Raw genomic sequence first — 57,671 nt, forward strand, 5'->3', positions numbered from 1 at the left:
GGCAGGAACATCATTTTCGATGAGAAGCTTTTCCCAGTCTGGCCAACCTTGAATTCGAGCCAGATAACTTTTAAAGACATCACCTTGTTCGAAGGAGAGCTGAACCGCACTTCGATAGTCCCTCCCCTTCACACAAACCAGGGCGCCACTGGTTTCCGCATCCAGGCGATGGGCATACCGCACATCGAGTTCGGGCCAAGCTTGGTTCATCAGCCACATCAGGGTGTTCTTGCAAAAGCGTCCCCCTTCATGCATCGGGATCGGAGCCGGCTTGTCGATGATGAGAAGAACCTCATCCTCGTGAATCACTTTCAAATCCGTCCCCACCTCCGGCTCGACCCAGTCGGGTAAAAGCCTCTCATACTGATGTCCGGTAGTAACCAGGAGATGGGGATCCGTGACCGGCTCCCCGGTCGCTTTCCGCACGATCAACTCGTCGCGGAACACCTGCAGCCACTCTTCTTCGCTGAGCTTACCCGGAAAGCGCTCGGCGAGAATCTCGATAAAACGTCGCCCTCCTTCCTTGGCCTTGATCCGGCAGGGGCGGCGATTGACATAAGGGATTCCCCCCGGAAGCGGGTCACAACAGGCTTTCCAGCGGGCCTCCAGTTCTTCCTTTCGCGCTCTCTCCACACCCGTCTTTGGAACAGATCGACAAGTTTTGCAGCACAAATCCGGCTCAAATAGTTAGTCACCTTTGACTACCAATCGCGGCCAATAGACCACCCATCCGAACCTTAAAAACCTTGCTCCCACCACCTCTAACTTTCAAAAACTGAGGGGTGTGGAGAGTTGTTCCCTCTCATGAACATACCCCTAAGATCCAACCCAAATTATGAAATCAACCCTCACCCTCCTGAGCCTGAGCCTCTCGCTTTCGAACTTTGCCGGGGCCCAGCTTTCCATTGAGCCCTCTTGGGGTTCGGAGTCCTTTGCCAGCGTGGCCGACCGCCGCTTCACCTCTACCTCAACCAATTTCAACTTTGCTCCCAGCGATGGCGGAGCAGGTTCACTCTCCAGCGCCACCTCCTTGACCGAGTCCCGCGGGTCCAGCTCCGGCTTCAGCGTCTTGGACGCCAGCAACGGCTTGTCTGTTCCTCTCATCCGGACCTACGCGAGCACAAACAGCGGCAACTGGGCGGCCTTCGGTTCCTCGGTCGCCATTGAGGGCTACACCTTCAATGGTTCAGCGCCCAAGACCTTCACTCTTGATGCTTCCCTCACCGGACTAGTCTCGAACATCGACAACGACTTCGCAGGGAACTTTGCCACCCTCAGCATCTGGTCCCCTTCCGGCGAATTCTTCCCTCCCATCGCGACAAGAACCGCCGGCCCGGATGACGGCTTCTTTTTCTCTTCTTCCGAAAGTTCCTATCTTGAATTCGGTTTCAACCAACTCGACACCTTGCGCTTGGAACAGAACGGACTGAACGACGACGACGTTCTCTCTGGTTCCTTGAGCTGGACCATGGAGCCCGGCGAGACCGTCTACCTCTGGGCCAGCGGACGCTCAGCAGTCTACGGACCTGACTCCATCGCTGATGCCCGCAATACCCTCACCGCATCTTTTCAAGATTCCACCGGACTGAGCTCACTCTCCGGCGGCGTCGTCCCTGAGCCCTCCACCAGCCTCTTGGGTCTGCTCTCACTCGCAGTGCTTTTTCGACGGAAACGCTAAAGACAGCTTCGCTCTCGTTTTGACCAAAGGCTGAATCGTTCTGATTCAGCCTTTTTTGCATGTCGCTACCAAACGTGCTTCAGCCTCGTCCCCTCCCCGGCCTACTTTTTCGCCACCCAACTTGCAAAATTGAGACACTGCAAAAGCTGTGTCACTTGGGTAAAGTTAACTTGTTCGAGTCTGGACTGATGATCGGCTGGAGTCTCAGGGATCAGGACTTTCTCCAAAGAGTCCCGCTTGCGGGCAATCTCAAGTTCGGAATAACCCTGCTGGCGTTTGAACTGCCAATGGATCTCGCGCAACCAGTCCTCGTCAGCTGGGTCAGGGCTGATGAATTTCTCAGAAAGAAAGAGCACCCCACCGGGAACGAGGGCGCGGTGGCAGCGCTCTAACAAAGCAAAGCGTTCCGCGAGAGGCACGAATTGAAGCGTGAAGTTGAGAATGATCAGCCCCGCATTCTCCATCGGCCAAGTCACCGCGTCACCTTCATGAAAAGACACTCCCGGGAGGTCGAGAAGCTCGCTCGCCCGCGCGACCATGGGCGCTGAATTGTCGATACCATGGATCTCCACATTCTTGTCCCTGGCCCCCTGCCAAGCAGCTTCCACCCCAGCCCCAAGAGACGAACCCAAATCGTAGATCCGTGTTCCCGCCGGAACATCGCGTCCCGCAACAGCCTCAATCGCGGTGAGCGTCAGACCGTATCCGGGCACTGAGCGGCGAATCATGTCCTCGAACACGCCCACCACTTTCTGGGAAAACTCAAAGGGCTTTCGCACGCCGTCTTCCACAAATATCTCGTCTCTACTCACGTCACCGAGAGTAGGAGAGGAGGCGTCCCCTGTCCCTCCAAAAGAAAAGCATATCTGCTCGAACTTCCCCTTCGCTTCATTCCCTTGGATGGCGAACCCGGATTTCTTCGCTTGGAAACGTTCCTCTCGGAGAAGTGATGAAGTCGCCAAGGATGCCCCTATGCGAGAATCTCCTTCACCACCCGTGCTGGATTAACCCCTGTGAGTTTCTGGTCGAGTCCAAGGAAGGGGAAGGTCAGCTTGTTGTGGTCGAGCCCCAGTTGATTGAGAATGGTGGCATTGAAGTCGCGCACGTGAACCCCATCCTTCACGACGTTGTAGCAATAGTCATCGGTCTCGCCATGGGTGATTCCGCCCTTCACCCCCGCGCCGGCCATCCAAGTGGAGAAACAACGGGGATGATGATCGCGCCCGTAGTCATCGTGGGTCAGGGTCCCTTGACAGTAGGTCGTGCGCCCGAATTCCCCTCCGAAAACAACGAGAGTATCTTCCAAAAGACCCCGCTGCTTCAAGTCCTTGAGAAGACCGGCACAGGCTTGGTCGACATCGTAGCACTGCCCCTCCAGCTGCTGCGGCAGCTTCACGTGATGATCCCATCCCCGGTGAAAGAGCTGGATGCAACGCACATCTCGCTCCGCCATTCGTCGCGCAAGGAGACAGTTGCGGGCGAAGGATCCGCTCTTGTGGACCTCAGGGCCATAGAGGTCGAGGACGCTTTGGGGTTCGTCTGATAGGTCAGTCAACTCCGGCACGGACATTTGCATGCGAAAGGCCATCTCCTGCTGAGCGATGGTCGTCTGGATCTCCGGATCCCCGATGGCGCCGAGGTGCTCTTGGTTCATCTCAGTAACGAAATCGAGCATCTGATGCCGGACCTTGCGGGTCACGCCATCCGGATTGGAAAGAAAGAGAACCGGGTCGCCCGCAGGTTGGAAGGCGACGCCCTGATGCTTGGAAGGCAAAAAGCCAGAGCCCCACAAACGACTGTAGAGAGCCTGCACGTTGGAGGTTCCTCCCGTCCAGAACGCCGAGTTCAACACGACAAAATCCGGGAGATTCTCATTCAAGCGCCCCAAGCCATAACTCAGCCAGGCCCCCATACTGGCTTTCCCAGGAATCTCGGTTCCAGTGCAAAACAGAGTCTTGCCCGGGTCGTGGTTGATAGCATCGGTATTGGTGGATTTGATCAAACAGATGTCGTCGATCACCGAGCCCGTATGCGGAAGAAGTTCACTGAGCCAGATGCCATTTTCGCCATGGCGACTGAACTTGTATTTGGAAGGAGCAACCAACTGCTCTTTGCCCTTGGTCATTGCCGTCACCCTCTGGCCCTGAGTCACGCTGGGAGGCAAAGGCTCCTTGAACCGCGCCGCGAGGTCAGGCTTGTAATCGAAGAGATCCAGCTGACTGGGAGCTCCCGCCATGAACAGGAAAATGACCCGCTTGGCCTTGGGCTCATTGTGCGGGCCAGCGATATGCTTCCCACCCGCAGCCTCCACTTGAGACAGCAAAGACCCGAGCGCAGCAGCTCCCAAACCCATCCCAGTAGTATTGAGAAATTGGCGGCGATTGAGATGGTCGTTGTGTTCTTGATAAGGATTCATGGCAGGTCTTATTCGCGGTTTTTGAAAGTATCGAGATTCATCAGGGAGTGAACCAACATCGTCCAGGCTGCGGACTCCCCCGCCGCAGGCGTATTGGGAAACATCGCTGCCGCAGAGCCCGGATCGTCTTGATAGAGTGCCCTGAATTTTGCCAAGGCAGACAGCAACCGCTCCTTCTCGGTATCACTCGGTGGACGGGAGGTCATGGTTTCGTAGAGCAAAGACACCTTTAAGTCCTCCGCCATGTTCTCTTTCTCCATCACTCCGCGAGCCAGATGCTTGGCTGCCGCAAAGTACTCGGTCTCATTCATCATCACGAGAGCCTGCAAGGGTGTATTGGTTCGCTCGCGTCGGGCAATGCAGGCATCCCGATTGGGAGCATCGAAAATCGTCATCTGCGGTGGTGGCAGTCCCCGCTTCCAGAAGGAGTAGACACTGCGACGGTAGACCTCATCTTCTTTGGCTGGCTCAAAATTGCGCGGAAAGGAGGAAGGCATCGTGACGATTTTCCAGAGTCCCTCGGGCTGGGGAAACTTGACACTGTGCCCATACATCGCGGGATTCAAGAGCCCGCTCACTGCGAGAACCTGGTCGCGAATCACCTCGGAATCGAGCCGGAAACGAGAACCCCTCGCCAGCATGCGGTTCTCCGGATCACTGACAAAAGCTTCTCGCGGAGCCTCGGACCTTTGCTGATAGGTCTCGCTCAAGACGATGCTTCGCACCAGAGATTTGATATCCCAGCCTGACTCGACAAACTCAAGAGCGAGGTGGTCCAGGAGTTCGGGATGACTCGGCCATTCCCCTTGCGCACCAAAGTCCTCGGAAGTCTTCACGATTCCAACGCCAAAGAACTGCTGCCAAAAGCGATTCACTGCCACCCGTGCAGAGAGAGGATTGACGGGATCGACCAACCACTCGGCGAGGTCCATGCGATCAACGTGGTCATCTTTTTTCAAAGGAGGAAGAAAGGACGGGGTATCGCGAGGTACGATTTCTCCAGGATTATCATAAGCTCCCCGAATCAGGACATGTGATGGCCGGGGGTCTTCCCGTTCTTTCATCACCATCGCCCCCCGCATGGAATTCTGCAGCGCCTGACGTTCGGCCTCCAACGAAGAACGAACTTCGCCACTGCTCGCGGAGATGCTCAATTCCAACTCCGCCAAACGCGCTTTCTGCTCGGGAGTGCCGACCAAGATATAGGGAGGTTGCAAACCTTTCTTAAAGTCCGGCGTGCCTCTTCTTCCTGTTTCGGGCTCACCGTCAAAGTTATTGAAGAAGGCATACATCGAGAAGAAATCCTTCTGCGAAATCGGATCATATTTGTGGTCGTGGCATACCGCGCACTGCAGCGTCAATCCCATGAAGGCGGTTCCCACCGCCGACACACGGTCGATGACGTTTTTAGTGAAGCTCTCCTCCGGAAGAGCGGTTCCGACATCGATGATGATGTGCAAGCGATTGAATCCCGAGGCGATCAGCTGATCGGTTGTCGGGTTCTCATACAGGTCACCGGCCACCTGATACTTCACAAACTCATCATAGCTCAGGTTCTCATTGAACGAACGTATGACCCAATCACGATAAGGAGTGAGATCGCGAAAGTGGTCGTGATGGGCTCCGTTGGTGTCGGCAAATCGAACCAAGTCCAACCAATACTTCGCCATGTGCTCTCCGTAGCTCGCTTGCCCCAACAATCGATCCACGAGCTTTTCGTAAGCATCCGCAGACTCATCGTGGAGGAAAGCGTCGACCTCATCCAGCGTGGGAGGAAGTCCGGTCAAATCCAAGCTTACCCGACGAATCAGGGAGCGGCGGTCGGCCCTTTCGCTGGGACTCAAGCCCTTTTCCTCCATTTTGGCCAAGGCGAAGCGGTCAATCGGATCCCCACTCCAATCCGAGAGGGAAACCTCGGGCAGCTCATGCTGGCGGGGTGGCACGAAAGCCCAAAAGTCCTCATACTCCGCCCCCTGCTCAATCCATCTTTTGAGAACATCCTTTTCCTCTGAAGTCAGAGGCTTGATGTGGGACTTCTTTTCCGGCGGCGGCATGATGTCGTCGGGGTCGTCGGCAATGATTCGCTGCCAAACCTCACTATTTGCCAAATCCCCCGGCTTAATTGCCTGCACCCCATCCAGCACACGGTAGGCCCCCTGATCTCCATCCGGAATATCGAGACGCAGGTCCCCTTTGCGTCCCTTGTCCGCGTCAGGCCCGTGACAGGCAATGCACTTTTTGGACAAAAGCGGGCGGACGTCCTCATTGAAACGGAGTTGGCCATCCGCAGCAACCGCCCTGCCTAAAGAAAGGCTGAGCAGTAGGATCAAGGGCAGGGAAAATGAATTCATCAGTCTGATGTCTCTTTACGGCCAAAATTGCCGAAATTTGCCAAATATCTGCTTATCGAAATGCAATTGACACTAGAGACAACATCCAGAGGGCTGAATGACTCGCGAACTCCTCATCTAGCACGCGAACGAACCGACTCGCGCGCCCTGCTCTTGCAATTCCGACTGCAACTCTCAAATTAGCGCAATGAAGACGGTTATCCTCCTTTCCGGTGGCATGGACTCCACAGTCGCCCTCTGGCATACCCTCGCGGAAGGCCATGAGGTGGTGGCCTGTTTGGGCGTTGATTATGCCTCCAAGCACAATGCCAAAGAATTGCCCATGGCTCGCTGGCAAGCAGAGAAAGCCGGAGTCCCCTTTCAAACCGCGAACCTCACATTCATGAACCAGCTGTTCCAAAGCGACCTCCTCCAATCTGGCGGCGAGATCCCAGAGGGCCATTACGAGGAAGAGAACATGAAAAGCACTGTGGTCCCCTTTCGCAACGGGATACTTCTCGCTGTCGCGGCCGGCTTTGCCGAAAGCGTGGAGGCAGAAGGCCTGGTCATTGCGGCCCACTCCGGCGACCACGCCATCTATCCCGATTGCCGGGAAGACTTTCTCGCGCCCATGGCTCAAGCCATCGCGGCAGGGACTTACGCCGACGTCTCGGTGCTGCGCCCTTTCGTTGCCTTGCGCAAGGAAGACATCGCCAGCCGCGGTGCGGAACTCGAGGTCGACTTCACCCACACCTGGTCCTGCTACAAGGGCGGAGATATCCATTGCGGCAAGTGCGGAACCTGCGTGGAGCGAAAAGAAGCGTTTGCCATCGCTCAATTGGAAGATCCGACCGTATATCTAGCGTAACACCCCCGCGATGCGTTTCCTCTTTCTCACCCTGCTCTCCCTCGTTGGCCTACAAGCCGAGCGCCCCAACATCGTTATCATGCTCAGCGACGATCTGGGCTACGGCGAGCACCAGCATCTCAACCCCGACCGTGGCAAGATCCCGACCCCACATCTGGATACCATCGCGGCCAGCGGAATGACCTTTACCGATGCCCACAGCGGCTCTTCGGTCTGCACGCCGACTCGCTACGGACTCCTCACAGGTCGCTACTCTTGGCGAACGACTCTGCAGAGAGGGGTCCTCACCGGCGGCAAGTCTCTCATCGCAGAGGATAGAGTGACCATCGGCCATTACCTCAAGAAGCAAGGCTACGACACGGCCATCATCGGCAAGTGGCACTTGGGAACCCTCTATGATGGCAAGCACAAGGACAAGCAAGTGCCAGTAGGCTCCAAGGTGAGCCAAGGCCCCATCGAGCGTGGTGGCTTCGACCTCTTTCGCGGCTTCCACCACGCGCGACAGATGGACATTTGGATCGAAGACCAGACCGTCACCGAACACCTCCCGCCCGTTGAAATGCTCCCTCGCCTCACCCAAGAAGCAGTCCACTATATTTCTAGTAGAAAGAAAGAGGATGCCCCTTTCTTTCTCTACCTGCCTTGGAATTCCCCTCACAGCCCCGTGGTACCCAGCCCCGAATGGCAGGGCAAAAGCGGCCTCAATCCCCATGCCGACTTCGTGATGCAGACCGACGACAGCCATGGCCAGGTGATGGAAGCCTTGCGCACAACAGGACTACTGGAGAATACACTCGTGATTGTCACCTCCGACAACGGCACTTCCGCGCCCACCTCCAAGCTACCTCAATTGCTGGAGAAGGGTCACCACCCCAGCGGTCCTTTCCGCGGTTCCAAGGCCGACATTTGGGACGGCGGCCATCGTGTGCCCTTCTTGGTCTCGTGGCCGGGCAGAGTTCCACAGAAGAGCCAGTGCCCGGACCTCATTTGCCTCACCGATTGCTTTGCGACCGTGGCCGATCTTTTGGAAAAACCCGTCGCGGAAAATGTCGCGGAAGACAGCTTCAGCTTCCTCCCCCAACTCATGGGCAAAGCGAGTGAAAATTCCCGCGAGGAGGTCGTTCATCATTCCGTGGAAGGGCATTTTTCGATTCGCGATGAACGCTGGAAGCTCATTCTCTGCCCGGGTTCGGGCGGCTGGAGCACCCCCAAGGTCAGGTCCGCGCTCAAGCAAGGTCTCCCCACCGAGCAACTTTACGACATGGCAAAGGACAAAGAGGAAACCACCAACCTCGCCAGCGAAAATCCCGAAATCGTGGCAGCCCTTCGCAAGGAGCTGGAGCGCCTGATCGCCCGGGGACGTTCCACCACCGGCCCCAAGCTCACCAACGATGCACCAATTGTCTTGGAAAAGTGGCGCAAGTAGGAGGGAAAAGTAATTCCCTGGCACCACTTCAGACGTTAGAACCAGCGCCATCAACGCGCGCGACCCCAAAGCTCTCCTCGCCTACCTCCGGGACTGCCTCGCGGAGGAACGATCCCGTTCGGGAATCCCTTCCATCTTCGCGAGCAAGATTCGCAAACGCGTGATCATCAAGGGCGAGGAAAAAGCGCTCTACAGCGAGTTTGGCTCCATTGACTTGCCTCCCACCGAACTGGAAGTGCTCGCCACCACGGCCAGCCTTTTGCAGCGCGACACCGACCTCTTCTACGTTTCCATGGTCGTCGCCTCGCGTGATTCCAACGGGAAGGCGCTGCATACCCCGGTTCTCCTCTATCCCGTGGAGGTGCGGGCCGAAGGCAAAGCTCCCGAGTTGAAGATCGACCATAGCCGGGTGGCACTCAACCCCGCCCTTCACCACCTGTTCGACCTCCCCGCAACCTTTGAGAATGAGCTTCTCGACTTGATTCCGACCGGCGAGCTCAACCTCGCCACCCCGGGGCTGATTGCCAAAGACCTTTCGACCCATCTGGAAGCACTCGACGTCTCTCTTTTCGAGCAATATCCAAACCTCCTCAAGTCCTCGGAGATTCAAAAACAGACCGGAAAGAAAAATCCTGTTTTGCTCCCAGCCTCCGCTCTCCTTCTCACCGAGAAGTCCAAAAATGTGGCTGGTCTTTTACATGAGCTGGACGAACTCCTTTCGTGCTCAGCCGACTCCTATCCCCCGGCCTTGGGCGCGCTATTGGGACGCTCTATTCCCGAAAAGATTGAGGCAAAGACTAGACCGGCCCACGACTTCGCCCCCGCCTTGCTGAGCCCAGCGCAAAGCCGACTTTTAAAATCAGCAGACACTCAACCTCTCACCGTCTGCCATGGTCCACCCGGGACTGGAAAATCATTCACGATTGCAGCCACCGCCATAGACCAAATCGCACGAGGCAATTCAGTCCTCATCGCCTGCCGTTCCGACGAAGCGGCAGCGGTCGTGGAGGAAAAAATCGCGGAGATGGTCACCGAAAGCCAACTGGTCATTCGCGCCGGTCGCAAAGGTCACCTCAAGAATCTCAAAAGCCTTCTGAAACAACTTCTGGGGACCAATCCAGTCAACGAAGCACCCTCCGGCCTGCCCCGAGTCAACCTCTCCAACACTGATCGCAGCCTTTCACTCCTCCGAAAAAACCTCGCCCGGAAGTTAAGCGCCGATCTGCGGACCTCTTCTCTATTCGCATCGGAGCCTCGTGGGCTATGGCGGAAACTGAATCACTGGAAGCACAGTCTTCGGGTAAAGAGAGCTCCCCTGCTCGCGGATCTCGTGGCTGAGATCACCAAGACCCATGCCGATCGACTGAGACTACTGGAGGCCTACAACGAGCAAACCCACCAGGAGCACCTGCACAAGCACCTGAAGAATCTGCACTCGCGAGACACCCTCAAACGCTACCGCGAAGCCCTGGGCAGACGGATTCCCGCCTCACAAGAGAAGGAACTCCTCGCCTTGGACCTCAAGGCCCTGGTTCGCTACCTCCCAATCTGGATCACAACCACGGACGACATCCATCGCGTCCTCCCGCTCAAGCCCGCAGTCTTTGACACCGTCATCATCGATGAAGCCACGCAATGCGACCTCGCCTCGACCCTTCCCATTCTCTACCGAGGAAGCCGCGCCTTCATTACCGGCGATCCCCAACAACTCCGCCATCTTTCTTTTCTTTCCAAAGACCGACTCGACAGTCTGGCGGCAAAACACCAGCTCTCTCCCGAGGAACGCGAACACTACGACTTCCGCAAGGTTTCTTTCCTCGATCGAGCGCTTGCCATCACCGCCGGCACCACGTCCCGCACTTTCTTGGATGAGCATTTTCGCTCTTTACCTCCATTGATTGCCTTTTCCAACGAACACTTCTATCACGGCAATCTCCATTGCATGAGAGAGGTTGAGACCTTGGGACAAGATGCTCCCCAGCCGGCCATCGTGACCCACCAGGTCTCGGGAAAGAGAGAGAAAGACGGAATCAACGAGCAGGAAATCTCGGCAGTCTTCCTGGAGTTGCGGAAGGTTCTGACAATGCCTGCCAGCACTCCATCTCTCGGATTCCTTTCCCCCTTCCGCGCTCAGGTCGACTCCTTCCAAGAGCGTTTGCAAAAGGAATTCACGCCCAGCGAGCAACAACGCCTCTTGCGCGATCACCAGCTGATTGCCGGAACCGCACACTCTTTCCAAGGAGCAGAAAGAGACACCATGCTCCTCTCAATGGCGATTGACCCGAGCAGTCCCGCAGCAGCCCGACGGTTTTTGGAACGTCCGGATGTCTTCAACGTCTCCATCACGCGGGCACGCCATGAGATTCAATTATTCACCTCGATCTCCCCCGGCGAACTTCCCCAGGACTCCCTCCTCGCAGCCTATCTTCTCCACGCTTCCGAGCCCAAGCGAACAATGCAGAGCATTCAAAGCGAGAAAATCGCTTTACCTGACGACCTCCTGCCGCAGCTCGCACAATTGGGATGGACGTTGATTGCGAGTGCAACCAAAGTCGCCGGCATGCCCACGGATCTGATCTTCAAACGAAAGGACGACCTCATCGCCATCGACCTGATCGGGACCGCAGGTAGCCGCGGGCAGGCAGTCTCAGTCGAAAAGACCCTGATGCTCAAGCGCGCGGGCCTGACCTTGATTCCTCTCTCCCTCGCGGAATGGGAAGTGCGCAAGGAGGACTTTTTGGCGATAACGGCCCAATGAGCCGACCTCACCTCGAAGTCTCCTAAGAGCAGAGAAACCTTCTCCTACCAGAGGGAAAAATACCGGGTTCACTGCCCACCCAGCAACTAGCTCTGCCAAACGAGGCGAACGCAGTCCAAACGGAGTCGCGAGTGCTGCAAGGCTTGCAGCACTTCGGACTTCACCTCCTGAAGCGCGGCAATCTCCTCGGGGGTAACCTGCGAATTCCGGGTTGCAAGGTCTTCGAGACGGGCCAGAGCATCATCAAATGACTGGTTCGCCCTTTCCAAGGCCTCCTCCTGTGGCTTCTTGCTTTTCGCTTCGGCGAGTTGATTCGCCTTCTTTAACAAGGCAGGAAAAATGTTTTTCCGAAAGCTCTCCTGACTAACAATGCGGTGCGGATCAGCCGGACGAAGAGGAATCTCTCGAAAGAGGTCTTCGCCACTTCGGTCCGCTTCCCGATGGTCAACGGTGATGGGGATGACGGTGGGCGCGAGGAATCGGTCGATGTGCAAGCGCTCCGGTGCCAGGCTTTCCAGGATGTATCCACATTGCAGGTAGATACCTTTTCCCTTTCCTGTCTTCCAATGCGCGAAGCTGGAGTTGCCGGTATCGTCAGCCAGAAACTGATCCAATGCGGTCCGGAAGGTCGGATGATCGGCCGTGAGGAAGGTCAGGTCTTCACGAAAGAGAGCTTCCGAACGCTCAAAAGTTACGGCCAAACCGTCTTCAGGCAAATCGGCAAAGGTTTCACTGAGGCGCTGACCGCGCTTGAGGTGATAGTTGCGCTCGGCGAGATCGTCGACATCGAGGCCCAATTGGTCAAAGAGTCTGAGCGAGAAACTCTCGAACTGCCGGTCCCCGTCGGCATCATCCACCGCCTCGAGCAAAGCTTCGGCCCTCTCGGTCGGAGGCGCGCCCAGAGCGAGCAAACGGTCGTGACCACTTGCGAGTTCGTCCGCGACCTCATCGCGACGGGCTTGGGTCTTTTTGAGAAATGCCTCGAACTCTTTCGGCCGGGGATCCTGCACGAATTCCATCAACTCGGGCAGAAGCTCGGCAGTCAACGTGGCCGAGCCTTTCAAAGGTTTTTCAAATGCAGCCAAACCCTCCGCCAACCAACGGGTCAACAGCTCATAGCTGGTGTCCTGGACATACGGCACATGAATCAAAATATCCTCGGTCTGGCCAATGCGGTCGAGTCGTCCAATCCGCTGCTCCAGCACTTCGGGATTCTGCGGGAGGTCAAAGAGAACCAGATGGTGCGCAAATTGGAAGTTGCGTCCCTCGCTCCCGATCTCGGAACAAATCAAAATGCGGGCCCCATCCGGATCGGCGAACCAAGCCGCGTTGCGATCGCGCTCCATGATGCTGAGCTCCTCGTGAAAGAGAGCGGTCTCGACATTGACGAGCTCCAACAGGTTTTCCTGAATCCGAATCGCGGCATCGGTGGTATGGGTGATGAGAAGAACCTTATCTTCCCCCAATTCCTTCAAAAGATTGGCCAGCCAGGCCGAAGCCTTCTCCCCTTCCCCCAAGGGATAGAGCTGCAACCGGCGGACCGGAAAACCAGTGAGGCGGTCCCTCGTGTTGCGGAACAGCACGCGGCCGGTGCCAAAGGAATCAACGAGCTCCGAGATCAGCGCCGCACGCGCATCTTCATCCCCTGCGGAAAGAGCGGCCAAGTGCTCGCTTGCGCGGGGCGAATCCTTCACGAAGGGAGCGAGCGCCTTCTTCGTCGGCATCTCTCCTTCATTCAAGGTCTCGACCACTTCGGCCAAGGGCTCATAGGACTTCGCCTCTTCGGCAAAGTCTTTCAGATTGGTATAGCGATCGGGATCGAGGAGACGAAGGCGAGCGAAGTGACCTTCCGGCCCCAACTGCTGGGGAGTCGCAGTGAGCAGGAGCAGGCTGGGCACCACCCCGGCAAGGGCTTCCACCATTTCGTAGGATGGGCTCGAGACCTCGGGACTCCATTCCAAGTGGTGGGCCTCGTCCACAATCAAGAGGTCGAAGCCGGCCTGACGCGCCTGCTCGGAACGCTTGTTAGATTCTGCTAGAAAATCCGTGGAGGCGAGAATGAGCTGACTATCAAGAAAAGGATTGGCCTCCGGATCACTGGCCTCGATGGACGCTGCCCGCCCTTCGTCGAAGAGAGCAAAGAGCAAATTGAAGCGCTTATACAACTCCACAAACCACTGGTGAACGAGCGCCTCGGGCACGAGAATCAGAATGCGATTGGCGCGACCTGTTAGATGCAGATGATGAAGAATCAAACAGGCTTCAATTGTCTTTCCCAAACCAACTTCATCAGCAAGCAGAAGGCGCGGATAGAGGCGCGAGGCCGCCTCCGCGACGATGGCGAACTGATGAGGAATGAGATCAATGCGAGCACCAGAAAATCCACGCGCAGGCGATTGACGCACCTTCGTGTTCCAGCGCAGAGCTCTTTGCCTGAAGTCAAAGATGCGGAAGTCGTCACAAATTCCCGCCAGAAGTCTGTCGTCGGGAGAAGAAAAGCTGAGGGTATCAAGGAGGTCCACTTCCTCGAGAATGGTCTCGTCAGTGCAGTGATACTTCACGATACCCGACTCCCCATGTTCGACTTTTGCCACGGTGAACTCACCCGCGAATTGGTCCTCCACGATATCTCCCTCCTTGAACAACACCCGCACCAAGGGAGCGGTCTGCAGCGCGTAGCGGCGGGTTTCTTCAGCAGCAGGAAAAAGGACGACCACTTGGGCCCCCTCTACTTCCACAATCACGCCCAGACCCAACTTGGGTTCCGAGCGACTCATCCAACGTTGTCCAGGTGCGGGGCGGGTCATCAGGCTTTCGGCTGAAGGGCATGAACCACTTGTGAAGAGATTGCAACCCTCGGACTGGAAACTTTGTGAATGGAGTTATCTCTGGCTGCTAGCAAGGTATCTCCCGATCCCGAAAGGCGCTCTTCCCCACGACTCAAACCAAGGGCCGAAGTCCCTTGGTAACGGAATGCGCGCGCAAGATAAACCACTAGAAAGAGAAGAACTCTCCAGCTCATTGCCTACAAAACTCTCCCCAAAAAACGCTCGACAGAAACCATTGATGTTTCACATTTCCCGCGCATGGCCAAACCTAAGCTCTTTTCACCCGGACCGATTGACGTTGCCCCTGAAACCTATGCTGCCATGTGCGGACCTACCATTGGTCATCGTGGCGCGGACTTTGAGGAGCTCTATGCCTCGGTCCAACCCGGTTTACAGGAAATCGCAGGAACTTCCCGCGGCGTCTTTCTCAACACTTCCTCAGCCTGGGGAATCATGGAAGGCTCCCTCCGCAACCTCACCCAGAAGAAGGTGCTGAACCTCTGTGGCGGAGCCTTCTCCGACAAGTGGTATGGAGTGGCCAAAAGCTGCGGCAAAGAGGCTGAAAAAATTCAGGTCGAGTGGGGTCAGCCCATCGACCCCGCGGACGTCCGCGCCAAGCTTTCCGAAGGAGGATTCGACACCGTGACCCTGGTGCACAACGAGACCTCCACCGGCTGCATGAACAATCTGGCGGAGATCGCCGCCGTGGTGCGCGAGTTCGATGACGTCTTGCTCATCACCGACACGGTCTCGTCCTTTTCGGCCGTGCCGACCCCGTTTGATGAATTGGGAATCGATGTCCTTCTCTGCGGAGTTCAAAAGGCACTCGCCCTCCCTCCCGGCCTCTCTCTTTTCGTAGCCAGCGAGCGCGCGCAAGCCCGGGCAGCCACCACTCCTGATCGCGGTTATTATTTCGACTTCGTGGAGTTCCAAACCAATCACGAAAAGAACAACACCCCATCGACCCCGGCCATTCCACACATCTATGGCTTGAAAGAGCGAGTCGATGTGATGCTGGCGGAAGGATTGGAAAACCGTTACGCGCGCCACGCCGCAACCAACCAGGCGCTTCTGGATTGGGCCGCTGGACATGGTTTCGAGAGTCTGGCGCCCGAGGGCTTCCGCTCGAAGAGTCTAGGCTGCTTCGTCACGCCAGACGACCTCGACCTCTCCGGTTGGATCAAGGCCGTGCGCAATAACCACGGATTCCTGATCAACGGAGGATACGGCAAGATCAAAGGCAAGACCTTCCGAATCTCCAACATGGGCAACGAGACCCTCGAGACCATGCAGGAACTCTTTGTCGCCCTGGATGAAGAGCTTCCGAAGTTCCGCAAATAAGGATGCGTCGAGAGGAGATCACCGCCCTGTTTGACCAACAAGCGCAGTCCTACGACCAACAGTGGGACCGCTTGTCGGCGCTCAACGGAGCCCTGCACCTCCTCACCAGCACCCTGCTCGCCCATCTTCCCGTGCAAGCCCGTATCCTCTGTGTGGGCGCGGGAACTGGCGCGGAGATTCTCCATCTGGCGAACACTTTTCCGGAGTGGGAATTCTGTGCGGTAGAGCCCTCGGGCGCCATGCTGAAGTCGTTCCGCGAGAAAGCCGCCGAGCATAATATCCTTTCACGCTGCCACCTCCACGAAGGCTACCTCGACACCCTCCCGCCCCGGGAAAAATTCGACGCCGCCACTTCCTTCCTCGTTTCCCAATTCATTCCGAATCGAGAGGAGCGAATTGCATTCTTCCACGCGATTGCAGAACACCTTCTCCCCGATGGGATTCTGGTCACTTCCGACTTGGCCGGGGATTTAGCCAGCCCCGAAGGGCAGAATCTAACAGAGCTTTGGTTCAAACTGATGAGCCAAGCCGAATTCTCCCAAGAAGGTCTCGATAGAATGCGTCAGACCTATCAGCGCGATGTCGCGGTTCTCCCGTCGGGCGAAGTTGAGCTCCTTTTAACCGAAGCAGGATTCCCGAAACCTGTGCGTTTTTTCCAGACCGGACTGATTCATGCCTGGTATTCCAGACGGCTTCTTCCTTGACGGACTAGCCTTCCTTCGGCGCGAAAGGGATGCTTGGTCTTTCGCAAGATTTGCGGAAGATCCGGCGTAATTTCCAACGTAATCTTTCAAGATGACTTCACGACTCGCCATCCTCTTCCTCACTCTCGCCATGCCCTTGCACGGGCAGGACTTCTACGAGGAATCGCCGGTGAAGTATTCCAAGACCGAGGCGGATACCGCCCTAACCCGAATCCAGAAGCGAATCGAATCCGGCGAGTCCCTTCTGAGGGGGGAAAGCGACCGCGAAATCCTGCAAGAAGTCCTCGATATTCTGGAGGTTCCCGTCGAGTCCCAGGTTCTCGTCTACTCCAAGACAAGCGCGCAGAACTCGCACATCTCCCCCTGGACCCCCCGAGCCATTTACTTCTCCGACAACGCTTATATTGGTTGGGTTCAGAATGGAAATATCGAGACGATCACCTTTGATAAAAAGCTGGGAGCCGTCTTCCACCTCATCGATCTCAATCGGCGCGAAAAAGGGAAGGCCCCCGAGTTCCGCCGCGAACGCGGTTGCCTGAGCTGCCACGCCAGCTCTGCCACCGACGGCGCGCCCGGCATCCTGGTGCGCTCGGTTTACCCTGATTCCGGCGGCCGGCCCTTATTCGACTGGGGGTCTTTCGACACCTCCCACCACAGCCCCGTCACCGAGCGGTGGGGCGGTTGGTATGTGACGGGTAAGGCTGGTCCTGCGGGGCATCTGGGCAACCAGACCTACACCCACGATGATGGGCGAAAGTCTCTTACTGGGGACGGACCGGTAGTCGACCTGTCGGAACACCTTAATACCAAACCCTATCTCGGGGGCGGCAGCAGCGATGTGGTGGCGCTCATGATTTTGGAACATCAGGTCACAGTCCACAACGCCATCCTGAGTGGCCATCTCGCGACCCAGCGATTCCTTTTCCAAAACGAAGCGATCCGCAAGGCCACCGGCGAACCGGCCGACACCCCCCTGAGCGAAACCTACCGCCACGCCTTGGAACATTATGGGGACAAGATTGTGCGCGCCCTGCTCTTCGAAGGAGAATTCGAATTCGTTGATGACGGAGCCGAGGGCTCGGAGGCTTTTCAGAAGGCCTTCGCTGCCGGTGCGACGACCAGCAAGGACGGGCGCTCCCTCCGGGACCTGCGACTCTACGAACGACTCTTCAAATATCGCTGCAGCTACATGATCTACAGTGACTCTTTCCGGGACTTGCAACCTTTGCTCAAAGAAGAGGTTCTGCGGAAGCTGCGCCAGATTTTAACCGAGCCGGAGGAACACCCTGATTTCGGATATCTCTCGAAATCAGAGAGAAAGCGGATTCTCAAGATTCTGGAGGAGACCTTGCCCGTTTGGAAAAAATTGCAGGAGTAGCTGCAGACCGAAGCGCAAAGCCACCTCGCAGGCGGGCTCATCAATTCAGGGCTCTTTTGCCAGAGTTTGCATCTCTGCGGTTTATCCCCGCCAAGATTTCCCCAAAACGCTGGCAATTTTCTGGAATTCCGCTGTTTTCAAAAATCGCCCGCCATGGCATCTCCTCCTTCACATGGCTCACACAATTGCAGTTCTACCCGGCGACGGCATCGGTCCCGAAGTGATGGATCAGGCTCTTCGCGTTCTGGATTCGGTTAAAGAAAAATTCTCACTCGAAGTCTCGGCTACGACTCATCTAGTAGGTGGCGCGGCCATTGATGATAGCGGCACTCCCCTCCCCGCCGACACCTTGGCGGCCTGCGAAGCCTCTGACGCAATTTTGTTCGGCTCGGTCGGTGGACCAAAATGGGAAAACCTTCCCCCTGACATCCAGCCCGAGCGCGGAGCTCTTCTGCCTTTGCGCAAGCATTTCGGTCTCTTCGCCAACCTCCGCCCCGGCGTTTGCCTGCCCCAGCTGATCGATGCTTCTCCGGTGAAAAACGAACTGATCAGCGAAGGCTTCAACGTCCTTTGTGTGCGTGAGCTGACCGGTGGAATCTACTTTGGAACTCCCAAAGGACGCGAAGAGCGCGAAGGCGAGGAAGCCGCCATCGACACCATGGTCTATCGCCGTTCCGAGATTGAGCGCATTGCGCACGTCGCCTTCAAGGCCGCGCAAGGTCGCGACAAACGCCTGACCTCCGTGGACAAGGCCAACGTGCTCGCGGTCTCCGTTCTTTGGCGCGAAGTCATCGAAGAAGTAGCGAAGCAGTACCCGGACGTCACCCTCGATCATCTCTATGTCGACAACGCCGCGATGCAGCTCATTCGCCGCGCCCCGGACTTCGACGTGATTGTGACCGGCAACTTGTTCGGTGATATTTTGTCCGACGAAATGGCAATGATTTCCGGCTCCCTCGGGATGCTCCCTTCCGCCTCTCTCGCCGAGATTGACGAGAAAGGACTCAGCTTCGGCATGTATGAGCCCTCCGGAGGTTCCGCCCCCGACATCGCTGGCCAAGGTATTGCCAACCCGGTTGCCCAGATTCTCTCTCTTTCCATGCTCCTTCGCTATTCCCTCGGCGCAGTGGAAGCAGCCGATGCCATCGACGCGGCTGTAGCCAAGACCATCGAAGACGGCTTCCGAACCGGCGACATCTACAGCAAGTCGGAAGGGGAAACTTTGGCAAACACCAAGGAGATCACCGACGCCATTCTGGAGCGCCTGTAAACACGGACTCTCCTTGAGAAACACGCCCCAGCCGTCTTCACTTTCTACGAAAATCGAAACGGTATGGACGTTTATCAAGCCCCAGCGCAAAGGAATGAGCCCGACCCCAACTCTCTGCGAGAGCTGGTCCATGGGTGGGAGCGCATGCGACTGCGCTTCAACCTCATTCTCTTGCCGCTAGGCCTGATTGACCTCCTGCTCTGGAGCTATCAGGATTGGACCCAACTCGTCTTTCTGCTCCCGGGAGCCTTGCTTTTCGGAATCGGGGCCAATTGCTGTTACTTCCTCGGACCTTTGGCAGAGCTGTACACTCGGGCCCTACTTCCCGAAGTCACTCCCCGCCAACTCTTCTACTGGGCGGGAGTGGTTTTCTCGCTCCTCATCATCCTCCTCTCGGGAGCCTTCGGCTTCGTATTCAACGAACTTGTTTTATAAAAGCCCATGGCGGCCTCTCCTCTCTACATCTGCGGACCCACCGCTTCGGGAAAAAGCAGTCTCGCCCTCAACTTGGCCGAGGCTCTCGATGGCGAGATCATCAATGCCGACGCCTACCAGCTCTATCAGGGGCTCGAAACCCTCGCCGCTTCGCCCACCCTGGAAGAGCAGGAAGCTGTCCCCCATCATCTCTACTCCGTCCTCGACTTGGCCGAGACTCTCGACGCCAATCGCTACCGGAAGATGGCGCTGCCGATCATCGAGGAGATTCAATCGCGGGGGAAAACGCCCATCATCGTAGGCGGCTCGGGCCTCTATCTCAAATTCCTGACCCATGGCCCCTCCCCGGTCCCCCCGGGCGACCCCACAATCCGGGCCGAACTAGACCTGCTTTCTCTCGAAGAATTACTCGCCCGTCTGGAAACCCTCGACCCTGCCGAAGCCGCGACCATCAACCGCCAGAACCGCCGCTACGTCACCCGCTCACTCGAGCTCTGCCTGCTGACGGGTCAGCCCGTCTCGGAGCTTCGCAAAGATTGGCAACAGCCCGACCCGCCCGACCTGCGGGGAGTCTACCTCGATTGGCCACGCGACGAGCTCGCCGACCGCATCGCCCAACGGACAGCAATTATGCTCGCGGGGGACGCCTTGGACGAGGTTGCCGCCCTTCCCCCCGACGCCACTACTGCGGCCAAAGCGATTGGGGTAGCGGAGATTCAGGCTCACTTGGCGGGAAAGAAAACCCTGGAAGAAACCAGCGAACGGATCACCATCGCCACCCGCCAATACGCCAAGCGACAGCGGACCTGGTTCCGCAAAGAAGCCTGGCTGACCCCCATCGAACGCAATGAGCTGCCAGAAGAGCTGCTTTTGGAGTTTGAAATTGGCGAAACAAAGTAGGAACGTCTTTCCCAGTGCGCATCTCCGACCGCTATCTCGGCCGCCAGGTCTTCAACGGAACCATCATGGCGGTGGTGCTGCTCTGTATCATCTTGATCATGGGGATTCTCTTCCAAGAGATTCGCGAACTGTTGGTCAAATATCAGGCTCCCCCGCTGTTGCTGCTCAAGTTTCTCCTCTACAGCTTGCCTTACCCCCTGATGTTTGCCCTTCCTCTGGGCTTTCTTGCCACCGTATTGCTGGTCATCGGGAGACTTTCCACCCAGAACGAACTGGTCGGCTTTCGCACCTCGGGGGCGAGCTTGATTCGACTCAGCGCTCCGATCTTTGCGCTGGGCCTCTTCTTCAGCATCGTCTGTTGGTTTCTCGCAGGTGTCTTTTCCCCCATGGCCAAGCTCAACTCGCGAAAGCTGATCGACGAAAGCCTGAAAAACGACCCGCTTTCTCTCTTGGCTACCCGATCGGAGACCAAGTTGCCGGGCTTCCAGGCCTTTGTGACCCAAAAGGACGGGAAGACCCTGCAAGGCTTTCACCTCTATCAACTTTCGGACGACAAACGGAACCCCAAGCCAGAAACCTACGTCTACGCCACCTCGGTTGACCTAGAACTCGACGATACCGACGGAGACGAGATCGACGACAATTTCATTCTCTCTTTCAAAGACGCCTTCATCGAGGAGATCAACCCGAAGGCCTCCAAGTCCGGGAGCAACTTCATCACCGCCTCAACAGCAAAGCCCTGGCCACTGGCCTTTCCCTCTCTCCGCATCCCTGACAAGCCGAGTTACCGGACAAATTTCAAGCTCTTCAGCCAGCTCAGGCAACCCCAGACCAAAGAGGAATTCAATAGCCTCTTTACCGAACTGCAAAAACGCCACGCACTCGCTTTGGCCTGCTTGTCCTTTGCCTTCATTGGAATTCCCCTCGGTATTTCGAGCCAACGGAGAGAAACGGTTTCCGGTCTGGTCACCGCGCTCATCGTGGCGCTGGTCTACTTTGTCCTTCTTTTGACCGCAGAGAACTTCGAGAACCAGCCCGCGATTTGCTCGCTAATGATGTGGCTGCCCAATCTGCTCTGTATCATCCTCGGCGTCTTTCTGCTTCGTCGCGCGAGCCGCCAGTAATCGGGAGGCCGTCCCGGGCACGAGATTTTAGTCCCGACGAATCCGGATGATCGTTTCTCCCGGCCGATACAGGTCGAGAAGATCGCGCCCGCGCAGCTCCTGAAACTCCAAGTCCTGCCGGAGAGCGCTCAGCTCGCGATTCTTTTGATCTTCCAGGGCCAGGGTATCTTGCTCCGCTGCCCGGGTCGCCTCCAGGTCAGCTTCCAAACGCTTCAATTCTTTCCACTGCGGAAAAACAGTCACCCCCACCGCGACACAAATGAGAATCATGAGGAGGGCAAAGGCTCCCCGATTGAGAATCGCAATGCTCTTGGTGCGAGCCTCCATCACCTGCCGGGTCGGCTTGCGACGACCGGACTTGTTTGCGGGCTTCCGCCGGGGAGTTGTTTTTCGCGCTGCCATGAGGCCCTCAGAATGCCCGAACTAGTTAATCTTTGCAAAATAAAAAGGCTCCCTCCGAGCACGGGTTCACGTCCGGCAAGCCTTCTTCGAAATCACGAATCATCCTTTTCTGCCAGAGCGCTGTGAACACCTTTCAAATCCTCGCGACGAAAGGCTTCGCGAGAGAGCAGACCAAGGGAAAGAGCGAGAAAAACACAATGAAAGGAAAAGCTCCCCAACAGGGCTCGCAACTGGGTGTCCACTCCGGTTTGAATCCTCTCTGCCCTCGCTTTCTGCTCCGCCAGCGTCCAATCCGGTTCGCTCCGCGCAATCAGAAGACCAAAACGAATCGCATAGCCACCAGTCACGGTCGGGGCAAAGAGTGAACTCACCACGAGAAACGCACTCACAAAAAGACAAGAGAATCCTCCCAGGAATCGAAACCGCGTCCCCTTCTCCCGAAAACCAAAAAACTGAACCATGAGACCCAGTGCCGCAGCCATCCCCGCAAACATCGAAGCCGAAAGGGAAAACCGGACCGCAGCCTCGAAGCGTTCCAGCGACACCTTTTGAAATTCTTCCCGCGCGGCGACCGACTCGAACTGATCCGGCTCCAAAACCGAGCGCAAAGCATTTTCCAGAGAACTCTCAATCGACACCTTGAGCATAGCGGGGCCGAACCAAGCGGCCAGCAGACTGAAGAATACTCCCACGGCACACAGAAAGCCCAAGACCCGCATCGTCTCGAAAGCTCAGGCTTTTTCCGCCCGATGGAAAGAGCAGAGTTGCAGCTCGTCCGCCGTCAGCATTCGCCACTCGCCGGGTTGCAGGGCTGGGTCCAAGCTCAAAGGTCCCATAGTCTCGCGATGGAGGGCGGTGACTTTCACGTCGAAGCGGGCAAACATCCTCTTCACCTGATGATGCTTTCCTTCATAGATGGTGAGGAGGCATTGCCGGCCGGACAAGAGTTCAACTTGGGCGGGCTGGGTGGCGACCTGTTCTTTCGCAAACCAAATGCCCTTTTCAAAGGCCACGACTATCTCAGGAGTCACGTCACCATCGCAAGTCACCCGATAGCGTTTACCCAGCTTACGTCCGGGTTCAGTGAGAGCCTCGGTCAAACTGCTGTCATTGGACAAAATCAACAGACCCGAGGTGAAACGGTCCAAGCGCCCTGCCAGATGCAGCTCAGTTGCCCAAGGTTCGCCAATCAGATCGACCACCGTCCGGTGCTCGAGATCAGAGGTCGCACTCACAACCCCCAACGGCTTGTGCAACATCAAAGAACGCGCCACCCGGGCCTGCAGAACCTCACTTCCACATTCAACGCGGTCGAAGGGACCCACCTGAAACGCGCCTTCGGGACAGACGACTCCATTGACTCGCACCATTCCTCTGGAAAGACGCTCCCGAACTTCGCGCCGCCCCCATTGGCCCCACTTTCCTACCATCCGATCCAAGCGCACCGCCGAATTGTCAGACAAGATCGCCGGAACAACCAGATTTAGTTATTTCCCCTCTCTTTTTCGCCGGAAAAAAAGCATTGCTAACCAGTGGGTTTGGCAAAAAACCAATCTCGCGCGCAAATTTCTTCAAAAAAGTTCAGACAAACCGGTTGCGGAGCGGCTTTTATCTCATAGATTACTGCTGAGCTCAGCTCGTTGAATCGACTACAACCAAATCAAAACTATGAAATCAATCCTGTCCACACTCCTCGCTTCCCTCTTCCTTGCAGGCTTCGCTCTCGCGGGCGACTGTGAAAAGTGCAAGAAGGGCGACAAGAAAGAAGAAGCTCTCATCGCTGGCGACTGCGAGAAGTGCAAGAAAGGCGACAAGAAGGAAGAAGCTTTGATCGCTGGTGACTGCAAGAAGTGCAAAAAAGGCGACAAGAAAGAAGAAGCTGCCCTTGCTCATTGCGGAAAGTGCAAGAAAGACGACAAGCACGAAGAAGAAGAGAAGGAAGAGGTTTTCGCAGCCTAAGCGAACCCTTACTTAATCAAGACTTTAAAGCTCGTCGCTCCGACGGGCTTTTTTTGTGCCTCAATATCTGGACTTTCCGAGGATTGGGCGCAACTTGCCAAATGGCTAAAATACTCCTCATCGGCGGAAATTCAGGTATCGGACTGGCGAGCGCGCGCAAGCTGAAGGCTGACGGGCACGAAGTCATTGCGGCCGCACGGGGAAAAGACCAATTGGAAAGCCTTGGAATCCCCTGCCAAGAATTCGATGCAACCGCAGTGAGCAAACTCACACTACCGGAACAACTCGATGGGCTCGCCTATTTTCCCGGCACGATCAACCTGAAACCGTTTGCGCGCCTCGACAAGGACGCCTTTCTCAACGACCTGCAAATCAACACTCTGGCAGCCGTCGAGGTGATTCAACAAGCCCTCCCTTCCCTCAAAAAGTCTTCGGCAGCCTCCGTCGTTCTTTTCTCGACCGTTGCGGTTCAACTCGGGATGCCGTTTCACTCCTCAATCGCAGTCTCCAAAGGCGCCATCGAGGGCCTCACCCGCGCCTTGGCCGCAGAACTGGCTCCAACGGTACGGGTCAACGCCATCGCTCCCTCCCTGACCGATACTCCCCTCGCCTCCAGCCTAATCTCGAGTGAAGACAAGCGAACCAATGCCGAGAACCGTCATCCCCTCAAACGACTGGCCAGCGCTGAAGAGTTGGCTAATTTGACCGCCTATCTCTTGGGCTCCGAATCCGCCCCCCTCACCGGCCAAATTCTTCATCCGGACAATGGTCTATCGTCCGTGAAACTCTTCTAGAAGGAGCGCAAATCCTCTCATTTGCCACGCGCAAAATACTGATTCATTGCCCTGCGACGCCCGCAGAGCCATGATGCGAGGGTATGCAAAAACACGATCTACTCCACGAGTTCCCCGAGCACCGCGAACGCATTCATGAACTGAAGATCAGCGACAACCACTTTCGTCGCCTTTTCGACAGCTACCACGAAGTGAACGACGAGGTTCACCGCATCGAAACGGGGGTCGAAAACACTGACGACCCGGTCCTCAATCAACTGCGCTTGGACCGGCTCAAGCTGAAGGACGAGCTCTACGCCATCATCGCGGCCTAGCAGCCCCTTCAACTGGCGCCACAGATCCTCTGGCCTGCGCTTCCCCAAAGGTTCACGGCAACCCCTCCTCGAGCTTTTTTCCGGAAACTCTCAGGAGCCCGTCGCCATCGCCGGAGGTCAGCGGCAATAATTCGACAATTACCCCTTGCCGACTCCTATAATTCGACTATTCTTGAAGTATCGAAACGACTGACGCCAGCCAAGCCTTTGCCGCCCTCGCCCATCCCGTGCGATTGGAAGTCTTTCGCACCTTGATCTGGAACTCACCAGAGGCAATCGCAGCGGGACAACTGGCGGAGAAGATGGAGATCCCAGCCAACACTTTGTCTTTCCACTTAAAGGAACTGACCAATGCCGGACTGGTATTCTCCCGTCGCGAAGGCCGCTCCATCCTCTACGCGGTTCAGCCAACAACCGTCCGCGAGCTGGTGACCTTTTTCGTCGGGCATTGCTGCCAGGGGCGCCCCGAGCTGTGCCAACCCGAATCTGACAACTGCTGTTAAATAAAAGTTATGATGACTATCGCCGAACTGAAATCCGCCCTCGCTCCTCACTCGGACAAGATCCTGCAAATCCAGCTTCCAGACCAATCGCTGGTGCCCGCGCACTTCCACATCACCGAGGTCGCCTTTCTCAAGAAGGACTTCATCGATTGTGGCGGCACGATTCGCCATGAAGGACGTTGCCAGCTGCAGGCCTGGGTCGCCGATGACTACGACCACCGGGTGCCTGTCTCCCGCTTTCTCAAAATCCTGGAACACGGAGCTCCCGTCCTTCCCACCGAAGCCCTTCCGGTGGAGGTGGAGTATGAGCACCCCGTCATTTCACAATTTCCTCTCGTCGAGGTGAAAGTGACAGACGAGACCGTGACCCTGGTGGTGGAAAATCGCCACACTGACTGCTTGGCGAAGGATGTCTGCGGACTCACTCCCGAGCCCTCGTGTGCCCCCGGCTCCGGCTGCTGCTAACCCGGGAGCCCGGCTCTGAGCCTGAGGTGGGCCAGGTTTTACACAATACACCCACTTCATGCTCACTCCCCCATTGCCAAAGCGCGCTGGCTCTTTCAAGCTGGCTCTCCAGCAATGTCTCCCATTCTCCTAATAGTCGATGACGAGAAACCCACCCGCGATGGACTGCGGATGGCGCTGGATGAGACCTTTGATGTCTATGTGGCGGCAGATCTGACCCAAGCTCGGGAAGTTCTGAAGAGCGAGAATGTGGACCTCCTCCTCACCGACCTGAGGCTGGGGGCCGAGTCCGGGATGGACCTCATCGAGGAAGCGCTCGCCCTCCCCAAGCCCCCGGTCGCGGTGATGATGACCGCCTACGGATCGGTCGACACGGCCGTAGAGGCTATGCGTCGCGGGGCCTTTCACTTCGTGACCAAGCCCCTCAATCTCGATGAGGTGGAGAACCTTTTGCAAAAGGCGGCCCGCACTCGCAAGCTGGAGAAGCAGAATATCGAGCTCAAAACAGAGAATGTCCGGCTGCGGAAAAAAAGCTCTCAGGCTCCTTCTGGCCTCGACCGTATTCTGGGCAAATCCGACGCCATTCGCCGCGTGACGGAAATGGTGGAGCAGGTCGCTGCGACCCGGGCCACCGTCCTCATCGAGGGCGAATCCGGAACGGGTAAGGAATTGGTGGCCCACGCCTTGCACGATCTCTCCGGGCGCCCGGCGGAAAAATTCGTCATCGTCAATTGCGCCGCCCTCTCTCCCCAGTTGCTGGAGTCGGAGCTCTTTGGTCATGAAAAAGGAGCCTTCACCGGTGCCAGCCAGCGCCGTATCGGACGCTTCGAGCAAGCACATGGAGGAACCTTGGTCTTGGATGAAATCGGCGAAATTGACCCCGCCACCCAAGTCAAACTACTCCGCGTCCTCTCCGAGCGCTCCGTCGAACGAGTCGGTTCGAACACCCCCATCGAAGTCGATGTCCGCCTCGTCGCCGCCACGAACAAATCCCTGCGCCAGTTGGTAGCTGACGGTGAGTTTCGCGAAGACCTCTTTTTCCGGCTCAATGTGCTGAAGATCGACATGCCGCCCCTCCGCTCGCGGCCGGAGGACATCGTGCTTCTGGCCAATGCCTTCCTGACAGAATTCGCCGAGGAAAACTCACGTCCCATCAAGCCCCTCGCTGATGACGCTCTCGCGGTGGTGCGGAATTATCCCTGGCCTGGCAACGTGCGCGAACTCCGAACCGCGATGGAACACGGAGTCATTCTTTCAAACACCGACCAAATCGAGGCCCGCCACCTGCCGGGGTTCGTCTTGGGACAAGAGAACGGCTTCCCCATTCCATCGGATGAACAGATTGGAGTCGAAAAGAATCTTGCGCCGCACGCTGAACTCAACTTGCATGCGCTCGAGAGTGACGCCATCCAGCGAGCGCTGAGACAAACTGACGGAAACAAAACAAAAGCAGCAAGCCTTCTCGGTATTAGCCGCAGAACCTTGCAACGAAAATTGAGCGAAAGCCCATCCCACGACTCTAAGACTCTCTAACTCCCCTTCTCACAACGACCTCAAAATGAACCAAAACGGCTCAGCTAATCTGGCAACCCTGACCCTCCGGGCAACTTTCTTCATCCTTCTCCTCGTCATGGCCGTCCTTCATGTCACGAGCCTTTTTCGAGGATTGGATTCGGCCCATGGCATGGAACAAGCCGCCATCGCTCGCGAAGTCGCCCGCGGCAACGGACTCGTCACCAAGGTTCTCCGCCCGGCTTCGATTCGCCAAAACCGAGAAGCGACCAACGAGACGGGCACACTGGCCGACGCCTGTAAGAACACCTACCACGCCCCCCTTCAACCCCTGCTCCTCGGAGCCGTCTTCCGCGCGCAGGGCGCACAGAACTTCGAGGCCTGGCGCCCTGGAAAGAACGAATATATCTATCAACTGGACCGCGTGGTCGCCGGGTTTTCCATCGTTTGCATGATGCTGGCGATTGGGGTGACCTATCTCTTGGTCTGCCGGATATTTGATGCCCGCATCGCCTCCACCACCGCTCTTCTCATGCTTTTCTGCGAGCTTTTCTGGAAAATGTCGATGAGCGGACTCCCCCAAATGCTCATGCTCTTGCTGTTCACTTGCGGGTGCTACTTCGCTTATCGCGCCATTGAGGCCAGTGAAGAAGGCGGACTTCCGATTCTGCACGCTCTCCTGGCTGCAGTCTTTTTCGCCCTCCTTTGCCTCACCCACTGGCTCGCGATCTGGATTGTGATCGGATATGCAGTGATGGCGGCTCTCTTCATCAAGCCCAGAGGGGTCGCGGGCATTATCGCTCTGGTGGCGGTTATTGCCGCAGTGATTGTTCCTGTGCTCCAAAACATCAAAGTCTCGGGGAACCCCGGCGGAACGGCAGTGCTCGTTCTTTTCGAAGGTCTGGCCGGTTCCGAGGAATATGCCATGCGTAGCCTCGAGACCATCCCGCTCAACCTCCGCCAGCTTGCGATCCACGTGCTGCGTCTTTCGGTCATGCAGACCAAAGATCTCTACGCCTACTTCGGAGCCATCATCGCCGCCCCGATTTTCTTCGTGGCCCTCTTTCACCCCTTCAAAAGAGCGTCCATCAGTCATTTCCGCTGGGTTCTCCTCGTGATGTGGATCTCAGCCACCCTGGGAATGGCCCTCTTTGGATTAAAAGGAGGAGAGAACTCGCCCAATCAGCTCCACCTCCTCTTCGCCCCCCTCATGGGAGCCTATGGACTGGCCATGCTGAGCGTTCTCTGGTCCCGCCTCGAATTCCCGAAAACCATTCCTCTGATGTCCCACGCCCACTTGGCCCTGGTGGTCGTCATCTCCGCGAGCCCCTTCATGCTGCGGATGCCGTTCGACGTCTTGAACTCACTCTCCAGTGGAGAAAATATCGCTCCGAACTATCCTCCCTACGCGCCGAGCATCCTCGATAGCAGCATCGTGGACTACGCGGACAAAAACGAAATCATCGCCTCGGACCAACCGTGGGCAGTGGCCTGGTATGCCGACCGGCGCTCACTCTGGCTCCCCATCAAGCTCTCTGAGCTTGAAACGATCGAGAATATTGCCGATGCGGAAGAGACCCCGATTGTGGGAGTCCTGACCACCCCAATCTCAAGCGGCACCCGTCCGCTGACCGAAACCGCAGGCTTCTACGGCGAGTATCTGAGCCTGATGCTCGATGGCTGGGCCGCTCTGGCCACCAGCACCTCACCCGAACGTCGGTTGGTCAGCAAGGAAGACCGTGAGCTCAAGGGCTTCTACTCCCGCTACCCCTTCCCCCGTGTGCTCTTCTTCCGTAGCTCCCCCATGGTTCTCTACACCTCCCGCAGCCCAGGCTCATAAATCATGGCAAAAAAAAATTCCAAGCTACCACCTTTTGAGGAAGCTCTCGAGAAGCTCGAAGGGATCGTCAATTTGATGGAAACCGAGAGCCTTCCGCTCGAAGCCCTTTTAAACAACTACGAAGACGGCCACGAGCTCATCGCTCATTGCCAAGGTCTCCTCCAAAATGCCCGCGAAAGAATCGATATCGTGCACATGAACGATGCGAATAACAAAGCGGTTACTGAAAACAAGCTCGCCAGCGAAAGCACTTCAAGCGACACTCTCCCTTCCGAAGCCGCGTCCGATGACACCCGACTCCTCTAACTCACCAGCCGAAACCGTTCCTCTTCCCAATCCCGCGATCTTGCCTACCATCAAGTCGCCTGCGGATGTTAAGAATTTACCCGAAGATCAATTGGAAGGCTTGGCAGCCGAGGTGCGAGACACCTTGATCAATTCGCTTTCCAATACTGGAGGTCATCTCGGCCCCAATCTTGGAGTTGTCGAGCTCTCCATCGCTCTCCACCGCGTTTTCAATACTCCGGACGACAAGTTCGTCTTCGATGTTGCCCACCAAGGCTACGTCCACAAGATGCTGACCGGTCGCGCGGACAAGATTGACACCATCCGCCAATACAAGGGCCTCAATGGCTTTCTGTTGCGCACGGAATCCGAGCATGACTGCTACGGTGCCGGCCATGCGGGCACCGCGCTCTCCGCAGCCCTCGGAATGGCCGCCGCCCGCGACCAGAAGAAGGAAGATACTCACGTCGTGGCAGTAGCGGGCGATGCCGCCTTCACTTGCGGACCTACTCTCGAAGCACTCAATAACATTGCGGAGACCACCAAGCGTTTCATCGTCGTGCTCAATGACAACGAGTGGTCCATCGATAAGAACGTGGGAGCGATTGCGAAGTACTTCAACGCTCTCCAAACCCACTCGGCCTACTCTGCCGTGCGCGACAAGGCCTCTGAATTTGTGCAAAAAGTCGGGGGAGAATCCGTCCGCAAGTTCGCCCACAAAATCGAACGCTCGGCCAAGAACCTTCTGTTTCCCAACGTTCTTTTCGAGAAATTCGGCCTCCGCTATTTCGGCCCAATCGACGGTCACAACCTTGAGCTCCTGGTGCAAACCTTCGAATACCTCAAGAAGCAGGACGAACCTGTCGTCCTCCATATTATCACCGAAAAAGGACGTGGCTATCAGCCTGCCTTGGAGAAACCGGGCAAATTCCACGGTCTGGGACCTTACAATGTGGAGGACGGTGCAACCGAACCCGGAGCTCCCACCTACTCGGAGATTTTTGGACGCAGTGTGACCGACTTTGCGAAAAAGGATGAGAAAATCCTCGCCGTAACCGCAGCGATGCCTGGCGGAACCAAGCTCGATATTTTCAAGAACGAGATTCCCGAACGATACTACGACGTCGGGATTGCCGAGGAACATGCGGCCCTCTTTGCCTCCGGTCTCGCGACTCAGGGAATGCGTCCGTTTCTAGCGATCTACTCGACTTTCATGCAACGCGCCTTCGACATGATCGTCCACGACATCGCCCTGCAGAACCTTCCCGTGCGTCTTTGCATGGACCGCGGTGGCCTTTCCGGCGATGACGGTCCGACTCACCACGGTCTCTTCGATATCGGCTATTTGCGGCACATCCCCGGCTTGATTCATATGCAGGCCAAGGACGAAGAAGAATTCGTCGACATGCTCTGGACGATGGCCAATTACGATGACGGCCCCACCGCAATCCGCTACCCCCGTGGAGCTGGCACCGGTGCCAAGCCCAAGGCCGAACCCCAGTTGCTGGAAATCGGAAAAGGAGAGCTGGTTCAAAGTGGTAGCGACGTTTGCCTCATCGGACTCGGTTCAATGTTCGAGATGGCCGAAGCCACCGCCGCCGAGCTGAAGAAAGACGGCTGGAGCGTGGGCCTCATCAATCCCCGCTTTATCAAACCTCTCGATGCGGAATTGATTCTCTCCGAAGCCCGGAAGGCTAAAGTCATCTGCACCTATGAGGACCACGTCCTCGCCAACGGCTTTGGCGCCAGCATCATCGAACTTCTCCACGAAAACGGAATCACGACCCCAGTCGAACGGATCGGCTGGCCCGACGAATTCGTGGAGCATGGCAAGCCAGATATCTTGCGCGCAAACCACGGTCTGACCGTGGAGAACGCTCTGGCCAAGATTCGAGCTGAGCTTCCTTCCGTTGCGGCCAGCGCGTAATTGCCAGAAAATCATGCCTCTGCGGCTCCTCTTCGTTTGCTCCATGAACCAATGGCGCAGTCCGACTGCAGAGGCCATTTATCGCAATCACACCGGCGTTGCGGTCCGTTCGGGCGGAACAAGTCCCAAGGCCCGCCGTCGGGTATCCGCTACTGATATACACTGGGCGGACCTCATCCTCGTGATGGAGGAGCAGCACCGGGAACGCTTGAAAAGGCAGTTTCCCGATGCATACCGCCAATGCCGGATTGAGGTCCTCGAAATCGAGGATCGGTATCGGGCAATGGACCCGAGACTCGTTACAGAGCTTCGCTCAGCCATCGATCCTTTGCTAGAAGACGAGCTGGCGTGAACCCGACGCACTACTCAATCTCAATCACCAACTGTGGCACAGGCTTTCCTGCAGCAGTTTCCGCTGGATACCAAGTGGCCTTAAAGCCTTCGTGAAGAGACTTTCTCTGGTCGAACAAGATCTTGCCGGTCTTTGCGACTTCCGAACTGAGGGAGATTGTCTTTTTGGCGAGATTTTTACTCTCTACCGAGAATTCAGCGGCACCCTTCGCCAGCACTTTCTCGTCTCCTAAATTGATCTCGTCATGGAGGTCGAATTTGAACTTTTTACCATCGATTCCCACAGCGCGAATCTCATCCCCCTTCAGCTTCTTCTTGAGCTCTCTCTCCTCGATTTCTTCTCTAATGCGATAAAGATCCGGAATCACAACTTCCACCCCGGCGCGAAGTGGATTCTTACTTTCCGTTTCCACAATCGAGGTCGAGATCTTGATCTCCTCTCCATCCAGTTCGTGCACGACCTTAATCTTGGTTCCCCCCTTGTGAGTGGCGAGCAATTCAAATTTTTCAGCATCAACACTGGCGGCCTGGGTGGTCTCGAATCCATCTTTTTCCACCGATCGTTTTTGCCATTTTCCACCGATCTCTTCTTCCAGCACAAAGTGCACATCCAAAGCCCGAAAAAGAGAGATTCGCTCCATTTCTCCTTTCGATTTGACCTTGAGGTAAATCTTGGCAGCTCCCTCTTTCCCCCCGATTGCGTAGTCAAACTCCCGCTCCTCATAACCAACCCAGACCCCCTCCCATGGCTTTTCAGTCAAGATTGGTAGTTCGTCGGCACCCAGAGTGCTTGCAGAAATCAGTACGGCTCCGATCAGATGGGGGAAGGAAGTGAATTTCATCGACTGAGAACTAGCAAAACGAGGGCTTTTCAACCAGCGATTTCCCTTCAAGAATAAGGTATGAATTCAACAGAATTGATTGACCGTCTCAACAATGCCCAAGGAGAAGCTCCCTCCGATCTTTCCGCCGAACTCAAGGTTCTTTGGCTCGCCAAGGCTGGGAATTGGCATGGAGCACACGATATCGCCCAAGACCTTCCCGACCCCAATGGAGCCTGGCTTCATGCCCACCTTCATCGCCAGGAAGGCGATTTGGGGAACGCCTCCTACTGGTATCATCGAGCCAACCAAGTCACCCCTTCATCTGACCTTTCTATCGAAGACGAATGGCGCAAACTTGTGTCGGCTTTCGCGAAATGAAACTAAAATCGGCTCTAAATTAACAATTCACGTCAACCATCTATCAATCCAACAAGCTTGCAATCTTCACACCTTGATGATAAATGCGGGCCATTAGTTAACTTTCATGAAATTATCCATCATCGGAACCGGCTACGTCGGTCTCACCACCGGAGCCTGCTTTGCTGAAGTCGGGCATGAAGTCACGTGCGTCGACAACAACGAAGAGAAAGTCAAAACCCTGCTCGAAGGAAAAATCCCGATTTTCGAGCCAGGCTTGGAAGATCTGGTGAAGCGCAACGTCGCGGCAGGTCGCCTGAAGTTTACAACCTCGACCGCAGACGGTGTCCGCGATGGAGATGTTGTTTTCATCGCGGTTCCCACCCCACCCCAGCCGGATGGCTCGGTCGACCTTTCCTTCATCGAAAAGGTCGCTCGTGAAATCGCCGAATCTCTCAAGCCCGAATACGGCTTCCGCGTCATTGTCGACAAGTCAACAGTCCCCGTCAAAACCGGCTCCAAGGTGGAAGAGACAGTCCGACGCTATGCGCCAGAAGGCGTTGAATTCTCAGTGGCATCCAACCCCGAGTTCCTGCGGGAAGGTTGCGCAGTCGATGACCTCCTCAACCCCGATCGCGTGGTCTTCGGCGTCAATAACGATGCCGCAGCAGACATGATGCGCCGCATCTATGATCCCTTCAACGCCCCCGTGCTGGTCACCGATATCGAGTCCGCAGAACTCATCAAGCATGCTGCCAACTCCTTCCTCGCGCTCAAAATCTCCTACATCAATGCTGTAGCCCGTGTTTGCGAAAAGTCCGGAGCGGACATTGAAAAAGTCGCGGAAGGAATCGGTATGGATGCCCGCATCGGCCGCCAGTTCCTCAATGCGGGATTGGGCTATGGAGGCTCTTGCTTCCCCAAAGATGTGAAAGCCTTTATCAACATTTCCGAGAGCCTCGGCTATCCCTTTGAGCTTCTCAAGCAGGTGGAGTCCATCAATGAGGATCAACGTAGTCTCTTCCTCTCCCGCATCCGGGAGAAATTGTGGGTCCTGCAGGAAAAGAAAATCGCTCTCTGGGGCCTTGCTTTCAAACAGAATACCGATGATGTCCGTGAGTCCGTTGCCATCAAGCTTGCCAACGACATGATGGCCGAAGGAGCTGACCTCACGGGTTGGGATCCCCAGGGTATGGAGACCGCCAAGCGATTTGGCAACCTCCACGAAAGCTTCACCTACGGTGAAGATATGTATGCTTGCCTCGATGGCGCTGAAGCACTCGTGATCGGAACCGAATGGCCCGAGTTTGCCAATGCCGATCTTGAGGAGATCAAAAAGCGGATGCGCACTCCCCTCATCTTCGATGGTCGCAATCTTTACGATCCCGAAGTCATGGCCGCACACGGGATCGAGTATCACTCCATCGGACGGGCTTCCGTCTAGCATAAGGCGCGAACTTTTATTCAAAAGAAAAAGCCCGGGGATTTCCCCGGGCTTTTTTGCTTAGAAAGTTTGCTAGGCGAAATGTTCGAGCTCGGATTGCCCGCAGCCTGAATCGCTCCCCCTCCTTAGGAAGCCGAAGTTTCCCCGACCACCACATTCACAATCTCTTCCACCGCGCTGCCCTCTCCCAAAATTCGAGTTTGGGTCACAAGGGCTTCCCGCTCTGGAGCACCGGGCAATAGCTGGCGCGCGAGAGCAGCCAGCTTTTCTCCATCAAGATCCTTTTCCTGAGCCATGAGAGCCGCTCCGGCATCGGCGAACACCTTCGCATTTGCGGTCTGGTGATCATCCGCTGCGTAGGGATACGGAATGAGAACAGAGGGCAGAGCCAAGTAGGCCAACTCGGTCATGCTGGAAGCTCCCGATCGACAGATCACCCCATCCGCTACAGCATAGGCCGAAGGCATATCGTCACAGAAGTCGAGCGTGTGATATCCCTCACGGCCCCCGACCAAACCCTTCACTCGTTCGAAATCCAATTGCCCTGCCACATGGAGTACTTGGCACTCCAGGGACTCGGCAGCCTCCACAACCAGGGTATTAAGACCACGCGCCCCCTGGCTACCGCCAAAGACCAACAAGGTGGGCTTCGCCGGGTCCAGCCCCCACTTGGCCGCAGCCTCTTCACGGGATGGCAGATTCTCGAGCTCCCCACGAACCGGAGTGCCCACGACTGCAGTATCCCGACCGGGAAAATACGAACTCGCAGCTTCCAAGCCCAACAACACCTTGGTGCAGTACTTGGCTATCATGATGTTCGTCTTGCCGGGAACAGCGTTGGAATCATGAACATAGGTCCGCAGTCCGAGCTTCTTTCCCGCATAAGCCGGCGCAAAGGAAGTGAAGCCCCCCATTCCAAGAACCACTTCCGCCTTTTCCGTTTTCAAGAGTTGCTTGCACTGCCCAATCGACTTCACCAACCCGAGAAGGAACGGGATCATCTTTGGAGACAGCGTGGAGGGCTTGGCCACTGCCGGCATCACTTCGAAGCGCAAGTTTTCATACTTGGCGGAAGCCTCGGCATCGACCTTCTTCTCGGAAATAATCAGCAGAGGCTCATGCCCTTGCTTCAGAAGTTCTTCCGCGACCGCGATTCCGGGAAAGAGGTGACCGCCTGTCCCTCCGCATGCAATGACGACTTTCATAATATTGGTGGAGCTGGAGATACGACAGCGACGCTCAAAGGACCACCCCCCTTTGCATCATACTCAGTCGTAGAGCTCAAAGCTTGAGCGCGAATTTACGCTCCTTGGTATGAGGCATGGCCGCGGAATCCACAAAGACCGCCCGGCGATGAATGCTCATCAAAAGTCCAATCGAGCACATGGTGAAGACCAAGCTGGATCCCCCGTAACTGAGGAAAGGAAGAGGCAAACCAGTCACGGGAAGCGAGCCCGTGACAACCCCCATATTCAGGATACCCGGCACCACCACAATCATCGTGATCCCGGCCGCCAAGACCTTTCCAAAAAACTCACGGGCGTAGAGAGAAACAGCCAGACCACCAATCGTGATGAGAACAAATGCAAAAACCGTAATAAGGGTGCAAACCAACCCGAGTTCTTCACCCAGGGCCGCGAAAATGAAATCAGTATGTGCGAATGGGAGAGCCCCATGCTTCTCGGCTCCATACCCCAGGCCCGTTCCAAAAATGCCACCATTGGAAAAAGCCTCGAGCGCGCGGAAGGTCTGCCACCCATCACCTAGACGAACTTCCTCGAGGTGCATATTCCGGAATGCAAGAATCCGGCGCAAACGGATCTCATCTTGGGAAACAAACCAACATAGAGACCAAATCGAAATCCCTGCAGTCGAGAGCAAAAGCAAAATACGGGTTCCTGCCACGAAGAGAATCGCCATCCCGACCACTCCAAGAACCATCGTTGTACCTAAATCTTTCTCAAACAGAATCAATACACACGGAATCCCCAGTAAGGCACAGGGAATCACATATCCTCGAATGAAAGTGCGAGCCTCAGCCTGATAGCGGGCAAACCAAGCCGCCAACGCAATCACTACAATGGGCTTGGCAAGCTCCGAAGGTTGTAGCACGGGCAGACCGGGAAACTTGACCCAGCGGGTTTCACCATGAACCTCAACATTGAGACCCGGAATGTAACAACAAGTCAGCAAGACACAGGCCCCACCCAACAAATAGGGCCATAGGTCTTGCAACTTGGAGTAGTCAAAAAGCGCTAGCGCCCAAGCCCCGAGAGAACCGAGACAGAGCCAGAGCAGCTGCTTCTTGACCAACGCATAAGGGTCGGCGGCACCACGCATCTCCTCTGACCAGACACTCGTGCTGGACAGCATCACCAACCCAAGAACAACCAGGGCGGCGACGGCAGAAAGAAGAATGATGGCGCTGTTTCGACCCATTGCGTTATTGAACTGGGATCTTCACGGTGATGCCGGGGCGCATCTTCTTGGGATCAACATTGCGGTTGGCAGCCAACAGCTTGTCGACAGAGATTCCATTGCGATTCGCGATGGCCCAGAGGGTATCGCCCTTGCGCACGGTATAGCTCTTTGTCGCAGGCTTCGGGGGTGCTTGCTGCACGACAACAGGCTCCGGTGCCGGGGCTGGCTGGGGAGCTGGCTGTGCTTGTGGAGTAACGTTGACAACAGGTTCAGTTCTGACGAACTCTTGGACCGGCACGGGCTGCGTAGTTGGGAACGGCTCGGGAGCATGGTCGACTGGCTGAGCAGTCCCTACGATCTCGTATTCCGCGGGCAAACCGTTTCTAACAGGCACCTCTACGATAGGAGGCAATGTCTCCTGGATGATTGGGTCGGGCGCGGTGACTTCAGCCATGGCAGGAGCGGACGGCAATTCCGGCGCGATAGGATCGGGCAAGATAAGTGCTACTCCCGCACTCAGTGGAGTGTTGCCATTGATGCGGCGAAGCTCTTGCACATCGACACTATGCTTACGAGCGATACGCTCGTAGGTGTCCCCTGCTCCAACCCATTCCCAACGATCTCCGGGGCCAATTTTGGGTTTGGCAGCTTGTTCGGGCCGGGAAGCGACTTGAGGTTTGCTGGCTGGGGTTGCCACAGGTGTATCCTTCACCGCCAGCTCACTATCATTCGTGCTACTGTGCACCACGATCGCGACGATGGCTGCAACATGCAGAATGAGAATAACAACGAGCGCCCGGGCGACGCCCAAGTTCGGTTCTTCAACAGAGAAATCTCCGCCCGCCGCAGCGGCTGAAACACGCTGCTTTCTCTTTCGAGTCTTGGCGTGCAGGAATCGAAAGCCCTTCTTTGGCTTTCTCTTGGTTTGGAATGCTTTGGTCTTCATATGTGGTCTCTTATTTCAGTTGGTTTACAATTTGGCGGAACGCCTCTCCTCTTTCGACGTAGCTTGAATACTGGTCGAATGAAGAAGTCCCGGGGGAAAAGAGAACAGTTGATCCCGCGGGGGCCAGCCCCTGCGCAATCTTCACTGCCTCTTCGAGAGTTTCTACGGTTTCGGTCTTGACGCTCTTCGAGAAGAGCTCGCCAAGTTTGGCTCCGATTTCGCCAAAAGTTACGGTAGCCAATGTTCGCTTTTGGAGGACTTCCAGAAGCGGGCTGTAGTCCAGCCCCTTCTCCTTGCCTCCAGAAATTAGAACAATAGGACGGGAGAGCGCGCGAAGCGCCGATTCAAGAGCATGTAAATTGGTTGCCTTGGAGTCATTCAAGTACTCGACCCCATCCAAGGTGCGAATCAACTCGCAACGATGAGGTGGCGGACAAAAGGTTTTGAGCGCCTTTTTAATATCATCGAAATTGACCCCCGCCGCACTGGCTGCGCCGGCTGCGGCCATAATATTCTCCGCATTATGGAGTCCGCGCAAGTTGGTATCCTCCAGACAAACGAAGGGTTCGTCCTGATGATAGATATGCCCGTTGCGCATGGTGAATTCACAACCATTCTCCTCGTCCCATTCGCTCATGAAGCGAACTACTCGCGCTTTGATCGAGTCGAGTTCCTCCCCCGACTTGGCGATGATGACATCGTCGCCAGTCATGTTCTCGAAGATGCGCTTTTTCGCCGCCCGATAGTCCTCGAGAGTGCGGTAGCGATCCATATGGTCCGGCGCAAAGTTCAGCCACACGGCGACTTCGGGATGAAAAGTATCAATCGTCTCCAGTTGGAAAGAACTCGCCTCCAAAGCAACCGCCGCAGGAGGGTTCTCATCCAAGACAACATCGGAAAGCGGACGACCATGATTGCCACAAGGAACACAGGAGACGCCCCCTTCATTGAGGAATGCTGAGATCAACTCCGTGGTAGTGGTCTTGCCATTGGTCCCGGTGATCGCCACCACCAGTCCCTCGTAGTTCTGGAAGCCCAACTCCATCTCACCGATGAAGCCATTGCTTTTCTTGGCAAAGGCTTGGGCAAATTCTCCTTCGGTCTCAATGCCAGGACTCAAGACAACCAGGTCGAATTTGTTTGAGTCAGCGGTGGAGGCCGTGGAGTCCCCTTCCAGACGAATCTCCGAAGGCCACTCTCCTTTGATCTCGTTCGTATCATAGACGGTCACTTTGGCCCCCAGTTTGAGACACAATTCCGCTGCAGCCCGACCACTCCGGCCGGCCCCTAATATGGCTACGTTCTGTCCTTCGAGTTTCATTAGAGAATTTTCAATGTGGCGAGTCCGATCATGGCGAAGAGAATGGAAAGGATCCAAAAGCGGACGATCACTTGGGTTTCCTTCCATCCACCCAACTCAAAGTGGTGATGGATGGGTGACATGCGAAAGATTCGTTTACCGGTGGACTTGAAGCTCGCGACCTGAAGCACGACCGACATGGCCTCCATCACAAAAACTCCACCGATAATCACCAAGAGAAGTTCCTGCCGGACGCAAATCGCAGTGGTGCCAATACACCCTCCAATCGCCAACGAACCCGTATCCCCCATGAATACTTTTGCAGGAAAACAGTTGAACCAAAGAAAACCAAAACCCGCTCCTACGAGGGCCATCATCACAACAACCAGCTCCCCCACCGCAGGGTTGAACGGCACGTTGAGATAGTCGTGGGCATTCTCATTGCCAGCCACATAGGCAAGAACCGCATACGCCAACGAAACGGTGATGGTGCAGCCAATGGCCAGACCATCCAATCCGTCTGTTAGGTTCACGGCGTTGGAAGCCCCCATGATAACCACGACAAAGAAAGGAATCGCGAAGAATCCCATCGCAATGATAGGAGATTTGGAGAGAGGGAACGAGAGGTCCGAAATGCGGCGTGAGCTTTCTTTCCACACTTCCTCGCTGTCGGCAAACAACCAGAGATTGGTCTCCGGCTTGGTAAAAACAAAAAGGGCCACCAATAACCCGATTACCAGCTGCCAGAAAAGCTTGGTCCTACCGCTGACGCCGTCGGAAGTCTTCTTCACGACCTTGGCGTAATCATCGACAAAACCTAGCAGACCCAATCCCAGCATCGCACACATCGTGACCGTCACGAAGGGGTTAAGCACCCGGCCGCAAATCAGAACTGCAACTAGAACTGAACCCAAAATCATCACTCCACCCATGGTAGGAGTGCCTGCTTTCTGGCCGTGCAGCTCCGCCAATTTGTGTACTTCATCCGCCGTCCGAATCGGTTGGCCGACCTTCAGCGAAATCAACTTACGGATGATACGGGGACCAAATGTGAGAGTGAGACCAAAGGTCATCAAGGCCGCAAGTCCTCCTCTAACAGAAAGATATTTAAACAAGCGCAAGAAGCTAAAGGTATCAGCCCAGCTCTCTCCGGCCTCATTGGCCTTCATCCAAAGTTCGTAAATCCAGTATAACATTAGTCTTGGGGGAAAATTTGTTTCATTACTTTCTCGATGGCGGCGGTGCGACTGCCTTTGAAGAGGACGACGTCGCCAGCTTGCAGCTCTTGGGTTAGCCACTGCGCGGCATCCTCGCGCGAATCAAAATGACGGTCACTTCCAGCGCCTTGGGAAATCCCCTTGGCCCCCGTTCCAACCGAAACAACCTGGACCTCCCGCTCTGCCGCGAACTCACCGAGCGAATGATGCGCCTGGGGAGCGGTTTCACCGATTTCGGCCATCATCCCGAGCACCGCAAAGTGTCGCCCACCCGGTCCCGCTTGTCTCTCGACAAGGGTCTCTAGACCTGCTCGCATCGATTCGGGGTTTGCATTGTAGGTATCGTCCAGAATCGTGATATCGCGCGACTTGAAGGAGCGCAATCGCCCGCTGGTCAACTCCGTCGCGACCAGCCCCTCGGCAATCTCGCCGAGAGTCAGTCCCAGGCAACGTCCTGCGGCAGCGGCTAACAAGGCGTTTGTCACCATATGACGACCAGCAACCGAAAGCTCTACGGGAATTCGTCCTTCGCCCTCTATCACGAGAGTAAACTTCATCCCCTCTCCGGAACCATCGATTTCTTCGGCTCTCACTTCGCCCCGACCGTTGCCAACAGCTACCACGGAGGCCTTCGTTCTGGCCTTGAAGTAGTTGAGATAGTCACAGGAAGCGGGGACCATTAGGGTTCCGATTTCTGGCAAAGCTCTTGCCAAGGCACCCTTCTCCTCCGCGATCGCGTCGCGTGTTCCCATGTATTCGATATGAGCACTTCCAATATTGGTGATGATGCCCAGATGCGGCAGCGCAATTTCGCAAAGAGGAGCAATCTCACCGGGATGGTTCATCCCCATCTCAAAGACTCCAACCTCATCATCTTCGGTGAGAGACAGCACACTGAGAGGCACACCGATATGATTGTTTAAGTTCCCTTGGGTCGCCCGCACCTGATACCGCTGACTCAGCACTGAACGGGTAAAGTCCTTGGTGGAAGTTTTGCCATTGGAACCAGTCAAGCCCACGACCGGAATCGCAAGTTCTACCCGCCACCAACGAGCCAAGCGTTGCAACCCGATCAAGGTATCAGGAACCACGATCAAGCCCTCACGATTGACTGCCGCTTCTTCACTATCGACCAAGGCTCCAACCGCACCCGCATCCAATGCGGAGCCGACGTAATCGTGTCCATCGAAGCGCTCTCCCCGCAGGGCGATATAGAGCTCGCCCCCTGCTAGCTGACGAGTATCGGTCGATACTCCATTGACCACAACGATATCTCCTCCCCCGTTGGGAAGTTCTCCACCGATGGCATCGGCAATCTCAGCTAGCGTAATATCCTTCATGCGCTTTCTTTTTGATTCAATCTTTCCACCACTTCGATGGCCTTTCGCACCTCAACGCGGTCGTCGAAGGTGGTCCTTTCGCCCCTGAAGATCTGATAGTCCTCATGTCCTTTCCCTGCGATGAGGATGATATCGGTAGGCTTGGCTGCTTCGATTGCAGTGCGGATAGCCTGCCGACGGTCGGGGACACTACGAAACGCAGTTCCGACGAAACCTTTCTCCACGTCCGCGATGATCGCAGCCGGGTCTTCATCGCGAGGATTGTCTGAAGTAACAATGCAGAAATCGCTATCCTTCTCCGCTGCCCGAGCCATCGGAGCTCGCTTCCCACGATCGCGGCTTCCTCCGCAGCCAAAAACCGTGATCAAGCGTGACGGATTGAGTTCCCGAAGAGTTCGACAAACATTCTGAATCGCGTCGGGCGTATGAGCGTAATCTACAAAAACCGCCGCCCCATTGATCATCCCGGCAAGTTCCAGTCGACCTGGAACCCCGGTAACATTCTTCAGAGCTGCAACGGCATCGCGCAAAGAGACCCCAATGGCATCGACCGCAGCCAAGGCAGCCAATGCATTTAAAACATTGAAGCGACCGATCATAGGTAGCCTTACCAGGAAGGACTTTCCTTTCGCTTCCATTTGAAACTCCATGCCTTTCGCGTTTTGCTTGATTCGGCCTGCTTGAAAGTCGCAATTACTACCAAAACCGTAGCTCACCAACTTGAGGCGACCTTCGAAGTCTTTCATGAGCTCTTCACCATAGCGATCGTCGCTATTAATCACCCCGACACCCTTGGGACTATGGGCAGCCATATCGCTAAAGAGAATCTTCTTGGCCGCGAAGTAGTTGTCCATCGTGCCGTGATAGTCCAAGTGATCTTGAGTCAGATTGGTAAAGACCCCTACCTGAAAGTTCAGTCCCCGCACCCGACCTTGCTCCAATCCGTGAGAAGACACTTCCATCGCAACTCCGTGACAGCCGTTATCACGCATACGGCCCAGAAGGTTTTGCAACTCGATCGCACCAGGAGTTGTGTGGGTCGAAGTTGTCACTTTAACCCCATCATCCACCTGAATCGTGCCAATCATTCCAGCCCGCTGCCGGACCTGCTTCAGAATACCGTGAACCAAAAAGGCAATCGTTGTCTTCCCGTTGGTTCCGGTTATACCGATCAGATTGAGATCAGCCGAAGGCGATCCTGCCTGAAGATCCGCGAGAATAGCCAAGGCGTCCCGGGAATTGGCAACTTGGATCCAAGTGCCGTCAAAGCCATCGATTGGTCCCTCCTCCGCTACAATAGCTGCTGCCCCCCCCGCAATCGCGGTGGGAATGTATTTATGCCCATCAAAGACCGTCCCCTTAACCGCAACAAAAATACTGCCAGTTTGAACAAAACGGGAGTCGTCAATTACTGTGCCCAACTCACCCTCGCGGGGGCCAGTAATGCGGGCCTTCGGGAGGCAGGGAATGATTTCGCTTAGGTTCATTGGCTGGCTAGCGGCGCTACGACCGCACGGGTAGGTTTTAGGTTCATGGCGGAGGCCAAGCGGCCCGCAACTTTCGAGAAGATGGGAGCGGCAATAGTGCCGCCTCCATGTGAGGCATTGGGAGTGCGCGGATCATCGATGACCACCACGCAAACAAACTCGGGATTATCAACTGGAAGCATTCCGGCAAAGGAGGCGACTTTGCGATTCTTATCGTATCCCCCATCGATCACCTTCCAGGCGGTGCCAGTCTTGCCCGCCACACCGAAGCCCGGAACCGCTCCCAGGGTCGCTGTCCCTCCAGGCTCAGTCACAGTGGCCAATGCGCGGCGCATCATCTTGGCGGTCTCTGGAGAGATCACCTGACGAATCACTTCTGGTTCATAGGTTTCAATCCGTTGCCCGTTGGGCATCATCACCGATTTCACAAGAAGTGGCTTCATCAACTTGCCACCGTTGGCGATTGCGCAATAGGCATTGGCAACCTGCAGCGGGGTGACGTTGACGGCATAGCCATAGCACTTGGAAGCAAACTCGCGATTATTGGTGCTCCGACTGGTTAGGCCAGCCTGCTCCCCACCAAGATCGATACCAGTTCTCTTTCCGAAACCATAGGCTTCCATGTAATCATAGAAGCGCTCACGTCCCACCATCTTCGCAAATTGATAGGTTCCGATGTTGCTCGATTTGGCCAAAACCTCTTCCAAGGTCAACCAACCGAAGGGGGCATAGTCTTTCACGGGTGGCTTCAACTCGTTGCAGACTCCATCGTGACAGAAGACGCGGGTCCAAGAGTTGGCCAATCCACACTCAATTGCGGCTGAGGTCGCAATGATCTTGAAAGTCGATCCGGGCTCATAAACGGCTTGAGTGGCATAGTTCACTCCCGCCACATCGACATTTTCACGCTTATTAAGATCATAAGTCGGCCGACTGGCCATGGCCAGAACCTCTCCGGTCTGTGGCTTCATCACCACGATCGCCCCCCTCACCGATTCGGCAAAGGCCAAACCCGCATCGAGTTCCTCTTCGACTATTGCCTGAAGCCCGAGATCCAGCGCCAACTGGACATCCCTCCCAGTGATGGGAGGCATGATCACGCCACTTGTTTTCCCCAAGGGAAGATTGCGGGCATCCCGCTTGGTGATCTCGTAACCATCCTTGCCATGAAGGTAGCGCGACATCGCTTTCTCGATTCCCGCAACGCCCTCACCCTTGTAATTTACGAGTCCCACTACATGGGCCGCGAGCTTGGGATTGGGATAAATTCGCCGATAGCTTTTTTCAAAACGAAGACATTGGATACGGTTCTCTTTAACCGAATCCTGAATCCGGTCGGCAATCTCCTCGGGAATCTCCTTCGCCAGAATCTGCTCTCCTCGAGCACCTCTCTTGACCGGACCAATCTTGGCCAAAAGATCATCGCGATGCTCATACTCGTCCAAGTGCGGGGTCAAGATATTGGCGAGAAAAGCAAGGTGCTGCTGCACGATCTCCTCATCACTTCGATTGGAAAGGATATCGTGACGGATCGAGCTGACAATGCGGTCTCTCCGTTGTTCACTGCCCGAAGCCCAGTCTTCATGAAGCACCGCGCGGGCATGAGCGACTCCGGCGGCAACCACGGAAGCGTCTGCTAGATTTTTCTTATCTACTATAATTGTAGTAACCGGATTATTTCGAGCAATCACCTCTTCATTACGATCGACGATGTATCCATTCTGAGCCAGCAACGGACGCTTGACGGTCCGGCCTGGATTAGAGCTCGAGAGATCGTCAGCAGACCCCCATTGCAAGTAAATGAGACGACCCGAAAGCGCGCTGAGCCCGGCCACCAGAGCCAGGCACACCATCAAAACACGCACTTGTAATCCTTTGGTCATCTACTCTGCACTAGCCATCTCAGGGACAGCCCCGATGGCGGAAATATCTTCAATCACTTCCAAGGGAATTCCCCGGAGGTTGGTCTTGGAAGCCACTAGGGTGTTGCGGAGATCCCAGCGGTTCTCCAATTGCCCGAGACGAATATCGAGATTCGTCACATCACGCTCATGCTCCTTGATGCGGCGCTCCACGCGCTCGATCTCGCGAACGACTTCCAGCTGGCGGTTCTTCATCACCGTATGAAAGACACCAGTTGTCCCCAACGATAGCGCCGTCAAAATCAAGAGGGCAAACATGGCGGGACTGAGATTGGCTTTCTTCTTTTTGTTTTTGCTCATCGTCTTTTTGCCAGGCGCAGCTTGGCACTGCGGGCGCGTGTGTTCTGGGCCAACTCCCCTTCGGTGGCCGCGATGGCCTTGCGCGAGACGAGGTCCCAGGCAAGGTCAGGATTGGGGCGAGGTTCCGGCCACTCGGGCCGGTCGAGAAACTTGACGCTTCTCTTTTTCAAAAATTGTTTCACCAAACGGTCTTCCAAACTGTGGAAAGTGATGACCGCGAGAACTCCGCCGGGCTTGATGACATCTTCCGCCGCCTCCAAACCGGCCGTCACCGAGTCTAACTCGGTATTGACCGCCATGCGAAGGGCTTGAAAAACCCGCGTGGCAGGATGCTTGCGACCACGGCCGCCCATCACCTTTTCCACACAACTCGCAAGTTGCAAAGTGGTGGTGAACTCTTCCTCTTCGCGAGCGCGCACGATGGCGGCGGCGATTCGGCGGGAGGCTTTTTCCTCCCCATACTGAAAGAAGATATTGGCGAGATCCTCCGCGGAACGCTGGTTCACCCAATCGGCCGCGGTCTCCCCCGCCGCCTGATCCATCCGCATATCGAGAGGGCCATCCTTTTGAAAAGAAAACCCGCGCCCGGCCTGATCCAGCTGCCAGGAGGACACCCCCAAGTCCAGCAGCACACCATCAACAGACCGCGCGGGCACTACCGAACGCATCTCCGAAAAATTTCCCTGCTCGGCGCGAAAGCGGTCACCAAAGACCTCCAGTCGTTTGCCCGCATAGGCCAAGGCATCGCCATCGCGATCCATTCCCACCACGTGAGCTCCAGCTTCTAACAGCCGCTCACTATGTCCCCCGCCACCGAGGGTGCCATCTAAAATCAATTTGTCCTCTTCGGGCTCCAGACCAGCCAAGACCTCGTCCATTAGAACGGGCTTGTGATAGAACTCCTGCTCATTACCTCCACCAGCTTGTTCGCCGCTGGAGGAATTATGGAAAACGTGACCCCGCCATCCCGGCACCACCGAGTCCACCATCCGTCCTAAAACGGCAAGGCAGTCGGTCGAGCCGGCGAGTGCCGGAATGAATGCGGGTGTCAGCATGTTTTCCAGTGTTCCAATCCTGTTTTTATCCAGTAAATCCGTAGTGTCGAAGGAGGCCCGAGGCCTGCCCTTCGCGCGTCACTTGGAAAGTTGCCACCCCGCGCCCACGATTGGACGACGCGAAAAATCCCTCACCAGCAAGGCAGAAGGTCTTCGCCATCCAGGTCCGCAAGCGGAGGGGTGACAACAGTGTTCCAGTGTTCCAGTTATCCAGTAAAGTCGTCAGGAAACTGTCACCACTCCGGGCCTCTCGAGGGCCCTCTCCCAGCAAAGCAATCTCTTTGGCAAGGCAGTTCTGCCGAGCAAGAGCTTTCGATTCGCGCCGGAGTGGCGACATTGTTCCAGTTATCCAGTTATCCAGTAAAATTGTCGGGAAACTGCCGCCACTCCGAGCCTCGCGAAGGCTCGTTCCGGGCAGAAAGCACCTTTCGGCAAGGCAGTCTTGCCGGGTCGGAGTTTTCGCTTGGTATCGGAGTGACAGCATTGTTCCAGTGTTCCAGTTATCCAGTAAATTCATCGTTCCACGCCTTAGCCAAAGTCGACTGAGTCGTAGAGGTCTTCCAAAATCTTCGCTTCCTTCTCGCGCAGCTCTTCCACATCTTTGGGGGCAACCAGGTCGAAGGCTGCCCCGCGCCCAAAAAGGTGGACTGACTCCCCCGCCTCCAGGCCGTGTGCTTGCGCGGTCTTCTTGGGCACCGCCAACTTGCCCTGGTCGTTCAAAGTCACCGATTCGCTCCCTGCGTACACCGCTTGCTTCTGCGCGTTGCGAACGCCCGGGGCCACCTCGGCATTGGAGGCAATCGACTCGATAACCGCTTCGAATGCTTCCTGAGTCATCGCCCGCAGGACGGGAACCTTGAGGTGCTTCCACTTCAAGAGACGCAGCTGAACGGTCTGGCCACTGGCAGGACGCCACGCAGAGGGCACGGAAACTCGATACTTGGTATCTAGTTTGTGTTCTACGACGCCTTCAAGGCTCTGACTCGGTACACCCACGCTTTGACTTGGTTCCTTTCGGTGCACAGTAGTACACAATAAGTCCCCTTTGGGTCAATATTTTAATACTGAGTACACTTTGGAAATCTTAATAACTATTGCGGTTGCAATGTTTTTAGAATTTTCATTTCGTGTCAGCGGATATTTAATAAAACTTTAATAAGTTACACAAAAGAGCTGGGAACGTCATATTTCCCCGTTCTTCGCGTTTCCTTTTTCTAAAATTGGAGCACCCTTCCCCGTGCGCGAAATCCTCACTGGGGCCGGCCCCTTCCGTCATGCGAACGTTCGTCTCTATGCCTTTTTCACGATTTTTTATAATGCGCGGGCCTACTACCCTATTTTCGCGATTCTCTTTCTCGATCTGGGACTGAGTCGGGAGCAGTTCCTCACCCTCAATGCCGTTTGGGCTGCCGCCATCTTCCTGTTGGAAGTCCCGTCTGGAGCGTTGGCTGACACCATTGGGCGCAAGAAACTCCTCGTCGCGGCTGGTGCGATGATGACCGTCGAGATGGCCCTCCTTCTCTTTGCGCCCCAGAACGGAGGCTGGGTTCTTCTACTCATGGTCTTTGCCAACCGTCTCCTCTCAGGGGCCTCGGAGGCTTCCGCCAGTGGTGCCGACCAAGCGCTCGCCTACGACACTTTGCAGGAGAAGGGTGAGGAGGATCAGTGGGACGGGGTGCTGGCCTCGGTCATGACCTTCCGCTCAGCGGCCTACTTCACAGCCATGATTCTGGGCTCACTCCTCTATGACCCCTCGGTCTTGGCGAAAGTCATTCCTGCTCTGGGCGATCTCGAGAAGTCCCTCACCCTCCGTCTGCCCATCGCGCTGGTATTCTTGCAGGGGATTGCCTGTTTCTTCTTTGCCCTCCGCATGCGCGACATCGAGACCGACGATGAAGAGCGCCCTTCTTTGAAAAAAGCCTTCCGCACGACCCTTTCCGCTGGCAGATGGGTCATCACCACCCCCCTCGCGCTCATGGTGGTATTGGGCGGTGTACTGGCGGACTCGTTTGCGCGCACCTTTGCGACCCTGACTTCAGACTATTTCCGCTTCATTCAGATCCCGGAATGGCTCTTTGGCTTTTTGGGAGCGACTTTTGCAATCACCGGCATCTTCATCCCAAAGATCGCCAAATCCCTTTCGCAGAGATTCACTCCCCGCGCTCACCTTCTTATTATCGTCTGCTGGTCCGCCGGAGCGCTCATACTTCTCGGACAAGCCTGGCCCTGGTGGGGCATCATCCCCGCGATTCTCACCATGGCGGTTCTGTCTTGGACCGACTTCCTCACTTCGCGCGAGCTCAACAAGATCGCAGCCTCCTCACAGCGCGCCACCATTTTGTCGGTCAAAGGACTGATCTTCAATCTCGGTTACGGCCTCGCCTCCCTCAGTTTCGCCGGAGCCGTGGCCGGCTTTCACCAAAATGGACAGTCCAAAGACGAAGCCTTTCACTCCACCCTACTCTGGCAACCGGCCTTGCTGGCAATCCTGATTGTGATCTTCGCGCTGTGGTCGAGACGGATTCCCCAGCCCACCCGCGAAACCTGAAAATCCATCGCGCGGGCGCGCTCACACAAATTCAATCTCACCCCATCGCAGCGGGAGATGCATATTGATGACTCCCTGCGGTGACCACACCCAGTTGTCTTCGGGATGGGTCATCTCGCCGGTTTCTTTGTCCGTAAGGTCGCTGCCGTGGGGTGGCACGCGAACATACTTTCCGTCTTTCACTGGATGCTTCCACTGCACGCGGGAAAAATTGATGCGCCAGATATCCCCGGGCTTGGGAGGGCAGGCTGCGTCCTTATGATACTTCTTCAGCTCCGCCCACGGGAAGGAAACATGGGCATCCCAGCCATCATCTTCGCTCCTCGGGTTGTTGAGAGTTCCGTGCACGATGACCTTCTTGCGGAGGCCTTCCATGTTGCAACCCCAGATTGGCTCCCCTCCCTGATTGTAGGGCTTGGGCAGAGAGAGCTCCCAGATCGTTCCAAGCGCGTTCATCTCGAACTCGTAATAGTTCAAGCCATCGCAATCGGGATCGATGAAGACCTCAAAGTCATTGTCGTGAAAGATGACCTCGTTCTGCTTCTTGATGGTGCCCCAGACATGGGGCTCTTCCATCTCCGCGCGGACATGGAGAAACTCCTCATCCCAAGCCATCTTGACCCGGGTGCGAAACCTCGGCTTCAGCTCCTCCTTGCCTGTGATGTCGACGAACTCGTCCGTCCAGTGGCAGACCTGCCAACTCGCCTCGCTACGGAGTCGGTGAACATGATACCTCTTCCGCATCTCGGGCTTCCAGTCGTCATCGGGCATGCCGGGACGCTACCTGAATCAGGGAAAAATGTCAGCGTGGAAGCATCTCCCCCTAGGAGCACTGCTGCCGCGCCGCTTGCAAAGTATTCTTCATCAGCATGGCGATGGTCATGGGACCCACTCCGCCGGGGACGGGAGTGATCGCTTCGGAGAGCTCCGCGACTTCGTCAAAGGCCACGTCACCTGTTAGACGATAACCGCGCTTCTTGCTTGCATCGTCCACGCGGTTGACTCCCACGTCGATGACGACTGCGCCGGGTTTGACAAACTCTTTGGTCACCATCTCCGGCCGGCCCACGGCGGCGATAATGATGTCGGCTCGGCGGCAAACCGCGGCGAGATCTTTGGTACGGGAGTGCGCGATGGTGACAGTGGCATCAGCACCTTTGGCCACCAAGAGCAGGGCCATAGGCTTGCCCACAATCATGCTACGGCCGACCACAACCACCTCTTTACCGGCGGTATCGATGTCGTATTCCGCGAGCAGCCTCATGCAACCGGCAGGAGTGCACGCGACGAAACCAGTAGGGTCTTCCAAGGTCAACTTGGCCACGTTTTCAGGGTGGAAACCATCGACATCTTTCGCCGGATCAATGGCGCGCACGATGGCGGCTTCGTCGATTTGACTGGGCAAAGGAGACTGCACGAGGATACCGTTAATGGTCGAATCGGCATTGAGCTCGCGCACCACTTCGAGAAGCTCGTCCTCCGTGGTGTCGACGGAGAGAACAATCTTGCGCGAGTAGATTCCCAGTTCTTCGCAAGTGCGAACCTTCGAACCCACATAAACCTGCGAGGCAGGGTCTTCCCCCACCAACACCACAGCCAAGCCGGGACTGATCCCCTGATCCTTCAGCGCCTGGACCTCGCCCCGGCACTCTTCCAAAACTTTTGCGGAAACCGCTTTTCCATCAATCAACTTCATCGGTCGCCGCGATTCAAGCTGTCCCGCATCACTTCCTCCACCTTTTTCCGCTCTAATTCGAATTCTTCCCGCCCGAGGTCCGCCGGAACATGAATTTCTTTGCCGAAAGTGATCTGCACTTTGCTGAAGGGCTTGGGAATTTGAAATTTGTCCCAAGAGTTCAGCTGCCAATAGCTCTCGTAGTTTACCAGAAATGGAATGATGGGAACTTGGGTGATGGAGGCCAATTTGACCAAACCGGGCTGGACCACATAGCGCGGTCCCCGGGGACCGTCGGGCGTGATCACAACATGGTGACCGGCTTCGAGTTCGCGGCGCAAAGCAACCAAAGCCGCAGCCCCTCGTCGCGAAGAGGAACCACGCACCGCCCCCAATCCGAAACACTCCATCGCCGCAGCCAGGGTTGCCCCATCCTTGCTCGCGCTGGTCAGAACCACCCCCGGTCGAAGAGACGACCAAGGTCCCGAGGCGGCAGCCGCACCAATCATGCGATTGTGATACAGGGCAAAGAGTCGGGGCGACGAGGTGGATGGGCCTTCGCACTGATACTCAACCGTCAAGCGAAGAGTGCGCGCCAGCGAGACCGCAAACCAACCGGCCGTGTTCCCAATGGCAATCGCCTTCCAACCGCCTCTCACCTCATTGCTCTTGCTCATCTTCTTTCTAACTCAAGGCCGAACCCCGCAGGCTCTCGCTCAAAAACTGACGACGGGACAGCACCTCGCGATAGCGTTCATGCTCTTCTAGATTTGGCTCGCAGCGACTCCCTTCGGCGGGTTCGGCGGCATAGGCCGCAATCTCCTGATAGGTGAGGTCTTCCCCGCTTTCTGCAAAGAAAGTGACTGCTGACTGCAACGCAGCTCCAAGGGCCGCGCCATCACCACCCTTCACCGCCGCAACAGGAAGCCCCAGCACATTGGCCACCAGTTGGCGCCACACCTGGCTGCGCGACCAGTCCCCCGCGACATGGACATGCTTGGGCTCGAAACCCAGCTCCGCGATGCGCTCCAGACTGTGCCCAAACTCCAGCGCCACTCCCTCGGCCGCCGACCGAGCTAGATTGGTCGCGGTGTAATTCTCGCGAGTGATCCCGTGAAGGAAACGGGTGGGAACGGTATAGTCTCCACTTTCCACCGGGGGCAAAAATACCAGACCTTCTGCGCCACAGGGTGCCGCACTGACGGCGGCTTCCAATTGCGCGGAAGTCCAGCCGAAGGTGCTACTGATCATCTCCAACGGATCGGTCGCAGCCATCGTTGCCACGGTGGGCATCCATTGGTCGGTCGAATCACAAAAACAATTCACCTCACCCCGGGGATCAATGATGGGCTCGGCACTCACGCCCGAGACCCGGCCTTCTTGACCCAGTCGCACCGTCACTCCGCCCGCCGACACATTGCCTGCTCCGATCGCCTCCATCATCGAGAGGCCTCCTCCCGCACTCACCAGAATCTCGCCAGTCAAGCCCCAGGAAGCAGCCAAGTCGTGACGTAGCGGACCTTGCGCTCCCCGCGAGGAACAAAGGGGAGGCATCCGCTCCAATAGCCGCGGGTCAATGAGATTGAAAAGCGGCTCGGACCAACTCCGACTGCGCACATCCATCAACCCACAGGCCGAAGCATCGCCAAACTCCATTCGCTTGCTACTAGTGAGCCAGTAATTCAGAAAATCGTGGGGCATCAATACTGTGGCGAGGCGCTGATAATGCTGGGGCTCGTTCTTTTTCAGCCAATGTAAAAAGGCCGGGGCACCATCGCTCGCAATCACGTTGCCGGTCAGCTCGATCATCCCGGGAGGCCCGCCAAAGGCCTGGCTGATTTCCTCGCTCTCCCGCCACATCGAGCTGTCCCCCGCCAACTTTGCAGGTCGGATAATGCGATTGTCACTATCCAAGGTCACAACTCCATGACTCTGCGCGCTAACACCGATTCCCGCCACTCGATCCCGTCCGGGTCCCAGACGGGAAAGACACTGCCGCACGGCTGAATCCAGAGCCGAGATCCAACTCGCCGGATCCTGCTCCCTGACTCCGGAGGGCGCACCTGCTAGGCACTGATGATCGGCGGAGCCCTCGGCGACCACGGCAGCAAGCTCCAGGTCCAACGCCACGACAACCGTGCGATGAACATTGGAGTCAATGCCGAGGAAAAACATATAGTGGAGAGTGAAAGTCGCTACAGCACATCTGACAATCGCGAAACCCGTTCTATCCTGCCCTCACGACAAATGCTCGATTCGGCGATAAGAGCTTTCTGCCCCACGCGTAATCGCTCTCATGAAGTCACTTTTAACAATAGCGTTTCTCTGTCCCCTCTTGGCCTCGGCCAAGCCCAATATACTCCTCATCCTTGCCGATGACATGGGCTACGGAGACGTGCAAGCGCTCAACCCCGACTCCAAGATTCCTACTCCGCATCTCGATTCCCTCGCGCGCGACGGCATGGTATTCAGCGATGCCCACACCCCCTCTTCAGTCTGCACTCCCACCCGCTACGCGCTACTCACTGGTCGCTATTGCTGGCGCTCTCCTTTAAAGAAAGGGGTTCTCGTTCCCCCGAAAGACAAGCCCCTCATCGAGAACGACCGCCCCACCCTCGCCTCTTTTTTGAAAAAGCAAGGCTACCGAACGAACATGGTCGGCAAGTGGCACCTCGGGATGGGATGGGCTCTGGACGAAAATGGCCAAGTCGACTTTCAAGGCAAAATCTCTGATACCCCGGTCGAGAAGGGCTTTGACCACTGGTTCGGAGTCGCAGCTTCCCTCGACATGGTGCCCTACACCATGATTCGCGACCACGAGGCGGTGTCTCAACTCACCGAGACCCAGCCGAACCAACCCTTCCCCCGATACACCCGCAAAGGTCCGAAAGGACCAGACTTCGATCCCGGCGATGTCCTGGACGATTTGGCCAAGGAGGCCGATCTGGTGATCGCGGACTCAGCCAAAAGCAAAGCCCCCTTCTTTCTCTACCTTCCCCTCACCGGCCCGCACAAACCGGTTTGGCCTCACGAGCGCTTCGTCGGCAGCACCGAGTTGGGGCCCTACGGAGACTTCGTGCACCAGGTAGACCACACTGTGGGCCTGGTGTTGGAGTCTTTGGAAAAGCACGGAGTCGCAGATGACACCCTGGTCATCTACACCTCGGACAATGGCTCCTTCATGTATCGTCGAAAGGACAGCCAACAACACCACCTCGCCAATCCCGGGGATCAGGGCTATCGACCTTCGGACCATCAAAGCAACTACCATTGGCGCGGAACGAAGGCGGACATCTACGAGGGCGGCCACCGGGTTCCCTTTTTGGTCCGTTGGCCCGAGAAGGCCAGGGCAGGATCGGTCTCGAAAAAGACCATCACGCTCACCGACATCTTCGCGACGGTGGCGGAAGTGACTGAAAGCCCGCTCCCAGAACAAGCGGAGGACTCCTATTCCTTCCTGAACTCTCTCCTGGGCAAAGAAAAGGCCAGTCGGCCACCGGTCATTCATCACTCGGCCAACGGAACCTTCGCCATTCGCGAGGGAGACTGGAAACTCATTCTTTCCAGTGGTTCAGGCGGCCGCCAACGCCCACTCGGCAAGCCCTTCGAACAAGGCTACCAACTCTACGATCTGCACGAGGATCCACAGGAGTCAAACAACCTCATCGAGGAGCGACCCGAGATTGCGAAACGACTCGAGAAGGCATTTGCGAAAATTGCCCGAGACCACAAAACCTCGCAATAGCGTCTCCGCTGAAATGGTTCGAGGGCAAACGAAAGCACCAGAGAACAACTCTCTGATGCTCAATTCGAACTCGATGACTACTTCTTCCGGCGACCGCCTTTAGAGGCCTTCTTAGCCGGCTTTTTGGATGAGCTCTTCTTGCTGCCGGAGGAAGACTTGCTCCCCCGTCCGCGGGATGAAGACTGTCCCCGTCCCCCGCTGCTTTTCTTCGCATTTCCAGTCCGTGGTTGAATGTCCTGCCCGGGGACGATCTCCGCTATCTCGAAGTCGACCCGCTGCTCGACAAAGTCCACTTTGGCAACCTTCAACGACACTTTCACTCCAGTTTGCAAGGTCTGGTCCTTCTGAACAAAAGACGGTCCCCCGCCATTGAAGCGCCAACCGCGCCCGGGAAGATCCTCGAACTTCACCAAGCCCTTTTGCATGATATCGGTTGCCTCAACGAACAACCCCATGGAGCGAACTTCGGTGACCACCCCTTCGAATGTGGGCGGGTCGTCGGATACCCGGGTCATTTCCAACCACTCGAGTAGCTTCAGGGTCTTTGTTTCCTGTTCCGCAAAACTTGAATTCCGCTCGGTCTCGGAGATATGAATAGCCGCCTCTTTGCAATCCTGCTGGCGCATGGTCCGGTCGGGTTTCTCCGGGCGGTTCTTGAGCAAATCCTGGAGTGCGCGATGCACAATCAAATCCGCATAACGTCGAATCGGGCTGGTAAAGTGAGCATAATCAGCCTTTGCCAAACCATAGTGACCAAGAGGCTCTTCGGAATACTCGGCTCGCTTCAGGCTGCGTAGCAGGCCCAGCTTGATGTTATGCTCCTCCGGGGTGCCCTTCGCCTGATCCAGCAAGGATTGCACGTGAGCCCGATTGGTCAGATCGCCGACCTGATAACCGTGAACTCGCGCCAGTTCGCCATACTCCATCAACTTTTCCGGATCCGGATCGTCGTGAATTCGATAGATGGCCGGCTTCTGGCGATCGCGCAGGGCCTTGGCCACTGACTCATTGGCTGCCAGCATACACTCTTCGATCAACTGGTGGCTCTCGCAGTGCTCCACCTTTTTAAATCCAGTGGCTGCCTTGGTTTCCTCATCAATGAGCACTTTGATCTCGTCCATCTCCATATCGAGTGCCCCTCGCTTGAAGCGGCGTTTGCGGAGAACCGTCGCCAATTTCCAAGCCTCGGGAATCATCGATTCCAGTTCCTTCTTGAGCTTGCCAGTGAAACGATCGGGGACGCTTCCCCCATCCAGGACCACTTGGGCATCTTCATAGGAAAGCTTGGCCTGACTATTAATGAAGGCGTCTACAAAAGTGCTCTTCGTCATCAAACCCTCGGCATTGAATTCCATAATCGCGCACTTCGTCAGGCGAACCTCATCTGGTCGCAACGAACAAATGCCATTACTTAAATTCTCCGGTAGCATGGGCAGAACCCGATCAACGAGATAAGTCGAGTTGCCCCGCTTGAGAGCCTCCTTGTCGAGGGGGGTGCCGGGCTTCACATAATGGGAAACATCCGCGATATGGACGGCAAGGGTCCATCCTCCGCCCTTTTTCCGCTGCACCCAAATGGCATCATCGTGATCCTTGGCATCGAAGGGGTCGATGGTAATCACCAGACGATCCGTCCAATCCTCGCGACGCGCCTTCTCGCTATCGGGAACTTCCACCGCCACACGCTCCGCTTCCCTGATCACATCGTCGGGAAAATGGGTCTGCAATCCATACTTATGAACCACGCTCATGATATCGACTCCGGGGCTATCAGGCCAACCGATGATCTCTTTGACCCGTCCGCGGGGATCCTGCCCTTTCTTCCACTCGATCAGCTCGACGGCAACCTTCTGGCCATCCTTGGCCTCGGAGCCAGGCTCGACTTCCAATGTCTGCGGTAGGGCTTCGGAATCCGGTTGGATGTATGCAAATCCCTTGCGACTAAAGTAGACGCCCACCACCAGACGGTCGGTGCGGTCCACGATGCGGGTGACCGTTCCGTGGGGATCGATTTCGCCCTCGCGGCCACGCTTCAGGACCACCTTGACCTCCACGGTATCACCATCCATCGCGGTGCCGGTTTTTCCTCCGGGGACGTAGATGCGCTTGATCGCGTTCAGGTCAAAGCCGCTCTGCTCGTTGGCCTCTTCATTGGAATCGGGGTAGACCGTTCCATGTCCTTTCGGAAAAATCCGGATGCGGCCAATCAGGAGACCCTTGCCTCCCTTTCCATCGCTCTTGGAGACTTCGATGCGGGCCTTCTTACCTGGACGCAGGCTGCCGTCCGCAACCATGGCTGCAAGCAGACGGCGGAATTCGGCGCGCTCCTTGGGTGCAAGCCCGAGCTCGCGTGCCATTTCACTTTTCGTTAATGGGCGTGCGCCCGGCTTGGCGAGCAACTCGAGGATGCCCTGTTTCATTTGTTCTTCGTTCACTAAAAAAATCTTTCTATTAGAGGTTTCCCTTCAGTCACAGGCAGGCAGCACGATACGAGGCTACCAGCGTGTCCCAAAGGGATGAGGGGGAATGACGAAATTTCCGAATTGAACGAGGAATCAGAGGAGCGGCATGGGGGTGGTCGCTCGCTCATGAGTCTTAATTCCCGGTGGGAAATTCGTCGGTGATGAGAGCGATAAAACGCTCTCCCGATGAGGTGAGAGTCGCAGTAGAACCTGTTCCTGTCAACCTCCCAATCGTATAGTGCTTATGATCAATGCGTGTCGAGCGCACATAGGTGACCGTTGGCTCACTCACTTCCCGATTGCTAGGCGCGATTCCCACAATGAAGCCAGAGCGGGTAAAGGCGATCTCCCAAGACTTGCTGGGTTTACTATGATTCCCAAAGCCCATCCAGCGATAGCGCTTCACGATTGGCAGCGGCCCGCTCCCTGTCCGTGGAACGGTGACGCGGTAGTGCTGGGGCAAAGCGTGAATGTGCTTGGCCAAATTGAAGTTGGGATCCTTCTGGAGCTTGAGATAGATCTCCGACAAGTCCAAGCCAGAGAGATTGAGCCCATTGCAATTGCCGTGAGGATTGGCAGAATTCAGAAAATGCCGCATCCAGTCGTCGAAGCGCTCGCTGAGCATGATATCGAGCTCCAAATGAACGTGTGCGCGGGCGTTGTTGAGGCCTGAACCGGTCGACCCCAGAATCCCCAGAACACTCCCCGGAGAAACCTGTTGTCCAATCTCAGCGGAAGTCGACGCCAAGTGCGCATACAGCGAGTAAAAAGGGCCGTAGCCCCAGTCATGCCTCACCACGACATATTTGCCATAGTTGGA

Annotated in this window: 51 protein-coding genes and 1 pseudogene (2 of these 52 cut by a window edge); 25 read left to right on the plus strand and 27 right to left on the minus strand. The window is 56.1% G+C overall.

The features are described 5' to 3' along the window. A protein-coding gene (locus IE099_RS16790) for an RluA family pseudouridine synthase (RefSeq protein WP_189572488.1) crosses the window boundary here: on the minus strand, nucleotides 1-633 show its 5' portion. The gene continues 309 nt to the left of window position 1, outside the view; the window shows 633 of its 942 coding nt (coding positions 1-633); its start codon is at nucleotides 631-633; the stop codon falls past the left edge of the window. Nucleotides 634-835: 202 nt separating this feature from the next. Between IE099_RS16790 and IE099_RS16795 the strand changes: the two genes are divergently transcribed. Continuing rightward, nucleotides 836-1,678, plus strand: a complete 843-nt coding sequence (locus IE099_RS16795) for a hypothetical protein (RefSeq protein ID WP_189572491.1) — start codon at nucleotides 836-838, stop codon at nucleotides 1,676-1,678. 101 nt (nucleotides 1,679-1,779) lie between these two features. On the opposite strand, the gene cmoA is transcribed toward IE099_RS16795, so the two are convergent. The 3 genes from cmoA to IE099_RS16810 all read right to left on the minus strand — a co-directional run bounded on the left by cmoA (nucleotide 1,780) and on the right by IE099_RS16810 (nucleotide 6,445). Continuing rightward, on the minus strand, nucleotides 1,780-2,490 hold the full coding sequence (gene cmoA, locus IE099_RS16800) for a carboxy-S-adenosyl-L-methionine synthase CmoA (RefSeq protein ID WP_189572494.1): 711 nt from the start codon (nucleotides 2,488-2,490) through the stop codon (nucleotides 1,780-1,782). A 158-nt stretch (nucleotides 2,491-2,648) separates the two neighbouring features. Then, on the minus strand, nucleotides 2,649-4,094 hold the full coding sequence (locus IE099_RS16805; RefSeq protein WP_189572499.1) for a DUF1501 domain-containing protein: 1,446 nt from the start codon (nucleotides 4,092-4,094) through the stop codon (nucleotides 2,649-2,651). A gap of 8 nt (nucleotides 4,095-4,102) precedes the next feature. Beyond that, on the minus strand, nucleotides 4,103-6,445 hold the full coding sequence (locus tag IE099_RS16810; RefSeq protein ID WP_189572502.1) for a PSD1 and planctomycete cytochrome C domain-containing protein: 2,343 nt from the start codon (nucleotides 6,443-6,445) through the stop codon (nucleotides 4,103-4,105). 187 nt (nucleotides 6,446-6,632) lie between these two features. Between IE099_RS16810 and queC the strand changes: the two genes are divergently transcribed. The 3 genes from queC to IE099_RS16825 all read left to right on the plus strand — a co-directional run bounded on the left by queC (nucleotide 6,633) and on the right by IE099_RS16825 (nucleotide 11,476). Continuing rightward, entirely contained in the window at nucleotides 6,633-7,292 is a 660-nt protein-coding gene (gene queC, locus IE099_RS16815) for a 7-cyano-7-deazaguanine synthase QueC (protein WP_189572504.1), read from the plus strand. A gap of 10 nt (nucleotides 7,293-7,302) precedes the next feature. After that, nucleotides 7,303-8,718 carry a sulfatase family protein gene (locus IE099_RS16820; RefSeq protein ID WP_189572507.1) on the plus strand — a complete coding sequence of 472 codons (1,416 nt, stop codon included), beginning with the start codon at nucleotides 7,303-7,305 and terminating at the stop codon, nucleotides 8,716-8,718. A 160-nt stretch (nucleotides 8,719-8,878) separates the two neighbouring features. After that, entirely contained in the window at nucleotides 8,879-11,476 is a 2,598-nt protein-coding gene (locus IE099_RS16825) for a DEAD/DEAH box helicase (protein WP_189572510.1), read from the plus strand. Nucleotides 11,477-11,562: 86 nt separating this feature from the next. On the opposite strand, the gene IE099_RS16830 is transcribed toward IE099_RS16825, so the two are convergent. Further along, a complete protein-coding gene (locus tag IE099_RS16830; RefSeq protein WP_189572513.1) occupies nucleotides 11,563-14,283 on the minus strand; it encodes a helicase-related protein in 2,721 nt (906 codons plus the stop codon). Between the two features lie 279 nt (nucleotides 14,284-14,562). Between IE099_RS16830 and IE099_RS16835 the strand changes: the two genes are divergently transcribed. The 7 genes from IE099_RS16835 (at nucleotide 14,563) to IE099_RS16865 (ending at nucleotide 21,456) form a co-directional block, all read left to right on the plus strand. Further along, a complete protein-coding gene (locus IE099_RS16835) occupies nucleotides 14,563-15,645 on the plus strand; it encodes a pyridoxal-phosphate-dependent aminotransferase family protein (protein WP_189572516.1) in 1,083 nt (360 codons plus the stop codon). Nucleotides 15,646-15,647: 2 nt separating this feature from the next. Next, the gene (locus tag IE099_RS16840; RefSeq protein WP_189572520.1) at nucleotides 15,648-16,349 is read left to right on the plus strand and encodes a class I SAM-dependent methyltransferase; all 702 of its coding nucleotides are present in this window, start codon (nucleotides 15,648-15,650) and stop codon (nucleotides 16,347-16,349) included. A 91-nt stretch (nucleotides 16,350-16,440) separates the two neighbouring features. Further along, nucleotides 16,441-17,727, plus strand: coding sequence for a hypothetical protein (locus tag IE099_RS16845; RefSeq protein ID WP_189572523.1), 1,287 nt, complete (start codon nucleotides 16,441-16,443; stop codon nucleotides 17,725-17,727). A gap of 172 nt (nucleotides 17,728-17,899) precedes the next feature. Continuing rightward, complete coding sequence (leuB, locus tag IE099_RS16850; protein WP_189572526.1) at nucleotides 17,900-18,997, plus strand: 3-isopropylmalate dehydrogenase; 1,098 nt, start codon at nucleotides 17,900-17,902, stop codon at nucleotides 18,995-18,997. Nucleotides 18,998-19,060: 63 nt separating this feature from the next. After that, nucleotides 19,061-19,432 (plus strand): hypothetical protein, encoded by a 372-nt coding sequence (locus IE099_RS16855; protein ID WP_189572528.1) that lies wholly within the window; start codon nucleotides 19,061-19,063, stop codon nucleotides 19,430-19,432. A 6-nt stretch (nucleotides 19,433-19,438) separates the two neighbouring features. Beyond that, on the plus strand, nucleotides 19,439-20,332 hold the full coding sequence (miaA, locus tag IE099_RS16860; RefSeq protein WP_189572531.1) for a tRNA (adenosine(37)-N6)-dimethylallyltransferase MiaA: 894 nt from the start codon (nucleotides 19,439-19,441) through the stop codon (nucleotides 20,330-20,332). 14 nt (nucleotides 20,333-20,346) lie between these two features. Continuing rightward, nucleotides 20,347-21,456 (plus strand): LptF/LptG family permease, encoded by a 1,110-nt coding sequence (locus tag IE099_RS16865; protein WP_189572534.1) that lies wholly within the window; start codon nucleotides 20,347-20,349, stop codon nucleotides 21,454-21,456. A 27-nt stretch (nucleotides 21,457-21,483) separates the two neighbouring features. On the opposite strand, the gene IE099_RS16870 is transcribed toward IE099_RS16865, so the two are convergent. From IE099_RS16870 to IE099_RS16880, 3 genes are all read right to left on the minus strand, one after another. Further along, a complete protein-coding gene (locus IE099_RS16870; protein ID WP_189572537.1) occupies nucleotides 21,484-21,858 on the minus strand; it encodes an FtsB family cell division protein in 375 nt (124 codons plus the stop codon). Nucleotides 21,859-21,950: 92 nt separating this feature from the next. Further along, complete coding sequence (locus tag IE099_RS16875; protein WP_189572540.1) at nucleotides 21,951-22,550, minus strand: hypothetical protein; 600 nt, start codon at nucleotides 22,548-22,550, stop codon at nucleotides 21,951-21,953. A 39-nt stretch (nucleotides 22,551-22,589) separates the two neighbouring features. Further along, nucleotides 22,590-23,321 (minus strand): pseudouridine synthase, encoded by a 732-nt coding sequence (locus IE099_RS16880; protein WP_229809562.1) that lies wholly within the window; start codon nucleotides 23,319-23,321, stop codon nucleotides 22,590-22,592. A gap of 205 nt (nucleotides 23,322-23,526) precedes the next feature. Between IE099_RS16880 and IE099_RS16885 the strand changes: the two genes are divergently transcribed. The 10 genes from IE099_RS16885 (at nucleotide 23,527) to IE099_RS16930 (ending at nucleotide 31,809) form a co-directional block, all read left to right on the plus strand. Then, nucleotides 23,527-23,817, plus strand: a complete 291-nt coding sequence (locus IE099_RS16885; RefSeq protein WP_189572543.1) for a hypothetical protein — start codon at nucleotides 23,527-23,529, stop codon at nucleotides 23,815-23,817. 101 nt (nucleotides 23,818-23,918) lie between these two features. Beyond that, a complete protein-coding gene (locus IE099_RS16890; RefSeq protein WP_189572546.1) occupies nucleotides 23,919-24,611 on the plus strand; it encodes an SDR family NAD(P)-dependent oxidoreductase in 693 nt (230 codons plus the stop codon). Between the two features lie 83 nt (nucleotides 24,612-24,694). Further along, nucleotides 24,695-24,925 carry an HP1242/YdcH family protein gene (locus IE099_RS16895; RefSeq protein ID WP_189572549.1) on the plus strand — a complete coding sequence of 77 codons (231 nt, stop codon included), beginning with the start codon at nucleotides 24,695-24,697 and terminating at the stop codon, nucleotides 24,923-24,925. Nucleotides 24,926-25,104: 179 nt separating this feature from the next. Further along, nucleotides 25,105-25,428, plus strand: coding sequence for an ArsR/SmtB family transcription factor (locus IE099_RS16900; protein ID WP_189572727.1), 324 nt, complete (start codon nucleotides 25,105-25,107; stop codon nucleotides 25,426-25,428). A 9-nt stretch (nucleotides 25,429-25,437) separates the two neighbouring features. After that, nucleotides 25,438-25,893, plus strand: a complete 456-nt coding sequence (locus IE099_RS16905; protein WP_189572552.1) for a DUF6428 family protein — start codon at nucleotides 25,438-25,440, stop codon at nucleotides 25,891-25,893. A gap of 114 nt (nucleotides 25,894-26,007) precedes the next feature. After that, a complete protein-coding gene (locus tag IE099_RS16910) occupies nucleotides 26,008-27,426 on the plus strand; it encodes a sigma-54-dependent transcriptional regulator (protein WP_189572556.1) in 1,419 nt (472 codons plus the stop codon). Between the two features lie 25 nt (nucleotides 27,427-27,451). Then, nucleotides 27,452-29,245 carry a glycosyltransferase family 39 protein gene (locus IE099_RS16915; RefSeq protein ID WP_189572559.1) on the plus strand — a complete coding sequence of 598 codons (1,794 nt, stop codon included), beginning with the start codon at nucleotides 27,452-27,454 and terminating at the stop codon, nucleotides 29,243-29,245. Nucleotides 29,246-29,248: 3 nt separating this feature from the next. After that, nucleotides 29,249-29,551 carry an exodeoxyribonuclease VII small subunit gene (gene xseB / locus IE099_RS16920; RefSeq protein WP_189572561.1) on the plus strand — a complete coding sequence of 101 codons (303 nt, stop codon included), beginning with the start codon at nucleotides 29,249-29,251 and terminating at the stop codon, nucleotides 29,549-29,551. Further along, a complete protein-coding gene (gene dxs / locus IE099_RS16925) occupies nucleotides 29,532-31,457 on the plus strand; it encodes a 1-deoxy-D-xylulose-5-phosphate synthase (protein WP_189572564.1) in 1,926 nt (641 codons plus the stop codon). The genes xseB and dxs overlap by 20 nt, the downstream gene beginning before the upstream one ends. A 13-nt stretch (nucleotides 31,458-31,470) precedes the next feature. Further along, complete coding sequence (locus IE099_RS16930) at nucleotides 31,471-31,809, plus strand: low molecular weight protein tyrosine phosphatase family protein (protein ID WP_189572567.1); 339 nt, start codon at nucleotides 31,471-31,473, stop codon at nucleotides 31,807-31,809. A gap of 10 nt (nucleotides 31,810-31,819) precedes the next feature. On the opposite strand, the gene IE099_RS16935 is transcribed toward IE099_RS16930, so the two are convergent. Continuing rightward, entirely contained in the window at nucleotides 31,820-32,650 is an 831-nt protein-coding gene (locus IE099_RS16935) for a hypothetical protein (RefSeq protein ID WP_189572569.1), read from the minus strand. Nucleotides 32,651-32,710: 60 nt separating this feature from the next. Between IE099_RS16935 and IE099_RS16940 the strand changes: the two genes are divergently transcribed. Together IE099_RS16940 and IE099_RS16945 are read left to right on the plus strand one after the other, a co-directional pair. Continuing rightward, entirely contained in the window at nucleotides 32,711-33,010 is a 300-nt protein-coding gene (locus IE099_RS16940; RefSeq protein ID WP_189572572.1) for a hypothetical protein, read from the plus strand. Nucleotides 33,011-33,116: 106 nt separating this feature from the next. Beyond that, a complete protein-coding gene (locus IE099_RS16945) occupies nucleotides 33,117-34,433 on the plus strand; it encodes a UDP-glucose dehydrogenase family protein (RefSeq protein ID WP_189572574.1) in 1,317 nt (438 codons plus the stop codon). A 212-nt stretch (nucleotides 34,434-34,645) separates the two neighbouring features. Here IE099_RS16945 and IE099_RS16950 read toward each other — a convergent pair. The 12 genes and pseudogenes from IE099_RS16950 to IE099_RS17005 all read right to left on the minus strand — a co-directional run. Further along, nucleotides 34,646-35,641 (minus strand): annotated as a pseudogene (locus IE099_RS16950) (UDP-N-acetylglucosamine--N-acetylmuramyl-(pentapeptide) pyrophosphoryl-undecaprenol N-acetylglucosamine transferase); the annotation flags it as partial. 73 nt (nucleotides 35,642-35,714) lie between these two features. Further along, nucleotides 35,715-36,872, minus strand: a complete 1,158-nt coding sequence (locus tag IE099_RS16955; RefSeq protein WP_189572580.1) for an FtsW/RodA/SpoVE family cell cycle protein — start codon at nucleotides 36,870-36,872, stop codon at nucleotides 35,715-35,717. A 4-nt stretch (nucleotides 36,873-36,876) separates the two neighbouring features. Beyond that, the gene (locus IE099_RS16960) at nucleotides 36,877-37,800 is read right to left on the minus strand and encodes a LysM peptidoglycan-binding domain-containing protein (RefSeq protein WP_189572583.1); all 924 of its coding nucleotides are present in this window, start codon (nucleotides 37,798-37,800) and stop codon (nucleotides 36,877-36,879) included. 10 nt (nucleotides 37,801-37,810) lie between these two features. Then, nucleotides 37,811-39,121 (minus strand): UDP-N-acetylmuramoyl-L-alanine--D-glutamate ligase, encoded by a 1,311-nt coding sequence (gene murD / locus IE099_RS16965; protein ID WP_189572586.1) that lies wholly within the window; start codon nucleotides 39,119-39,121, stop codon nucleotides 37,811-37,813. Beyond that, complete coding sequence (gene mraY, locus IE099_RS16970) at nucleotides 39,121-40,269, minus strand: phospho-N-acetylmuramoyl-pentapeptide-transferase (protein ID WP_345778129.1); 1,149 nt, start codon at nucleotides 40,267-40,269, stop codon at nucleotides 39,121-39,123. Before mraY ends, murD begins: the two co-directional genes overlap by 1 nt. A gap of 26 nt (nucleotides 40,270-40,295) precedes the next feature. After that, nucleotides 40,296-41,657: a UDP-N-acetylmuramoyl-tripeptide--D-alanyl-D-alanine ligase gene (locus IE099_RS16975; RefSeq protein ID WP_189572592.1), complete on the minus strand. Its 1,362-nt coding sequence runs from the start codon at nucleotides 41,655-41,657 to the stop codon at nucleotides 40,296-40,298. Further along, nucleotides 41,654-43,144: a UDP-N-acetylmuramoyl-L-alanyl-D-glutamate--2,6-diaminopimelate ligase gene (locus IE099_RS16980; RefSeq protein WP_189572595.1), complete on the minus strand. Its 1,491-nt coding sequence runs from the start codon at nucleotides 43,142-43,144 to the stop codon at nucleotides 41,654-41,656. Before IE099_RS16980 ends, IE099_RS16975 begins: the two co-directional genes overlap by 4 nt. Then, nucleotides 43,141-45,027: a peptidoglycan D,D-transpeptidase FtsI family protein gene (locus IE099_RS16985; protein ID WP_189572598.1), complete on the minus strand. Its 1,887-nt coding sequence runs from the start codon at nucleotides 45,025-45,027 to the stop codon at nucleotides 43,141-43,143. Before IE099_RS16985 ends, IE099_RS16980 begins: the two co-directional genes overlap by 4 nt. After that, nucleotides 45,028-45,366: a hypothetical protein gene (locus IE099_RS16990; protein WP_189572601.1), complete on the minus strand. Its 339-nt coding sequence runs from the start codon at nucleotides 45,364-45,366 to the stop codon at nucleotides 45,028-45,030. Beyond that, nucleotides 45,363-46,421 carry a 16S rRNA (cytosine(1402)-N(4))-methyltransferase RsmH gene (gene rsmH / locus IE099_RS16995; protein WP_229809564.1) on the minus strand — a complete coding sequence of 353 codons (1,059 nt, stop codon included), beginning with the start codon at nucleotides 46,419-46,421 and terminating at the stop codon, nucleotides 45,363-45,365. Before rsmH ends, IE099_RS16990 begins: the two co-directional genes overlap by 4 nt. Before the next feature lie 25 nt (nucleotides 46,422-46,446). After that, nucleotides 46,447-46,758, minus strand: coding sequence for a hypothetical protein (locus IE099_RS17000; RefSeq protein WP_189572603.1), 312 nt, complete (start codon nucleotides 46,756-46,758; stop codon nucleotides 46,447-46,449). A 191-nt stretch (nucleotides 46,759-46,949) separates the two neighbouring features. Further along, complete coding sequence (locus IE099_RS17005; RefSeq protein WP_189572605.1) at nucleotides 46,950-47,348, minus strand: hypothetical protein; 399 nt, start codon at nucleotides 47,346-47,348, stop codon at nucleotides 46,950-46,952. 310 nt (nucleotides 47,349-47,658) lie between these two features. Between IE099_RS17005 and IE099_RS17010 the strand changes: the two genes are divergently transcribed. Continuing rightward, a complete protein-coding gene (locus IE099_RS17010) occupies nucleotides 47,659-48,969 on the plus strand; it encodes an MFS transporter (RefSeq protein ID WP_189572607.1) in 1,311 nt (436 codons plus the stop codon). A gap of 21 nt (nucleotides 48,970-48,990) precedes the next feature. On the opposite strand, the gene IE099_RS17015 is transcribed toward IE099_RS17010, so the two are convergent. Genes IE099_RS17015 through IE099_RS17030 form a run of 4 tightly spaced genes read right to left on the minus strand, consistent with a single transcriptional unit; the run spans nucleotide 48,991 to nucleotide 52,819 of the window. Beyond that, nucleotides 48,991-49,740, minus strand: coding sequence for a carbohydrate-binding family 9-like protein (locus IE099_RS17015; RefSeq protein ID WP_189572610.1), 750 nt, complete (start codon nucleotides 49,738-49,740; stop codon nucleotides 48,991-48,993). A 52-nt stretch (nucleotides 49,741-49,792) separates the two neighbouring features. Continuing rightward, a complete protein-coding gene (folD, locus tag IE099_RS17020) occupies nucleotides 49,793-50,665 on the minus strand; it encodes a bifunctional methylenetetrahydrofolate dehydrogenase/methenyltetrahydrofolate cyclohydrolase FolD (RefSeq protein WP_189572612.1) in 873 nt (290 codons plus the stop codon). Beyond that, complete coding sequence (locus IE099_RS17025) at nucleotides 50,662-51,321, minus strand: lysophospholipid acyltransferase family protein (RefSeq protein ID WP_189572615.1); 660 nt, start codon at nucleotides 51,319-51,321, stop codon at nucleotides 50,662-50,664. Before IE099_RS17025 ends, folD begins: the two co-directional genes overlap by 4 nt. A 7-nt stretch (nucleotides 51,322-51,328) precedes the next feature. Beyond that, on the minus strand, nucleotides 51,329-52,819 hold the full coding sequence (locus IE099_RS17030) for an FGGY family carbohydrate kinase (RefSeq protein ID WP_189572617.1): 1,491 nt from the start codon (nucleotides 52,817-52,819) through the stop codon (nucleotides 51,329-51,331). 121 nt (nucleotides 52,820-52,940) lie between these two features. On the opposite strand from IE099_RS17030, the gene IE099_RS17035 reads away from it, so the two are divergent. Beyond that, entirely contained in the window at nucleotides 52,941-54,389 is a 1,449-nt protein-coding gene (locus IE099_RS17035) for a sulfatase family protein (protein ID WP_189572620.1), read from the plus strand. Nucleotides 54,390-54,466: 77 nt separating this feature from the next. Here IE099_RS17035 and rnr read toward each other — a convergent pair whose 3' ends face one another. Then, nucleotides 54,467-56,809, minus strand: coding sequence for a ribonuclease R (rnr, locus tag IE099_RS17040; protein ID WP_229809567.1), 2,343 nt, complete (start codon nucleotides 56,807-56,809; stop codon nucleotides 54,467-54,469). A 175-nt stretch (nucleotides 56,810-56,984) separates the two neighbouring features. After that, nucleotides 56,985-57,671, minus strand: the 3' portion of a protein-coding gene (locus IE099_RS17045; protein WP_189572626.1) for a M23 family metallopeptidase. The gene runs 213 nt beyond the window's last position; only the last 687 of its 900 coding nucleotides appear in the window; its start codon lies off the right edge, out of view — the gene reads right to left on this strand; its stop codon occupies nucleotides 56,985-56,987.

It is taken from the genome of Roseibacillus persicicus (assembly GCF_014651675.1).
In the GTDB taxonomy this organism is placed as follows: Bacteria; Verrucomicrobiota; Verrucomicrobiia; order Verrucomicrobiales; family Akkermansiaceae; genus Roseibacillus; species Roseibacillus persicicus.

Bases quoted from the DNA above. Each gene is read 5' to 3' on its own strand.
- IE099_RS16830 (WP_189572513.1), bottom strand. From the start codon at position 14,283: ATGACCCGCCCCGCACCTGGACAACGTTGGATGAGTCGCTCGGAACCC.
- IE099_RS16840 (WP_189572520.1), top strand. From the start codon at position 15,648: ATGCGTCGAGAGGAGATCACCGCCCTGTTTGACCAACAAGCGCAGTCC.
- IE099_RS16930 (WP_189572567.1), top strand. From the start codon at position 31,471: ATGCCTCTGCGGCTCCTCTTCGTTTGCTCCATGAACCAATGGCGCAGT.
- IE099_RS17025 (WP_189572615.1), bottom strand. From the start codon at position 51,321: ATGAGCAAGAGCAATGAGGTGAGAGGCGGTTGGAAGGCGATTGCCATT.
- folD (WP_189572612.1), bottom strand. From the start codon at position 50,665: ATGAAGTTGATTGATGGAAAAGCGGTTTCCGCAAAAGTTTTGGAAGAG.
- IE099_RS16985 (WP_189572598.1), bottom strand. From the start codon at position 45,027: ATGACCAAAGGATTACAAGTGCGTGTTTTGATGGTGTGCCTGGCTCTG.
- IE099_RS16980 (WP_189572595.1), bottom strand. From the start codon at position 43,144: ATGAACCTAAGCGAAATCATTCCCTGCCTCCCGAAGGCCCGCATTACT.
- IE099_RS16910 (WP_189572556.1), top strand. From the start codon at position 26,008: ATGTCTCCCATTCTCCTAATAGTCGATGACGAGAAACCCACCCGCGAT.
- rnr (WP_229809567.1), bottom strand. From the start codon at position 56,809: ATGAAACAGGGCATCCTCGAGTTGCTCGCCAAGCCGGGCGCACGCCCA.
- IE099_RS16905 (WP_189572552.1), top strand. From the start codon at position 25,438: ATGATGACTATCGCCGAACTGAAATCCGCCCTCGCTCCTCACTCGGAC.
- IE099_RS16945 (WP_189572574.1), top strand. From the start codon at position 33,117: ATGAAATTATCCATCATCGGAACCGGCTACGTCGGTCTCACCACCGGA.
- IE099_RS16895 (WP_189572549.1), top strand. From the start codon at position 24,695: ATGCAAAAACACGATCTACTCCACGAGTTCCCCGAGCACCGCGAACGC.
- IE099_RS16935 (WP_189572569.1), bottom strand. From the start codon at position 32,650: ATGAAATTCACTTCCTTCCCCCATCTGATCGGAGCCGTACTGATTTCT.
- queC (WP_189572504.1), top strand. From the start codon at position 6,633: ATGAAGACGGTTATCCTCCTTTCCGGTGGCATGGACTCCACAGTCGCC.
- IE099_RS17000 (WP_189572603.1), bottom strand. From the start codon at position 46,758: ATGTCGCCACTCCGGCGCGAATCGAAAGCTCTTGCTCGGCAGAACTGC.
- IE099_RS17035 (WP_189572620.1), top strand. From the start codon at position 52,941: ATGAAGTCACTTTTAACAATAGCGTTTCTCTGTCCCCTCTTGGCCTCG.
- IE099_RS17015 (WP_189572610.1), bottom strand. From the start codon at position 49,740: ATGCCCGATGACGACTGGAAGCCCGAGATGCGGAAGAGGTATCATGTT.
- IE099_RS16940 (WP_189572572.1), top strand. From the start codon at position 32,711: ATGAATTCAACAGAATTGATTGACCGTCTCAACAATGCCCAAGGAGAA.
- murD (WP_189572586.1), bottom strand. From the start codon at position 39,121: ATGAAACTCGAAGGACAGAACGTAGCCATATTAGGGGCCGGCCGGAGT.
- IE099_RS17030 (WP_189572617.1), bottom strand. From the start codon at position 52,819: ATGTTTTTCCTCGGCATTGACTCCAATGTTCATCGCACGGTTGTCGTG.
- IE099_RS16890 (WP_189572546.1), top strand. From the start codon at position 23,919: ATGGCTAAAATACTCCTCATCGGCGGAAATTCAGGTATCGGACTGGCG.
- rsmH (WP_229809564.1), bottom strand. From the start codon at position 46,421: ATGCTGACACCCGCATTCATTCCGGCACTCGCCGGCTCGACCGACTGC.
- IE099_RS16870 (WP_189572537.1), bottom strand. From the start codon at position 21,858: ATGGCAGCGCGAAAAACAACTCCCCGGCGGAAGCCCGCAAACAAGTCC.
- IE099_RS16915 (WP_189572559.1), top strand. From the start codon at position 27,452: ATGAACCAAAACGGCTCAGCTAATCTGGCAACCCTGACCCTCCGGGCA.
- IE099_RS16990 (WP_189572601.1), bottom strand. From the start codon at position 45,366: ATGAGCAAAAACAAAAAGAAGAAAGCCAATCTCAGTCCCGCCATGTTT.
- dxs (WP_189572564.1), top strand. From the start codon at position 29,532: ATGACACCCGACTCCTCTAACTCACCAGCCGAAACCGTTCCTCTTCCC.
- IE099_RS16810 (WP_189572502.1), bottom strand. From the start codon at position 6,445: ATGAATTCATTTTCCCTGCCCTTGATCCTACTGCTCAGCCTTTCTTTA.
- mraY (WP_345778129.1), bottom strand. From the start codon at position 40,269: ATGAAGGCCAATGAGGCCGGAGAGAGCTGGGCTGATACCTTTAGCTTC.
- xseB (WP_189572561.1), top strand. From the start codon at position 29,249: ATGGCAAAAAAAAATTCCAAGCTACCACCTTTTGAGGAAGCTCTCGAG.
- IE099_RS16805 (WP_189572499.1), bottom strand. From the start codon at position 4,094: ATGAATCCTTATCAAGAACACAACGACCATCTCAATCGCCGCCAATTT.
- IE099_RS16960 (WP_189572583.1), bottom strand. From the start codon at position 37,800: ATGAAGACCAAAGCATTCCAAACCAAGAGAAAGCCAAAGAAGGGCTTT.
- IE099_RS16835 (WP_189572516.1), top strand. From the start codon at position 14,563: ATGGCCAAACCTAAGCTCTTTTCACCCGGACCGATTGACGTTGCCCCT.
- IE099_RS16885 (WP_189572543.1), top strand. From the start codon at position 23,527: ATGAAATCAATCCTGTCCACACTCCTCGCTTCCCTCTTCCTTGCAGGC.
- IE099_RS16975 (WP_189572592.1), bottom strand. From the start codon at position 41,657: ATGAAGGATATTACGCTAGCTGAGATTGCCGATGCCATCGGTGGAGAA.
- IE099_RS16955 (WP_189572580.1), bottom strand. From the start codon at position 36,872: ATGGGTCGAAACAGCGCCATCATTCTTCTTTCTGCCGTCGCCGCCCTG.
- IE099_RS16820 (WP_189572507.1), top strand. From the start codon at position 7,303: ATGCGTTTCCTCTTTCTCACCCTGCTCTCCCTCGTTGGCCTACAAGCC.
- IE099_RS16855 (WP_189572528.1), top strand. From the start codon at position 19,061: ATGGACGTTTATCAAGCCCCAGCGCAAAGGAATGAGCCCGACCCCAAC.
- leuB (WP_189572526.1), top strand. From the start codon at position 17,900: ATGGCTCACACAATTGCAGTTCTACCCGGCGACGGCATCGGTCCCGAA.
- IE099_RS16845 (WP_189572523.1), top strand. From the start codon at position 16,441: ATGACTTCACGACTCGCCATCCTCTTCCTCACTCTCGCCATGCCCTTG.
- miaA (WP_189572531.1), top strand. From the start codon at position 19,439: ATGGCGGCCTCTCCTCTCTACATCTGCGGACCCACCGCTTCGGGAAAA.
- IE099_RS16795 (WP_189572491.1), top strand. From the start codon at position 836: ATGAAATCAACCCTCACCCTCCTGAGCCTGAGCCTCTCGCTTTCGAAC.